The following is a 56096-nucleotide window of genomic DNA, read 5'->3' as shown; positions in this document are numbered from 1 at the left end:
TATCGAGAGAATCGGTCACGATGCGAAAGACGCTGACAAGGAAGGTTCTGCTGCCAGTTGGGCGCCGATGTCGCGCGCCGTGGCAAGCAGCGCACGCGCGATCGGCCCGTCGCTTGCGACGTCGATCGCGCCGGTCGAGCCGATCACGGTGAGCGCGAGCGACAGGCGGCCATCGGCATCCAGCACCGGCGCGCTCAGACTGCTGATGCCCGGACTCGGCGCATCCACGCTGCTTTCCAGGCCGCGCACGCGGATCGCGTCGAGGGCGGTCTCGAAGGCGGCGCTTTCGTCAGGCGGCGTCATGGTGCGATTCGCGGGGCCGGACTGATTTGCCCACATCGCATCGCGCACCTCGCGCGGCAGAAACGCGCAAAACACGCGTCCCGTCGATGTTGTCGGCAGCGACATCACCGTGCCCACATGCAAGTTGACGTGCAGCGGAAAGCCCGCGTGCTCATAGCGAACGATAGTCGGCCCTTGCGGCCCGGCAATACAGATCGCGACGCTAAAGCCGATCGCTTCGGCCAAGGCGGCCACGCGCGGCACGGCGGCGCGAAACGCCGGCTGGTTCTCCAGGTGTAGCAACCCGAGCCGCAGCGACAGCGGACCGGGTTCATAGCGGCCCGACAGTTCGTCACGCTTGATCAGACCCAGCCGGCTCAAGCTCACCAGATAAGCATGCGCCTGCCCCGGCGCGATCTGCGCGGCGGTGGCGAGGTCGGACAAGGCGAGCGGAGCGCGCGCCTGCGCGAGCGCCAGCAACACGCGGCCGCCCACTTCGACGCTCTGAATGCCACGCTGCGTCTTGCCGCCGTCCGCTGTCTCGCGGCCGTCCGCGCCTTTGCCCGTGGCCGGTTTCGCTGCTTTGCTCACACCTGCGCTCGTCCGTAAAAAAGGGTTCATGTTAACCGAAGGGCCGCGTCTCGCTGTGCTGATCTTAGGCCGTTTGAGATTTGCGTATAGCGATACATTTCGCTATTGACAAATAATTGCGTGCCGTCCTAAGATGCATTCACCCCGACACACCGGCGCAGTCACAGAGTCAAAACGGGGCGAGACAATCCTCCAATACCGTCAGCCCGCGCGGCATTCGCGCAGCCGGCCGTCTCGCCTCACGTCCAACTTTTGAGGGAGACACGCATCATGGCAAAGGCATTCGCATCCCAGGCCGACCTGGAAGTCAAAAAAGTCACGTGGACCAAGTTGTCCGAGAACGCCTACGCCTACACGGCTGAAGGCGATCCGAATTCGGGCGTGATCATCGGCGACGACGGCGTGCTGATCGTCGACACCACCGCCACGCCGGCCATGGCGCAAGACCTCATCGCGAAGATTCGCAGCGTGACGGATAAGCCGATCAAATACGTCGTGCTGTCGCATTACCACGCGGTGCGCGTGCTCGGCGCATCGGCGTATTTCGAGGAAGGCGCGCAGGAGGTGATCGCGAGCCGCGGCACGTACGAAATGATCGTCGAGCGCGGCGAAGCGGACATGAAGTCGGAAATCGAGCGCTTTCCTCGCCTGTTCGCCGGTGTCGAAACGGTGCCGGGTTTGACGTGGCCCACGCTCGTCTTCGAAAAGGAAATGACGCTGTTCCTCGGCAAGCTCGAAGTGCGCATCGCGCATCTCGGCGCAGGTCACACCAAGGGCGACACGGTGGTGTGGCTGCCGTCGCAGAAGGTGCTGTTCTCCGGCGACCTGGTCGAGTACGACGCGGCCTGCTATTGCGGCGATGCCCAACTCGAACAATGGCCGGCCACGCTGGAAGCATTGCGCGCGCTGAAGGCCGACAAGCTCGTGCCGGGCCGCGGCCCCGCGCTGACCACGCCGGAAGACGTCAACAAAGGTCTGGATTACACGAAGGACTTCGTCACCACGCTGCTGCAGCAGGGCCGAGAAGCCGTCGAGCAGCAACTCGACCTGAAGGCCGCGATGGCGCACACGCGCAAGGCGATGGACCCGAAGTTCGGCCATGTCTTTATCTACGAGCACTGCCTGCCGTTCGACGTGTCGCGTGCTTTCGACGAAGCAAGCGGTATCACGCATCCGCGCATCTGGACCGCGCAACGCGACAAGGAAATGTGGGACGCGCTGCAAGCCTGACCGAGACAGACGCACAGCAAGACAAAGCAGAGCAGAGAAGGACGGAGACACAAGATGAGCACCAACTACCAGACGCTGTCGTTCGAGTACCAGCCGTGCCGTGAACAGAGCGCGCGAGGCGGCGCGGAGCAGGCGGTCTATCCCGTGATCGTGGTCGGCGCGGGCCCGGTGGGTCTCGCTACCGCGATCGATATCGCGCAGCAGGGCGTGCCGGTCGTGCTGGTCGACGACGATTGTTCGCTGTCCACCGGTTCGCGCGCGATCTGCTTTTCGAAGCGCTCGCTCGATATTTTCGATCGCTTGGGGTGCGGCCAGCGAATGGTGGACAAGGGCATCAGCTGGAACGTCGGCAAGGTGTTCCTGAAAGACGAACTGGTGTACACGTTCAATCTGCAACCGGAAGCGGGCCACAACCGGCCCGCCTTCATCAACCTGCAGCAATACTACGTTGAAGGCTTCCTGCTCGAACGCGCGCAGGAGATGCCCAATCTCGAGATCCGCTGGAAAAGCAAAGTGGTCGGCGTGCAGCAAAGCGGTACGCCCGGCACTCACGACGCCGGCGTGACGCTGAGCGTTGATACGCCCAACGGTCAATATGCGTTGCGCGGCCGCTATGTGGTTGCCGCCGACGGCTCGCGCAGTCCGATCCGCAACCTGATGGGACTCGACAGTAAAGGCGTGACGTTCAAGGATCGCTTCCTGATCGCCGACGTCAAGATGGAAGCCGAGTTTCCAACCGAACGCTGGTTCTGGTTCGATCCGCCGTTTCATCCGAATCAGTCGGTGCTGCTGCATCGTCAGCCGGATAACGTGTGGCGGATCGATTTTCAGTTGGGTTGGGACGCCGATCCGGTGCTGGAAAAGACGCCGGAGCGCGTGATCCCGCGCGTGCGTGCGTTGCTCGGGCCGGACGCGAAGTTCGAGCTGGAATGGGTCAGCGTCTATACATTTTCGTGTTTGCGCATGGACCGCTTTCGCCACGGCAACGTGCTGTTCGCCGGCGACTCGGCGCATGGCGTGTCGCCGTTCGGCGCACGCGGTGCGAACAGCGGCGTGCAGGATGCGGAAAACCTCGCATGGAAACTGGCCATGGTGCTCGAAGGCAAGGCCTCCGACGCTTTGCTCGACACCTATGCGAGCGAACGCGAATTCGCCGCGGACGAAAACATTCGCAACTCCACCCGCTCCACCGATTTCATTACGCCGAAGAGCCCCGTGAGCCGTGTGTTCCGCGACGCGGTGCTGAAGCTAGCGCGCCATCATCCGTTCGCGCGGCAATTGACCAACAGCGGCCGCCTCTCGGTGCCGGCGGTGCTGCGCGATTCTCCGCTGAATACAGCGGACAGCGAGCCCTTCGAAGGCGCAATGGTGCCGGGCGCTTCGTGCGTGGATGCGCCGATGCAGGTGGCGGGACAGCCCGCGTGGTTCTTGCAGCACCTCGGCCAGCAATTCACCGGCGTGCTGTTCTGTGGCGAGCAAGGTGTCGATCAGGCCACTCAGGCCGCGTTGGACGCGTTGCGCAGCGGACCGATTCCGTTGAAGCTCGTGGTGGTGACGCGTGACTCCGAACAGCGCGGCGCGTTAGCAGGCGCTCAGGTCGCGCACGATATCGAAGGGCTGGCCCACTCGCGTTATGACGCAACGCCCGGCACGTTCTATCTGATTCGTCCGGACCAGCATGTTTGCGCGCGCTGGCGGCAGCTTGCTGCGGCTGATGTCGAGGCCGCATTGAAACGCGCGCTGTACGTGGAAGGCACGGCTTGAACGTCCGGCAAAAGCGGCTCGCGTAGCACGCGCCGCATCAGCAAAAAATAGCAGGAGACAGACATGACACTGAACACGCAACCGAATCTCGCCCGTCCCGACGATTTCTACGAGGCGTTGATCGATATGCATCGGGATCTGGACGATGCGCAGAGCCAATCGGCCAATGCGCAACTGATCCTGCTGCTCGCCAACCATATCGGCGATCACGCCACGCTGCTCGAAGCGATGCAGCATGCGCGCGAGGGGGTGATCGACGTTTCTTTGGGGCGCGGCGCGCAGTCGCATCCGTTGGCGGCCTGACCCGGCTCTCGTAGAACCCTGGACCCGTACCGGTAACGAAAACCCGCGCGTGGCCGTTCGAGCCACGCGCAATCCACGACGGCAACGCGGCGTGTCGACCACCTCGCCTGCCGTTTCAGTAGCAGACAACAACGCGGCGCAGCAAGACGCCGGACCCAACGGGTCCGTTGGACCCTCACGTTTGGAGATAACCGATGAGCCAACCCCTCGCCCCCGCGCTCGAGCCGGGCGCATCCGCTGCCGCGCACGACGACCTGCTGTATCGCAAGGTTTCGCTACGGATCATTCCGTTTCTGTTTCTCTGTTATGTGGTGTCGTTTCTCGATCGCATCAATATCGGCTTTGCGCAATTGCAGATGAAGCACGATCTCGGCTTCAGCGACGCAATGTACGGGCTTGGCGCTGCGGTCTTCTATGTGGGATACGTGTTGTGCGAAGTGCCGAGCAACATGCTGCTCGCACGCTTCGGCGCACGCCGCACGTTCACGCGGATCATGCTGCTGTGGGGGATTGCGTCGGTCGGCATGATGCTGGTGTCGAAACCCACGCATTTCTATGTGTTGCGCTTCATGCTTGGCGTGTTCGAGGCGGGGTTCTTTCCCGGCATCGTGCTGTATCTCACCTACTGGTATCCGGCGCGGCGGCGCGCGGCCGTGCTGTCGATCTTCTTCGCGGGCGTGGCGGTGGCAGGGGTGCTCGGTGGCCTCGTGTCCGGCTGGATCATGCGTGACATGGGCGGCGTGCTGGGCCTGTTCGGCTGGCAATGGATGTTCGTGATCGAAGGCGCGCCCGCCATCGTGCTCGGCCTGCTTGCCGCGTTCTATCTGGTGGACGGCCCGCAACATGCCGCGTGGCTCACCGCCGCGGAGAAAGCGCAATTGATCGCGCAACGCGACGAAGACCGCCGGCCTGCGGCTGACGCGCATTCGTCACGCTCGTTCACGCAGGCGTTGCGTAATCCGCGGGTGTATCTGTTCGCGTTCGTCTACTTTTCGCTGACCTGCGCCTCGCTCACGCTGAACTTCTGGATGCCGCTGATGATTCGCGACTTCGGGGTGCACGACGTCCTCGCCATCAGCCTGTACACGGTGATTCCCAACGCCATCGGCGCGGTGGGGCTGATTCTGATCGCGCGTCATTCGGATCGCCGTGGTGAACGTCGCCGGCATTTCGCGGTGTGCACGATTGGCGGCGGCGTGGCGCTCTCGTTGCTGACGCTTCATCTGAGCAGCTTTCCCGCGATGCTCGCGATTCTTTCTCTGGCTGCGGTGCTGATCTTCGCGGCCCTGCCGATCTTCTGGACGGTGCCGTCGGGGTATTTGTCCGGCACGGCGGCGGCGGCCGGGATCGCGCTGATCAGCAGCATCGGCATTACGAGCGGTATTGTCAGTCCGTGGGTGATCGGGTTGATCAAGACGCACACCGGCAGCATGGACAACGCGCTGTATGTGCTGACCGCGTTGCTGTTCGTCAGCGGCGTGGCAATGCTGCTCGGCGTGCCGAAGGACGGCAAACGCGCGTGAAGACGCTTACCGGTCCGGACCGGATTATCGGGTAGAGTCGCGAGTATTCTGTTGCGACAGCCCGTAGACCGTCCGAACCTTTGCGATGCATTTCATCGACCCTGTTCCGCTGCCGCACGACGGCCCGTCCGACATTGCAGTGTGGCGGATCGATATCGACTTCGCCGAGTCGCTGAACGCCCCGGTTTTCGCGTCCCTTAGCGACGAAGAACTCACGCGCGCCCGTCGCTTTCGCCGTCATGAAGACGCGTTGCGCTTCGCCACCGTGCGTGCCGCGCTGCGTGAGCAGCTCGCGCGGGGGCTCGGCGTCGCGGCACACGCCGTGCGCTTTGCAGCCGATGCCAACCACCGTCCTCATCTCGCGGAGTCGGATCGCTTCGATTTCAACGTGTCGCATGCGGGCGAGCATGGCCTGATCGCGATCTCGCCGATGCGGCGCGTTGGTGTCGATATCGAGCAGTACAGCGACACATTCGATTGGCATTCGATCGCGGCGCTGACGCTCGATCCGAAAGAAGTCGTATGGATCGAAGGTCTCGACGCGGCTCGGCAAACCGCTGCGTTTTACGATGCATGGGTTGCCAAGGAAGCGCTCGTCAAAACGACGGGCGCGGGCATCACGCGCGGGTTGCAACATCTGACGGTGCTGCCGCGTGAGAGTATGCGCGTGACGCTGCGCAATCAGATTCCCGACGACATGCGTGAAGTCGACGCGCGCTGGCTTGCCGCGCCGGACGGCTACGCCGCGTGCGTCGCCTGGTCGGCGACGGCGTTGCGGCGCTAGAGGCCATAGAGCGGCCCATGCAGCGCGTTACGCGTTTGCTTCCCCAAATACCAATGACTTCGGCCAGCCAAACGTATGTACCTGTGTGAGCGGCTGCGCTAGCGCGACCGCCGCACGAATCTTGCCGGCCATCGGCACATCGAGTACATGCCAGCGGCCATATTCCGCGAGATCGAACGCGCCGGTCGCGGTGGGACTGAACAGCAGTTCGAGATCGATATCGACAGGCGCGTAACGCAACGCACTGCAAAGGCTGCTATAGCGAGCGTTCCGGCGCGATGCTTCCGGCGTCTGATCCGGCGCCGCGCCGGGCGCGGGCACGACGACGCTCAATCCGAGCGTTGTCGCCGCAACACCGATCATGATCCAGATACCGCCGTACGCGATATCGATTGTGATGCCGCGGCCGTCGCGCGGATGGCGCGCGCGCAGTTTCTCGTTGCCGTCGTCGTGTAGATCGACGGCGTGCGGCTCGCTGTCGAACAGGTGAGCGACGATCCACCGCACCACCACGCGCGCGCTGATGAAGCGTTTGCGCAATGCGGCGTTGGGATGCAGTCGCGCGCGCTCGCGCTCGGTCTTGGAAAGCCAGCTATCGCCTTCCTGCACGGGCACCGGTAGCCATTCGCAGCGGAATCGCCACAGATGTAATTCGCCTGCGCGTGGTGCGACGACATTGTGTGGACGGCTACGTGTCAGTGGATGGCACTGGAATGCCGTTGCCGTGGCGATCTCGCGTGCGAGTCGGGCGGCGTGCGCTCTAGGTGTGCCAGCGGCGCCCTCAGCGGTGCGCTCAACTGCGCTTGCAACTGAGCCTTCAATTGCGCCTTCAACGCCGCCTTCAACTGCGCGTGACGCGCCGCTGTCGCGCCCACGCGAGGCCGACAGACAAACCTGGTCCGAGTCCAATGACATAGGCCGGCTTCCTCAATGCATGTACGTGACGCGCCGTGCTTGCACGTCGAGTTCCACACCGGCGTCGAGCAGATCGATGGCGAACCAGCGAATCAACTTCAGAACACCGCTCACCGCGGGCGCCGGCAGCCAGTCGTTCAGCATGCGCAACGCGGCGCCGCTGTGCGTTTTTTGCAGCAGCGCGATGGTTTGCAAAACCACCGCTTCGTCTTTGCCGAGATCGCGGGCGCAGCGGCAGCGCATGTCGAGCGGACGATACGACACGTGCATCAGCGAACGCATCAGCAGATCGAAGTGTTCGATGCCGTCCTGGCGCAAGCCGGCGCCGCTGAGTATGTCGCGCCAGTGCGCATCGCCGCTCGCCGTCTCGCAAGAGGGACGCAGCCAGGTGCGCACGGCGCTCAGGACGGTGCGATCGGGGGCGTCGGCGGAATCGGCCGGATGGTCGTCGATCAGTTCCGGGCGGCCGGTGTGTTGAGAGCGAAAGTTCATCGATGCTCCTGGGTGGACACGGTCCAACGAATCGCGCCGACCAGATGGGACAGACGCCGCGTCGCAGGCCAGCGCATGTCGTGCGACGGATGGGCGATGACGCAGAGACTGCGTCAGAGGTTATGTCGGGTGCCGGCATCAGCTGCTTGGTTCACCTTGAGCCGGCTGGGTTGGATGATGAGCCAAAACACGTCTAAATGCAAATCATTCGCATTTAGACGTGTTGTCAGAGTGACGCACGTCCGGCGCCTGCCGCAACACGTGCGCGGCCATGGCGCAAAAGGTCGATGCCACAACGCAACTAACGGTCAACCCCGCCAGGCGTCCACGGATATGATGGCGAAGTGCCGAATTCAGCCTTTCCGGCATAAACGGCTTGCAGTCTCCTTGCCCACTTCCGCCAGCCAAATGCCGATAAAAACACTCGACGCCGCCTCGACTTCCAAGCCTACCCAGACGGCGCAGCGCCTCCCCACGCTGATGCTTGCCGCCACGCTGTCCCTAGGAAGCGCGATTGCGCTCGGGCTTGCGCGTTTCGCCTACGCGCTGCTGTTGCCGTCGATGAAACTCGACCTCGGCTGGAGCTTCGCGCAAGCCGGCGCGATGAACACGGCTAATGCGTTGGGTTATCTGCTCGGTGCGCTGGCTTTTCCGCGCCTTGCGCGCCGCTGGTCAGCCGGCGCGCTGTTCGGCGGCGGTTGCGTGGCCACGGCGCTTCTAATGGCCGGCAGCGGCCTGGTTGCCGACACGCACTCACTGCTCGCGCTGCGCGTGGTCACCGGCGCGAGCAGTGCGGCGATCTTTATCAGCGGCGGCGTGTTGGCGGCACGGCTTGCGTCGGCGAGACCGCACGACGCGGGGCTTGTCCTCGGCTTGTATTACGGCGGCACGGGGTGGGGCATCGTGGCGTCGTCGGTGCTGGTGCCGCTGACCATTGTCAACGTCGCGCACGGTTGGCAGTTCGCGTGGTTCGCACTCGCGCTCGCGTGCGCGGTGCTCGCCGCGGTGGCCGTCGGTGCGGCGCGAAAAATCGAGAGCGTGCATCCGACGCTGTCTTCAGCTGCGCAGTCACACACGGCCGCCAACGCGCCCCGTTGGCCGCGATTCAGTCTGGCGCTGACGGGATACGGATTGTTCGGCGTCGGCTATATCGGCTACATGACGTTCATCGTCGCGTTGCTGCGCAATGCGGGCATGAGCGCGGCTGTCGTCACGGGCTTCTATCTGCTGCTCGGCGTGGCGACCGTGGTGTCGGCGCGCGTGTGGTCGAGTCTGCTCGACCGTATGCGCGGCGGCCAGGCGCTTGCGGTCCTCAACACATTGCTCGCAGTGGCGACCCTGCTGCCCGCGCTGTTCACGCAGCCTTGGGTGGCGTTCGTATCCGGCGCGCTGTTCGGCGCGACATTCCTTTCGGCCGTGGCGTCGACTACGGCCTTCGTGCGCCACAATCTGCCCGCCAGTCACTGGGCCAAGGGCATTAGCGCGTTCACAATCGTGTTCGCGTTCGGGCAGATCGTCGGGCCGATGGTGATCGGCTGGGTCTCGGACGGCGCGGGCCTCGCGCGCGGGCTGGTGTATTCCGCGCTGTTGCTCGCGGCAGGCGCGGTGCTGGCGGCGTGTCAGAAGCCGCTGCGTTGATTGTGGGTCCGCGCATGCAGGCAAGTGCGCCGCGCGCCCACGTTTCGCTCCTCACACGTCACACCTGCACGGACGGGATGCTCTTCATGCAACGCAAGGCGAACATCGAACGGCTATGACGGATGCCGGCGATCTTGTAGAGCTTCTCGCGCAGAAAACGCTCGTAGCCCGCCGTACCGTCGACCGCCACCTTCACCAGATAGTCGTAGTCGCCCGACACGAGATAAGCCTCGAGCACCTCGGTGAGCGTCGCCAGTTCGGCGCCGAAGCGGGCGAGGGCGTCGTCGTCGTGACGGTCTAAAGTGACTTCGAGCAGGACTACGTCCGCGAAGCCGAGCTTCTGCTGATCGAGCAGGGCGACGTAGCCGCGGATATACCCATCGGTTTCCAACTGACGCGTGCGGTTCCAGCACGCGGTGGTCGACATGCCAACCAGTTCCGCCAGTTCGGCGTTGCTCAGGCGCGCGTTTTTCTGCAACTCGCGCAGGATCTTGCGATCCTGGTTGTCGAGCGGGCGATTTCGGGTGCTCATGGACGATGGCGGAAGATTGTTCATTAAATTTGCATTCTAGCTGAATATCGTCCCGACTCTGACCATAAGCTTCATTGCTTTAAGAAGCCTATCCAGACTGTCTCCGGATATATTTTCAGGGTGCATTCATGCCCGGGACAACCGTCCGAGCCGCGGGCCTCGCGCCCACGGTCTTATGCGGCCAAAAGCTGCCATCCGGGTCTCGCTGTCTTTCACAGGAAGGCGGCACGCGGGCGATCTGCGGCGTTACCCACGTCGGAGGGCGCGCTCGCCGGGCATGAACGCATGTTCCCAACCGACATGCATTGGCTCTCGTGTTTGCACGGAGCGTGGCATCGGCGGCAATTTCTTCTCATCGTCTATGCACGGTTTTACATAGGACGATGCGGCAACGTGCGGCGAATCATTGGGTGGAGCGTGTGCTGGTTAGCATGGGCGCCGCTCTAAACTGAGCGCATCCGCTACAGCGCAGCGCAGTGGCCATCATGGATCGCTTGGAAAAATAGCCACACGTTCTCGCTTGGTTAGCCCGCTTTGACGGGCCCCTTTGCCGCGCTCTGTACCGCAACACTGCGATAGACGTCGCGACAAAATTGCATGCCGTGCTCATGCGTACCGTTCACGGCCGCCGCAATATGCACCGTTCCTTCCACACGCTGGGGCGCCGGCGGATTGACCAATGCGGCGTCGATCGCGAACGGATCGGCCGGCGACGCGCGCATGATGCCGATGCCCCTGATCGTCACCGCAAGGCATGGATCGGATGTTTGCGCGCCGTGGCCGGCCGCCACGTCGAAATTGACGTTGAGCGTCCAGAAGCCCTCATGAATACCCTGATGAATAATGACGGCCTTCACCACGTCCTGGCGTGACAGCGTGTACTCGTTGCTTGCCATCGGTCCCTCCGTGCTCGCACGCTTTCCGGGCATACGTATGCAGATATGGCATCGTGCGTGGACCAGCGAAGATTAGTTTTACGCGCCATTCGCTGCAGTGCAAGCGGAAAGATATGCACGCGCGTGCTCCCGCAAGCGAGCATCGAGCGGACGCACGAAAGGCGACAGCCGAACACCGGCGTCGCCTTTCGTGTCGCAGCCTCAGAGAGGCCGCGCCGCAGTGAAACGAAGCAATGAAACGAAGTTCAGTTCAACTGCGCAAGTGGTGAAATCTCACCAAGGAGTTAATGGAAAATGAGGTACAGGATGACCAGTACGATCAACGGAACGCCAAGCAGCCAGCCGAGAAGATAAGGCATGGTGTGATCTCCTTTCGTATCGAGGTTTGAATACGAAAGTGATTGAGCATCCGGCGTGCCTGACGTGCGACGTTCTCTTACGTGACGCTCTCGCGGTCATCTCAGGGCAAATTTTCCCGCAGAACAATGCTGAATTGCACAGGCTTCACGTCGCTCAATGCATCGCGCTTCTCGCGCACGTTGCGGAAAATGCGCAGACAATTCCCCACCATGGCCTGCGGCGTTTGCGTGATCAACGCGTCCATGGTGCCGTCGATCAACAAGGCTCGCGTGTCGGGCGTCAAGCCATGACCGACGAACAGAATCTTCTGTTCCGAACGCGCTTCGACAATCGCGCGCGCCACGCCATCCGATCCGCCGCCGCTGTTGTAAATGCCGGCCAGATCCGGATGCTGCTCCAGTAGCTTGCGCGTCTGCATATAGTTGCGCTCGCTATCATCGTGTCCTTCACGCAATCCAATTACGCGCACTTGTGGGAACGTCGATTCGATCAAATGGAGAAAGCCGATCTCGCGTTCCTCATGTCCACGATAGTTGAGGCTGCCCGCGAGCATCGCGATCTTTCCGCTCGGCCGCGGACCCATGAAGCGTCCGAGCAGTAGCGCAGCCGTCCGCCCGGCCGCACGATTGTCGATACCCACATAAGCCAGCCGCCGCGCATTCGATAAATCCGAAATCAACGTGATGGCCGGCACGCCCTGGTCGGCCAATGCATTCACGGCATCGCGCACAACGGGATGTTCGAGCGCCATGAACACCACGCCGTCCGCACGCTGTCCGTAATGCAACAGACGGTCGGCCAGTTCCTTCGGGTTGAAACTCTCGACGTAGTGCACGCGGCACTTCATATCCAACGCGTTCCACTGATCGTGAGCGAAGTCGATGTAGTCGCCGAGCATGCGCAAATAGCGATTGGTGCCGGCGGGCAGCAGGAACGCAATGCGCATCGGCTTCGAGGCGGACGCGGTAGGCGCCTGAGGCGTGAGCAGATAGCCGAGTTGGGCGGCCGCTTGCAGCACGCGTTGCGCCGTCACGGCACGCACGCCTTCGCGGCCATTGAGCACGCGATCCACTGTGGCGGTCGAAACGCCGGCGGCGCGCGCAATGTCGGGAATGCGCGCGCGCGCAGCGGCGCTGAGGTGAACCGTTTCGGACATAGCAGTCCTTCACAGAAAGGAAGTCCATCAAAAACCATCAAGTTCGCGGTTTGACAGCGCTTGCCGCGCACGCCTAGTCTTGCAGCTATCACGCGACGACTCAACACCGGCGACTGGAAATCAAGGCGTAAGAGCGGGCGATGATGGTTTTTGATGGATTCGACGTTCACATCAATTATAAGCAAGGAGACGCTCAAATGACCAACCTCGCGAGACGCACCCTGCTGCGTGCGGCGGCCGCCGTGCCGGTAGCCGGCGCCCTGGGCTTTCCGGCGATCGTGCGCGCGGCGTCCGGCCCGGAGTTCGTGTTCAAGTACGGCAACAACCTGCCGCTCACGCATCCGTTGAACGTGCGCTCGCAGGAAGCGGCCAACCAGATCAAAGAGGCGTCGAAAGGGCGCATGGAGATCCGGATATTCCCTAACAACCAGTTGGGCGGCGACACCGACATGCTCGCGCAGGTGCGCAGCGGCGGCATCGAAATGTTCACGCCGTCGGCGCTGGTGGTATCGACGCTTGCGCCATCGGTTGCAATCAACGCGGTCGGCTTCGCGTTCAGCGACTACAACCAGGTGTGGGGCGCCATGGACGGCAAGCTCGGCGCGTACGTGCGCGCGGCGATGCAGAAGGCCGGTCTCGAATCGTTCGAAAAGATGTGGGACAACGGTTTTCGTCAGACCACTACCAGCAATGGCCCGATCACGAGCGCGCAGACCATGCGCGGTCTGAAGATTCGCGTGCCGGTGAGTCCGCTCAGCATCGATATGTTCAAAGGACTCGGCGCCGCGCCGACGAGCCTGCAATTCAGCGAGGTCTATTCGTCGCTGCAAACGCATATTGTCGATGCCCAGGAGAATCCGCTGCCGATCGTGCAGGTCGCCAAGCTCTACGAGGTGCAGAAGTACTGTTCGCTGACCAATCACATGTGGGACGGCTACTGGTTCGTGCTGAACCCGCGCGCGTGGCAACGCTTGCCCAAGGATCTGCAGGGCATTGCCAGCGACGCGTTCAACCAGTCGGCGCTCAGGCAGCGTGAGGACGTGCGCAAGCTGAACGACGCGGCAGTCGCGGATCTGCAAAGCAAGGGGCTCTCGATCAACCGTCCTGCGCCGGATACGTTTCGCGCGGCGTTGCGCCAGGCGGGTTTCTACGCGGAATGGAAAAGCAAGTTCGGCAATCAGGCGTGGGACCTGCTCGAACAGTCAGTCGGCAAGCTGGCCTGACCGTGCTGCATACGGGTGAGGCTGAGACGAAGCGCGGCGAGCCGCCGCGAGGAGGCAGCAGGATGTCGAATCACGCATTGAATCCGGCGGAAGCGGGAGTGCCGTTGCACACCGCGAGCATGCCGCGCCGCTGGCTGAGGAGTTTCGATCGCGGTCTGATCGCGCTCGTCGAAGTGTGCGCGGCGGCGCTGCTCGCCATGGAGATCGTCGTGATGCTGGCGGGCGTGGTGTGTCGTTATGCGCTGCACCAGCCGCTCGTATGGTCCGATGAACTGGCGGGCATTCTGTTCCTGTGGCTCGCCATGCTCGGCGCGGTGCTCGCGTTGCGGCGCGGCGAGCATATGCGCATGACCGCGCTGGTCAGCCGGCTGTCGGCGCCGCGTCGCGCGTTGGTCGATACGCTGGCGATCGCCGCGTCGATCGCGTTGCTCGCGCTGTTGATCGCTCCTGCGTACGACTATGCCTCCGGCGAGGCGGCGATCGTGACGCCCGCCTTGCAGATCAGCAATGCGTGGCGGGCGCTCGCGTTGCCGATCGGCGCCGCGCTCATGCTGCTGGTCGGGCTGATCCGGCTGGCCCAGGTGAGCCGCGTGCGCGACGTCGTGATCGCGCTCGGGATCACCGCCGTACTTGGCGCAGTGGTCGTGTTCGCCGGGCCGTGGTTTCAAACGCTCGGCAAGACCAATCTCGTGATCTTTTTTGTCGGCGTCGTGGCGGTCGGGATTTTTTCGGGCGTGCCGATCGGGTTTTCGTTTGCGCTCGCCACGTTCGGTTATCTGGGCCTCTCGACCTTTACGCCGCTCGAAGTCGTGGTCGGGCGCATGGACGAAGGCATGTCGCATCTCGTGTTGCTGGCGGTGCCGCTCTTCGTCTTTCTCGGCCTGCTGATCGAGATGACCGGCATGGCGCGCGCGATGATCGAGTTTCTCGCGAGCCTCGTCGGCCATGTGCATGGCGGCCTGTCGTTCGTGCTGATCGGCGCCATGTACCTGGTGTCGGGCATCTCCGGTTCGAAAGTGGCGGACATGGCGGCGATTGCGCCGGTGCTGTTCCCGGAGATGAAAAAACGCGGCGCTTCCGAAGGCGATCTGGTTGCGCTGCTCGCCACGACCGGCGCACAAAGCGAAACCATTCCGCCGAGCATTGTGCTGATCACGATCGGTTCGGTGACGGGCCTGTCGATCTCCGCGCTCTTCACGGCGGGCATGCTGCCAGGCGCGGTGCTCGCGCTGATTCTGTGTGCGGTGGTGTGGTGGCGCTATCGCAAGGAAGACCTGAGCGGCGCGCAACGTTTCAGCAAGCGGCAGATCGGGCGTCTGTTCATCGTGTCGCTGCCTGCGCTCGCGCTGCCGTTTGTGATTCGCATGGCCGTGGTCGAAGGCGTGGCGACGGCGACCGAGGTGTCGACCATCGGCATTGCGTATTCGATGCTGATCGGCCTGCTGGTGTATCGCCGCTTCGACTGGCGGCGGCTTGGCCGCATGCTGGTGGATGCGGCGACGTTGTCGGGTGCGATTCTTTTCATCATCGGCTGTGCCACTGCCATGGCGTGGGCGCTTACGCAGTCCGGCTTTTCGCAGGATCTCGCGCAAGTCATGGGCTCGATGCCTGGCGGCGCATATGGTTTTCTCGCGGTGTCGATCGTCGTGTTCGTGATGCTCGGCAGCGTGCTCGAAGGAATTCCGGCGATCGTGCTGTTCGGACCGCTGCTGTTTCCGATCGCGCGGCTCGCGGGTGTGCATGAAGTGCATTACGCGATCGTCGTGATTCTCTCGATGGGTGTGGGCCTCTTTTCGCCACCGTTCGGCGTCGGCTACTACTCGGCGTGCGCGATCAGCAAGGTCAATCCCGACGCGGGAATTCGGCCGATTGTCGGCTATATGGGCGCGTTGCTCGTCGGCCTGATCGTGGTCGCGGCAATTCCCTGGATTTCGATCGGGTTTCTCTAAGCGGGTCTCTCAGGTTTCTTAACAGGTTCGACCTTCGGGCGCCGCGTTTTCGCCGCGCCGGGGCGTCGCTCGTCTTTCAACCCCGCAGCATCGGGAGAGTTTCATGAGTCGTTTCTTTGGCGAAATCCGGCAGGCAGGTTACGTGGTGCGGGATATCGAAACCGCGATGGACTATTGGAGCCGCGTGCTCGGCGTCGGTCCGTGGTTTTATAACGAACGCGTGCCGATCGAAAACTATACGTACCGTGGGCAAACGTACGAGGTGCATAACTCGGTTGCGCTGGCGAACTCGGGACCGTTGCAGGTCGAACTGATCCAGACGCGTAACGACGCACCGTCGATGTATCGCGACTTTCTCGCCGCGGGCCATACGGGCTTGCAGCACAACGCGTACTGGACCACCTCGTTCGACGCCGATCTCGCGCGCCTGCAGGCCCAAGGTTTCAAAGTCGCGATGAGCGGCGAAGTGGGGCGCAACGGGCGCTTTGTCTACTTCGACACGGAGAATCATCCCGGTACGGTGATCGAGTTGTCCGAGATCGCCGGGCCGAAAGGCAAGCTCTTCGACATGATCTACAAGGCGTCGCTCGACTGGGACGGCCGCGAGCCGGTGCGCCGCTTTCCTGATCTGGGCACGCTATGAACGCGGCGCCGCAACCACAGACCGTCGACGAAGACACGCTCGAAGCCGACTATCTGATCGAGACGCCGCTCGACCCTCGGCGCGTCGCGGACGTCATGGCCGGCGAACAGTCGAGCGGCACGTTCGTGCGTGTCGCCAACGAATCGGATGCGCTGCGCGCACGCAGCCGCGCGAGCGTGCTGCGCGTCGAAGAACTCGAGGCGGCGGCGCAGCCCAGCTTGCCGAATGCATGGCTCGCGCGTCAGGGCACGCCGGGGCCGTGGCGGCGCGCGCGCATCACGCTGTCGTTTCCGCTCGCCAATATCGACGCGAATCTGCCCACGTTGGCGGCGACCGTGGCCGGCAATCTATACGACCTCGGCGAGGTGACGGGCATGCGGCTGCTCTCGCTACGTTTGCCGGCTTCGTATCGTGCGCGTTTCGAGTGGCCACGACATGGCGTGGCCGGCACGCGCGCGCTGACGCAAGTGAAGGACCGGCCGATGATCGGCACCATCATCAAGCCAAATGTCGGCCTGAGCGCGGCGGAAACGGCGGCGCTGGTGCGCGATCTGTGCGAGGCGGGCGTCGATTTCATCAAGGACGACGAGGTGTGCGCAGATCCCGCGCATGCGCCGCTTGCGGAGCGCGTGCGGGCAGTGATGTCCGAAGTGCGCCGCTACCGTGAACGCAGCGGCCGGCCCGTGATGGTCGCGTTCAATATCACCGACGACCTCGACGCCATGCGTCGCCACGCGGAACTGGTCGAACGCGAGGGCGGCAGTTGCGTGATGGCGAGCATCAACTGGTGCGGCTTTTCCGCGATCCAGACGCTGCGCCGCGCGACCCCGCTGGTGCTTCACGCGCACCGCAACGGCTACGGCATGTTGTCGCGCGATCCGGCGCTCGGCATGTCGTTTCAGGCTTATCAGACGCTGTGGCGCTTGAGCGGCGTCGATCATATGCACGTGCACGGTCTGGCCGGAAAATTCGCCCAGAGCGACGCCGAAGTGATCGAGTCGGCGCGCGATTGCGCGACACCGCTCGCCGCCGGTCGCGACGATGCGGTGCTGCCGGCGTTTTCGTCTGGGCAGTGGGCCGGCACCGTGCAGGCGACCTTCGAGGCGGTGCGCTCGACCGACTTGTTGTTCATGTCGGGCGGCGGCATTCTCGCGCATCCGGACGGCCCCGCTGCGGGCGTCACGAGCGTGCGCCAGGCGTGGGCGGCGGTGCAGGCCGGCACGCCGCTGCCGGAGTACGCCGAGCACATGCCGGAACTACGGCGCGCGCTGGCGTTTTTCGGCAGCCGCACGTGACCACTGCACGCGACACGGAACGAACGATGAGCACTGTGCGCGACAGATCCAGCGACGCTCCCGCCTACGCCTTCTACGGCGACGACTTCACCGGCGCGACCGACACGCTGGCTCATCTCGCTCGCGCGGGTTTGCGCACCATGCTGTTCTTCGCGCCGCCGGATGCCGCGCGTCTTTCGACGCTCGGCCGGCTCGATGCAATTGGCGTGGCGGGCGCCGCTCGGAGCATGGCACCCGCTGCGCAGCGGCAGGAGCTCGAGCAAGTCGGCGCCGCTTTTGCGGAACTCGGCGTGCGGGTGATGCACTACAAAGTGTGTTCGACGTTCGATAGCGCGCCGGAGACCGGCAGTATCGGCGTGGCGCTGCGCACGTTGCGCGCGTATTGTGCGAACGAACTCGTCGCGGTGATCGGCGGTCAGCCGAATTTGCGCCGCTATTGCGTGTTCGGCGAACTATTCGCGGCAGCCGGTGCGACCGATAGCGCGCAGACGGTCTATCGCATCGACCGTCATCCGACTATGAGCCGGCACCCCGTCACGCCGATGAACGAAGCGGACTTGCGCGTGCATCTTCAGCGTCAGGGTGTGGACAATGTGCAATTGATCGACTGGCGCTGCTATGCCGGCGGCGACGCCGGGCTCGAAGCGCAAGTCCAGCGCCGGCTCGATTCGAAACCCGACGCGTTGCTGTTCGACGTGCTCGATGATTCGCATCTGCAAGCGCTAGGCCGGCTCATCGCGCGTCATGCCGCGAGATCGGCGCCTTTGCTCGCGATCGGCGCGAGCAGCGTCGCGCAGGCGTACGCGTTAGCGCGTGAGACCGGCGCCGAACTTGCCGCGGCGCAAACCCGAAGCGCGCCGCTGTTGACCCGTGCGCGCGGACCCGTTTTCGTGCTGGCGGGCAGTCTGTCGCCGTTGACCGAGGTGCAGATCCGAGCGGCGCAATCCTATCTGCGCGTGGAACTGGACCCCTTGCAAATGACGGGCGACGCGGCGAGCGACTATCTGGCCGGCCGGTTGGCGGCGATCACCGGCCCGTTGCGCGACGGACGCAACGTACTTGCGTTCACAAGGCGCCAACCGTCGGGCGAAGGCGGCGCGCTGCCGGCACTCGCGCACGCGTGCGCGTCACTGTTGCAACAGGTGCTCGGTGCCGTGCGCTTGCACCGCATCGGCATTGCGGGCGGCGACACGTCGAGTCTTGCCGTGCGCGCGCTCGGCGCATGGGGACTGTCGTATATCGCACCGTTATCGGCGGGCGTCACGGTGTGCCGTCTTCACGCCGATCGCGCGGAACTCGATGGCATGGAGATCATGCTCAAGGGCGGGCAGATGGGCGATACGGATCTCTTCGAACAACTGCTCACGGGCAACGGCTAACCGTTGTCCCCGAAGCCCGGATACAGCGTCATGCCGCCGTCGACGAGCAACGTCGTGCCGATCACGTAGTCGCTTTCATCCGAGGCGAGCCAGATTGCGGCCCTGCCGATATCCTCCGTTGCGCTCGGCCGCCTCGGCATGCGAGTGATAGTTCACGACGACGGCCGCGCCTGCGTCCGCAAGCGCTTTGGCGACACCGTAGCCAATGCCCGAACTGGCGCCTGTGACGAGAGCAACCTGATTCGCGAGTAATTTTTCCATCGTGTCCCCCCGGCGTGACAAGTTGGGATGTGAGTCGACCGGCGACAAGGAAAGGCCGCCGGATATCCATGCAGCGAACTGCAGAGATATCCGGCGGCCTTCGACCCAACTTCAAAGAATAAGACTGTTACCTCGCTACGGCATCAACGGCTAGATGACGCCGACGACCAGCAGCACGATCACCACGATCACCACGAGACCGATGCCGCCGGTAGGACCGTAGCCCCAAGAACGGCTGTGCGGCCACGACGGGAGCGCACCGATCAGGAGAAGAATCAGCACGACTAGAAGAATAGTTCCCAACATATGAATGACCTCCGCCTGGTTGATAAGATCTGCCTTCACGACAGCCACACAGGACCCGTATTGCGAGCGTTCCTGCGAACTACAGTATCGATGTCATGGTTGAGCAAACCGCATGCCCAGGGCGAACGTCGAGCTGGAAATTCTTTGCCGCGTCACCGAGCGGTGTTGCGGGCGGCGGCTCCGATACGCGATGCAACGAGATCCGCCACGAACGCGATAGCGAGTGCTATCGCTCCGCAAGTGAAGATCAACGCGTAATCGTTATGCGTGTGCGAGAAAAGGTACGAGTAGCCGTATCCGCCCAGTGCCTGGAAGAGCGCAAAGGCTGTCGTCGCGCGGCTCCACGCGGCGCGCTGTTCGGTGTGATCGTGCGGCACGAGTTCGTGAATGCGTCCGAGCACGAGCGGCACGACGCCCGGTGTGAAAATGCCCAGAATCACGGTCGATACAGCCAGCGTCACTGCGCTGCCTGAAAAGGCGAGCAGGGCCACCGCTGCTGCTTGCAGAAGCAGGCCGACGCGGTACGCCTTGCCGAAGCCGATACGATCGGCAGCGTTGCCGCAGATCACCGGACCGACGATCGCGGCGAGGCCATACAGCACCCAGTAGTCCGCGCCGATTGCAGCGCCACGCCCCAAGCCGCGAGCGACGTAGTCGACGAGCAGCACCATCGCCGGTACGAGGCCGAGGGCATTCGCCGCGTATTGCGCGTACAGCACGCGCAGCGTCAAGCCGTGCGGGCGCGCCGTGTGATGTGCGCCAGGTGGCACGACCGCGGCAGGCGGGTTCGTGGAGGGCCAGCCGAACCAGCTCACGGCGGTCAGCACCAATGCCACGATGCCGAGGCCGATCCACGCAGTCTGCAAGCCGAAGTGGAGCAATTTCGGAATCAACGTGCCGGATGCCGCGATGCCCAGGCCCAGCCCGAGAAAGATCATGCCGCTCACGAAGCCACGGCGCGGCGCCGGAATATGCGGAAGAATCGAGGTTGCCACCAGCACCATGATCGCGCCACCGGAAATGCCCGACAACAAACGCCACGCAAAGAACCAGCTCACCGAAAGCGGATACGCGCAGGCGAAGAAGGCGGCGGTCACCACGACCATCAGCAGGCGCAACGCGGTGCGGTTCGAGAGCGCCGATGCAAGCGGCCGGCCGATCAACGCGCCGACCAGATAACCGGCGAAGTTCGCCGCGCCGAGCGTAACCGCTTGCGACGAGGTGAACCAGTGCGCCTGGATCAGCGAGGGAATCAACGGCGTGTAAGCGAAGCGGGCGAGGCCGATGGCGACGAGACTGCCGCACAGTCCGGCGAGCGTTGCAAAGAGCGTGCGGGCGTCGAGTGAGACTGGACTGGCGGACGTTATCGGTGCAGCGGACATGACGGTTCCTTTACCGGTGCGCGCGCTGATGGCGGCGCTGCCGGATGGCGGTGATGAAATCGAAGTGGAGGGTTGCGCCTTGTCAGGCGCCCGGCTCAAACGTTGTTGTCTTGCGCCGGTAGAGCAGGCAAACCGAGCAGCAGCAGAGCCGGCGCTATCGCGCCGATCAGCAGCGCCGGTTGCGGATCGACCCGGGCGAGAACGCGAACGCCGATCAGCGTGGCCAGCAGGTGCGTTGCGGCGTCGTCGGCGGAAACGACGGCGGTGATCTCACCGCTTTCGGTGGCCGCGACCATGCGGCGGTAGAAAAACGCCCGGACTTCTGCGAATTCCGTGGCGACGATTTCACGGAATGCTTCGTCATCCGATGCGGTTTCGATCGCCGTATTGACCAGCATGCAGCCGCGTTTGCCAGGGTCGGCGAACGTTCGCTCCAGGATCTCATGGAAGAACAGGGTGATGCCCTGAGCCGGCGACACGCTGCGCTCCAGCCGATTAATGCGCTCGCGCAACGTGTGCTCGAGGTAATGCTCGAGCGCACGCAGATACAGCGCGCGCTTGTCGCCGAATGCGTTGTAGAGGCTCGGCTGCGTCAGGCCGGTCGATTTGACCAGGTCGCGCGTGGTGGTCGCCTCGTAGCCCTTTGTCCAGAAAGCCGCGCTCGCCGCTTCCAGCACGTCGTGCTCATCGAATTCGCGAGGTCTCGCCATGATGAATGTCCTTCCTGCGTCGCTGACGACTATTCTGTATCGGTCGATATAGAAACGGATTATATATCGACCGATACAGAATGCAAGAAGAAGATGGGGCGGCGTCTTTAGAGCACGCTGCGGTGCGGTGGAAGGGCGTCTGCGGCTGGTTGGCCGTCGGGCGTGAGGTCGCTTTCCGAATAGCTGATGCGCACGGGGGGCACGAACCACGCGAGGCACAGCCCGATCAGCGCGGCGCCGCCAGCCACCAGAATGCCGATGTGAATCGATTGCACCAGTGCTTCGCGGGCGGATCTCATCATGGCGTCGCCCGCGTGGCCGGCGCTTACCAGACGATTGATCAACGCGGCCTGTTCCGCGCGATCCACCAGCAGTTCAGGACTGGCGAAGGATTTGAACCACTGCGTCGCCTGATAGGAGTCGAGCGAGCGATGCACGCCGCGCGAATAGAGATGGCCGAGCAACGCGCCGGTCATCACGGTGCCGAGCATGCCGCCGAATGTCCTGAGCGATTGAAGCAGCGCGGTGGCCGCGCCGACATGATCCCGCGCGACGATCTGCTGCGAACAAATCGTCAGGCTGGTGGCGACCAGGCCGAGGCCGATTCCGCTGATACCCATACACGACATCCACACCAGATGCGGCTCCGTGCCGCGCAAGACGACCACGCTGAGACAGGCGAGCGCGGATAGCGCAAAACCGACATACATGATGCCGTTCGCGCGATGGATCCGTGTGACGATACGATTGTTGACCACGCTGCCCACCGTCGTGCCGAGCAGCAGCGGCGTAATCAGCATGCCCGAGTCATGCGCGGACATCGCGTAGCCGCCCTGAAACAGCAGCGGCACGTAAAACACCAGCGAAAACAGCGCGAAGCCGCCGAGCACCGACATGGCGAAGAGCGCGGAGAGCTTGCGGTCCATGAGCATGTCCACCGGCACGATCGGATAGCCCACGCGCCGCTCCCATAACCACAGAATCAGTCCGCAAGTCGCGCTCACGATGACCAGCACGACGGTCGTGGCGTCGAGACCGCGCCTCGGAAGCAGCTCGATCAGCAGTTGCACTGCGCCGAACGTGAGCGCGAGCACGAACGCACCGAGCCAGTCGAGCCGCACGGGACCCTTGCGCCGCAGATGGAGAAGCGGCGGCAGAAAGCGCTGCACGAACAGCAGAGACACGAGTCCGACCGGCACGTTGACGAAGAACACCAGTCGCCAGCCGCCATATTGCGTCAACATGCCGCCGAGGGTCGGCCCGATCATGTTGGCGATGCCGAACGCGGAAGTGACGAACACCAGCCAGCGCAACCGCAGTTTCGGATTGGGGAACAGATCGGCGACGGTGGCGAATACCGTGCCGATCAGAATGCCGCCGCCGATCCCTTGCAGACCGCGCGAAATCACCAATACCAACATGCTGTTGGCGAGTCCGCACAAGACGGAAGCACCGGTGAACAACAGGATCGCGGCGAGTAGAAAGCGCTTGCGGCCGAACAGATCGCCCAGTCGCCCGAAGATGGGAATCGTGATGACGGAAGCCAGCATGTACGACGTCGCGACCCACGCGTACAGGTCGAAGCCCTTCAGTTCGGCGACGATGCGCGGCAGGGCGGTGCCGACAATGGTCTGATCCAGCGCCACCAGCATCGCGACGAAGGCGATGCCGAGCATCGCCAGCAGCGATTCGCGGAACGGCAGCAGTTGCCCGCTCGGAAGCGGCGCGGCGAGCCCGGCGCTCATGATGTGCTTACTTGTTGCGGGCGGCCAGATGTCTGCCGAGGGCGGCGCCCAGGTCTTCGTCGGTCATGGCCGGGAAGATGCTCATGGTGAGCAGGTCGCCCCATTCGAGCGCCAGCGCCGAGATGCCGCGCGTGTCGTCCGCTTCGACGACCGCAAAGCCGTGCAATCCGCCGATAGCGTGCCAACGGCCCAGCAGTTTGATACCGTCCGGCGCCTGGCCGCCGGTCTTCATGAAGCGTTCGATGACGGAACCCTCGGCAGTAGGTTGACCGGTCCATTGGACGATGAATTTCATGGGCGTCTCCAATTCGAATTGGCGATGCCGGCTCGTGGCGCGCTGCCATCGTCGCTGAAGGTCTGCGGTGCGTCGTGGATGCGGCGCGACCGCTTTAGCGCCAACAAGCTGTCCGGATAGTGCGTGCTATTGGCGGACGGCGAAAAAAACCACGTGGCGTCCTAAGCATCATAGGTGAGCGCACGGCCGGCGGCGTCGCCGCGTGCGGACATTCACCAGGCTAAATGAACAAGCCCGTTTTTTCACGCCGAAGAAGCGATGCGGGGTCTTTGCGGGCGTGGGTAAGTCGGGCGTCGTCGGGGAGCAACTTGGCGGTGCGTCGCCCGAAAAGAAATCGGGCGGCTGGCCGGTGTGAATCGCCGGCTGCCGCCCGGTTGTGTCGTGACATGTGCTGAGGTCTCCTCGCACTATCAGTATAGGAAATCTATCCACGGCTCGCCGGACGGTGAGACTGTGCCGGCAGTAGTGAGGCCCCCCGGCCCTCGCTACTGCGAGCCGTCAGACGTTGGCGTAGTTGGCGCCCCAGAGCGAGGGGCTCACGTTCAGGTGCAGCGGCACGAAGCCCGCGCCGATCACGCCGACGTTGTTGAGTGCCGCAACGTTGACATATTGCATCTGGTTGAGGTTCTGGTTTATCGAGACGTTGACGTTGGCAATGCCGCCAAGGCCGGCAACCGAGGGCAGGCCGGGCACGCTGCTGCCGGTGCCGCCGGCCACCGCCGACATGGCGCGGCGGTCGAGCTCGCGGGTGCCGGACAGATCGCGAATCATGAGGGATGACATGGTGCTTCTCCAAAGGTACGCGCAGGACGCGGGTAGTCGGCGGGCGGTGAAGCGCGCCGGAGAGCCGGGCGCCTCGCCGCGTCACGTCTTACACGTGGATGTTGTTGCTCGTGGTGACGTACGGGTTGACCGTCGAGTGGATGCCGGAGGCGAACGCGACGTTGTTGCCGTTGGCGTTCTGCAGGTTCAGTTCGTTGTTGATCAGCTGCGTGGCATCGACCTTCTTGCTGTTGTTCGGGGCAAAGACGGGGCTGAAGTTGAAGTACGAGGTGGACGGGTAGTAGCCAGTGCCGCCGCGCACGGCGCTCATGGCCTTGCTGTCGAGTTGTTCGGTGATGGAGAGGTCTTTGATGGTCAGCGTGTTCATGGTGAATCTCCTGAAGGGAAAGGGCATTGGCCTGGGAAAGGTTGCGAGCAACTTGTCTGCTCGAGTGTCACTAACGCACGGGCTGTGCCAGTTTTATTCAAGGTTCCTAATAAAGTTGACGGAGGCTTGCTGCGTAAGGCTTTCGCGTGGTGGTGCGAGGTTGGTAGTGGCGCACGCGGCATGTGGGAGATGAGCCGCTGACGGCGTGCACCCGACAGACCCCGTCGTGCTGTTGGATCTCTCACGACACCGGGCGCCGAGAACCCCGCTGAATCGGCGCGCGCGTGTGCCGACTTCGGGAATGCGAAGTCGCTGGAAACTGTCGAGCGGGAGTTGGAGGCGGCGCGCGCGAAATTCGCGGCAGGGGGGCTCGGCTGTCGCGCTGTCGTCAGCGCTGATCGCCTGAACGCGATCGGCCGGTAGGCGGGGGCATTGACCTGATCAAACGGACAGGCCCCCTGCGCAACGTGGTCGCGCAGGGGGCCTGTTTCCAATTGCGGACATCTCGCGCGTCCTACAGGTAGGTGCCGCTAATGCGTCCTTCGAAGATGGCGGTGTTGATTCCAAAGTCGTCGACGTGAGCTTGCGAGCCGCCGTCGACAGTGACGACAACGGAACGACCGCCGCGAACAGCTTTCATCTGTTCGGCGGTCAGCGTCAATTCGTCATGGGCGAGATCCGCGGAACGCGGCAGGTCTTTAATGATGAGGGCGGATTTCATGGCATTGCTCCTGAAGTTGGATGGGAGAGCACAGTGCGGTGCTCGGTCCATCATCTGCAAGGGTTATGCCAAATTGCACGCGTTGAGCGAGGAAACCGTATGCGAGGCGTCAACGCAATGCCTGCAAGGGCGAGATGTCATGCGCCTATTCGACATGACGTCCGGGGACGGTGAAATGGCAAGGAAGTGTTCGGCAAGGCCCGACCAACCGCGTGCGGGCTGTCGGGCAGCAGCGCTCCATCTCCAGCACAAGAAAACGGCACGCGTGTGTGACGCGTGCCGCTTCCGTGAATATCGCGCTGAGAGTTCGCGCGGTTTAAGGTTTGCGCTGCATGGCCGCGCGTGCGATCGTCTGGTGCGCCGCGGGGAATCCAGGCGGATATTCGACGACGCGTGCGGAAGCCGGCACCAGCGGCGCGGCCACATTCAGCCGCGCGCCAATACGAGCGCCGCCAACAATGGCGGCCATTGCCTGACGATCGAGTTCGACGCTATCGGTGAGGTCCTTGATGATGAGTCTCGCCATGGTGGCTCCAGGAAAGAAGTCGAGCGGCTGGCCGGTGTGAATTGCCGGCTGCCGCCCGGGTGTCTTGTGAAGTGTGCTGAGGTCTCCTCGCACTATCAGTATAGGAAATCTATCCACGGCTCGCCGGACGGTGACGGCCTGCCGGCAGTAGTGAGGCCCCCCGGCCCTCGCTACTGCGAGCCGTCAGACGTTGGCGTAGTTAGCGCCCCAGAGCGAGGGGCTCACGTTCAGGTGCAGCGGCACGAATCCCGCGCCGATCACGCCGACGTTGTTGAGTGCCGCAACGTTGACGTATTGCATCTGGTTGAGGTTCTGGTTTATCGAGACGTTGACGTTGGCAATGCCGCCAAGGCCGGCGACCGAGGGCAGGCCGGGCACGCTGCTGCCGGTGCCGCCGGCCACCGCCGACATGGCGCGGCGGTCGAGCTCGCGGGTGCCGGACAGATCGCGAATCATGAGGGATGACATGGTGCTTCTCCAAAGGTGCGGGCAGGACGCGGGTAGTCGGCGGGCGGTGAAGCGCGCCGGAGAGCCGGGCGCCTCGCCGCGTCACGTCTTACACGTGGATGTTGTTGCTCGTGGTGACGTACGGGTTGACCGTCGAGTGGATGCCGGAGGCGAACGCGACGTTGTTGCCGTTGGCGTTCTGCAGGTCCAGCTGGTTGTTGATCAACTGCGTGGCATCGACCTTCTTGCTGTTGTTCGGGGCGAACACGGGGCTGAAGTTGAAGTACGAGGTGGACGGGTAGTAGCCAGTGCCACCGCGCACGGCGCTCATGGCCTTGCTGTCGAGTTGTTCGGTGATGGAGAGGTCTTTGATGGTCAGCGTGTTCATGGTGAATCTCCTGAAGGGAAAGGGCATTGGCCTGGGAAAGGTTGCGAGCAACTTGTCTGCTCGAGTGTCACTAATGCACGGGCTATGCCAGTTTTATTCAAGGTTCCTAATAAAGTTGACGGAGGCTTGCTGCGTAAGGCTTCCGCCTGGTGGTGCCGGGTTGATAGTGGCGCATCGCGGCATCTGGGAGATGAGCGGCTGACGGCGTGCGCCCGACAGACCACGTCGTGCTGTTGGATTTCCCACGACACCGGTTCAGCGCGCAGGCAGCGGGCCAATCCTGGTTTGCGAAAGCACGGACCTGGAGCTAGTATCGAAGCGGCACATGTAACTGGTTACGACAGGTTTTCTATCGGCCTGAGAGGCTGGGATCGCATGCGATCCGGCCCAACGGCAGCGGCGGTGCTTCGCACAAATGGCTAGCCTTGCGCGTGTGATTCACGACTTTCAGAACGGCGAGCTGTCCCGTGACGAGTTCGTGGCTCAACTCGACAGCACGTTGACGACCGAGGGACTCGGTCCCACGCAGCTGCTGGACATGCTTGGCGCCGCCCAGCGCAAAGCACCGTTGCCCGACGATCTCTATGTGGAAGTGCGGCGGCGTATCGAACAGTTGCGCGTTTCGAACGTGGCTGCGGGCGGCGACGAAACGGGCATCCAGACCACAGTCGAAATTCCATCGGTGCGCTCGGCGAGCGCGGGTAGTGCCGGTAGCGTCGGCAATGCATCCCACGCAGGCGGCAACGGCGGCGCGACGGGACAGGACCAGATCAAAGGAACCGGCGACACGCTGAATAACCGCTTCGTGCTCGAGGAATGCCTGGGCGTCGGCGGTATGGGCACGGTGTACAAGGCGCTCGACCTGCGCAAGCTCGAGGCCTCGGATCGCAAACCGTACCTCGCGATCAAGGTGCTCAACGTCCAGTTCCGCGGCAACCCCAATTCACTTGTCGCGTTACAACGCGAGGCGCGCAAGGCGCAGGTGCTCGCGCATCGCAACATCATCACGGTGTACGACTTCGACCGCGACGGGCCGATCGTCTATCTGACCATGGAGTACCTGTCCGGCAAGCCGCTCAGCCAGTTGCTGCGCACGCCGGGCTACCAGGGCATGCCGGTGCGCGCCGCGCTGCCGATCGTGCGCGGCATGAGCAGCGCGCTCGCTTACGCGCACGAACGCGGCTTCGTGCATTGCGACTTCAAGCCCGCCAACGTATTTCTCACGACGAATGCTGAAGTGAAAGTGATCGACTTCGGCATCGCTCGCGTGTTTCAGCGTCCGGAAGAAGAGAGCGACGCCACCGTTTTCGATCCGGGCAGCCTCGGCGCATTGACGCCCGCGTATGCCAGCCCGGAAATGATCGAGCACCGCGAGCCGGATCCGCGCGACGATATCTACGCGCTCGGCTGCATCACCTATGAGCTGCTGACCGGCCACCACCCGTTCGACCGGTTGTCGGCGACACAAGCCCGCAATGCCGATTTCAAACCGCAGCGGCCGGCCAATCTCGACTCGAGACAATGGCGCGCGCTGCGCTCGGCGCTGTCGTTCGATCGCAATACGCGCATGCCGAGCGTGGAGCGCTTCATCGCGGAGTTCGACAACGAGGCGCGCGCGGAGAAGTCGGGTACGTTGGCGAAGGTGGGACTCGCGAGTTTCGCGGTGGTGTGCGCGGCGGCGGTCGGGGTGTTCGCATTCCGCTCGGCGCCGAACCGGCAGAACGGGGCGCAGACGCAGGCGGGCGCGTCGCAGGCTTTGGCGGAGCAGACGGCTTCGTCGTCTGCGGGTGAGACGGTCTCTGGGCCGGTTGCCGCGGCAGCGCCGCCTCCGCCGGCCAGTATCGTCGCGGCGGCGCCTGCCACGGCACCCCCGGCAAGTCCGGTCGCGGCCGTGCCCGTCACGCCACCCACGCCCGCGCCGAAGCCGGCGCTCACGCTCGCCGCCATCACACCCGCGTTGGCGCAAGTGCCCTGTTCGGCGCTGTCGGCCTCAGTACAGGACCATTCGCTGACGGTGCGCGGCTATGTCTCGCAACGCTACGGCACCGCGCATCTGAAGGACACGCTGGCGGCGTTGCCGGGCGTCGATACGCTGACGCTGGCCGTCGAGCCGCTCGCCGACGACAAGTGCGACACCATCAAGGCGCTCGCGCCCTACTGGGTCGGCAACATGCAGGCCGGGCACGTTGCGGCCTTGCATGTGAGGCCTTCCGGCAGACAGTTGAGCGATGGCGACCCGCTCGTTGTCGACGTCACCACGCCCGGCTATGACTCGTATGTGAACCTCGACTACTACCAGCTCGACGGCAGCGTCGTGCACATGGTGCCGAGCCCGCGCGCAAAGGACAATCAGGCGCCGCCGCACTACGCCGCCACCATCGGCAGCGCGGGGGACTGGATCATTTCAAAGCCGTTCGGATCGGAGATGGTCGTGCTGCTGATTACGCCGGCGCCGCTATTCGACAAGCCGCGTCCGGAAAGCGAAGCGCGCGCCGATTATCTGCGCGCGCTCGACGCGAGGCTCGCACAGATCGGCGGCAAATACGGCCGTGATCACATCGTCGCCGATTTCGCGCCGATTACGACGAAGCCACGCTCGCCCTAAGTCCCGCACCTTGGATGCGGCTTGCTTGACGGTGGCGAGGCGGGCGCGGGCCCGACAACTCACACCAGTCACTTGAGATCCTTGACGACCCGAAAGCCATCCTGCGACTGGCGCACGCCCGAGCTGTACTTGAAGCGTGTCGCGCTGAGCATATAGCCGCCGCCCTCGCGCCACGAACCGCCGCGAATCACGCGCATGTCGCAGCCGGGGCTGTCCCATGCGTGGCCGTCGGCAGGCGCGCCCTGGTAGGAGTTGTGCCAGCAGTCGGCGGTCCATTCCCACACGCTGCCGTTCATGTCGTACAGGCCAAGCGGATTCGGCGCGAACGAGCCGGCGGACTCAGGTCCTTCCTTGTGCCACGGGTCGCCGCAGTCCTTGCAGTTGGCGTTGCCTTTGCGCATCTGGTCGCCCCACCAGTAGGCTGTCGTGGTGCCGCCGCGATCCGCATATTCCCATTCCGCTTCGGTGGGTAAACGGTACGGTTTGCCGGTGCTCTTGCTCAACCATTTCACGTACTGCTGTGCGTCGTCCCAACTGAGATCGCGCGCTGGGGCGGCTTTGTTGGTATTGCTTTCGGGTGTGAGTTTCTGACAGCCGTTGGCTGCCACGCACGCGTTCCACTGCTCCACCGTCACCTCGTACTTGCCGATCGCGAACGGCGCACCAATGCTCACGTGATGTACCGGCTTTTCCGATGGATCGTCGGTGCTGTTGCCCATCGAGAATGAACCGGCAGGCACGGTAATCATGATCGGACAGGTGGCGCAATCGCGGCTTTCGCCGGCGACCGCCGCATGCGTGACGGGCTTTTGCGCTACCGCCGCCGCAGGTGGCGCGGCCGGCGGGGCGGCGCTTGCGGTGGGCTTCGGTGCCGGCGCACTAGGCGGCGGCGTTGGCCGTGCTGTTTGCGGCGCCGGTGCCACGGAAGGCGCGGCAGGCGTGGCTGCGGAGGGCGCACTCGACGCCCCCGCTGCGCGCAAACGTTCGATGCGCGCGTGAGCGAGCGTGGCGAAGCGGCCGTTCGGATAGGCCTTCAGATACGCCTCGTAGTCGCCTGGGTAATTACTGTCCTTGATCGAATTCCAGAACGTGATTTCGTATTGTTCGCTGCTGTCTTTCGGCAAGATGCCTCTGCTGCGCAGCGTGATCACGGGATTGTCCAGAGCGGCGGACGCAGCATCGGACACGAGCAACGACCGAGGCAGCGAGGAAGCCAGCCACGGCGTTTGCTCGCCACCCGTTACGTCGCGGACCTGCGCCGCGACGCGCTGCAACAGATTCGCCAGGGTTTGCGACGGAGCGCTGTCGAGCGCGTGCAGCCATGCATTCGTGTAGACGCCATGACGCACGCCGTCCGCCGCGAAACCGCCAGGCGCGGTCGCGTAGGCCACTACCGTGTTGTCCGGAAGCGCAGACGTATTGCCCGCCAAGTCCGCCGAAAACGGGTTGTTCAGGCACGTATCGAGGATCACGAGATTGAGCTGGCGGTCACGCGGCGCGCGCATTGCCTGCAATACGGCGTTGAGATCGACACCCTCTCCGACGACCGCAGCCGGCAAGCGAGAATCGAGTCCCGCGGGGATGAGCAGTGTTTGCGGGCCGATTTGCATGCCGTGTCCCGCGAAATAAAAGAGGCCAACGCCGCCTGACCGCAGGCGCTCATGGAATTCACCGATGGCTTCGCGCATTTGCTGCGGCGTCGCGTTGGTACGCATGATCACGTCGAAGCCGAGTGTTTTCAGCGCGTCACGCATGGCTTCGGCATCGCGCGGGGCGTTCTCACGCAGTGCATCGAATTGCGTGTCGGTGCGGTCCACAAGTTCGGCGTGATCGGCACCGTACGCGCCGTTACCAATCACTAGCGCAATACGTGGAGAAGACTGCTTGCCTGATTGTGGCGTGAACGGAGTGAGCGGCAATGTCGCCATGTTCGCCGCACTCGCGCCCCGCTCGACGCCATCAGGTTGCGGCGCCGCATAAGCATCGCCCCAATGCACCTGCATTGCCCCGGCCATGCACACCAGCATGAATATTCGCCACATCTTCACATCCTGTTTGTTCCGGACAGAACATAGGCAATCGAGGACCGCGCCACTCGCAGCAGTTGCTGGAGTCAAAGGCGCGAAGCATCGACGCCGCTATCGACCATCCATCTGCAACCTCTTAATAACGATAGCACGCGCTTTGCGCGCCACAACAGTCGGCGTGCCCCGAATGCGTTATACGGTTAACGAGTGTGGCGTATCTTTTTGGCAAGTTACGTCCTAAGCTAATTCACAAAGTAAGGCGGCACGGTCGTTTTATCCAGGGGCGGCCGTCCAACCGCGCGTGCGCCCGTGGCGTGCAGCCGAAACGTCCGGCCTGCGTCGTGCAGTCGGGTCGCCATGACCATTCGTCGGGAGAGTGCGCTATGCGAAGAACCGTTACCCCCGTTGTTACCGACGTGCGTCATGGAGCGAATGCGCATCGCGAGGCGCGGCGCAAGGCGCTGCGCGCGACGCTTGTCCTCGTGTTCGGCAACATGGTGCCCGGCGCGTTGGCGCTGGCCGAGTCAACCACTTCGCCGCCGGGCGCGGAGGAATACATCATCTGGCCACCGGATGGCGCGGTGATTCACGGCGGCAAGTTGTGGGTGCGCATGGGCTTGCGGAACATGGGCGTGTGCCCGAAGGGCGTCGTGTTCCCCAACACCGGCCACCACCATCTGCTGATCGACACCGACCTGCCGCCGCTCGATCAGGAAATCCCATCGGATCGCAATCACCTGCACTTCGGCGCGGGTGAGACGGACGCGCGGATCGAGTTGCCGCCGGGCAAACACACACTGCAACTCATTCTCGGCGATCACAACCACGTGCCGCATGTGCCGCCCGTGTATTCGAAGAAGATCACCATCACCGTGCTAAAAGACTAGCGCGATCCGTTCGTTCAAAGCGGATCCGTCAGGACGGAGAGACCTCCATGTACAAGATCATCGCGGCCGCGGCGCTCGTCATGTCGGCGGCATTGGCTTCGCCAAATGTCGTCATTGCGGGTACGACGCCCGCACCGGCGGGTGCCCATGCATATATCGGCTATCCCAACGACGGCCAGGTCGTCCCGGCCAACAAGCCATTCAAGGTGTGGTTCGGCCTGCGGTATATGGGCGTGGCGCCCAAAGGCGTCAAGTATCCGAATACCGGCCACCATCATCTGCTGATCGACACCGACCTGCCGCCGATGGATCAGGAAATTCCGTCGGATCGCAACCATCTGCATTTCGGTGCGGGCGAAACAGAGACCACGATTCAGCTCCCGCCAGGCAAGCACACGTTGCAGTTGCTGATGGGCGACGACATGCATATCCCGCACAATCCGCCTGTGTATTCGAAAAAGATCACCGTCATTGCGCGGTGACGCAATCCGCGGCGTGACGCTCCGGCAATCGGGTGTTACGCCGCAACCAACAGCTTCGCGCGGTTTGTTGGCCGCGATCCACCATCCTCCGCGCACCGCTTCTCCGCTTCTCTCGCGATCCGTCTCCCGGTCCACCCCGCAACCCTTTATCTACGGCGCTCCGGAAAATTTCTTAGGAGAAGCAAGGAAGACTGGCACAGCCCATGCATTAGTGACACTCGAGCAGACAAGTTGCTCGAACCCAACCGCAAACTGTGCAGTATTCCCTTCCAGGAGATTGACCATGAACACGCTGACCATCAAAGACCTGTCCATCACCGAACAACTCGACAGCAAGGCCATGAGCGCCGTGCGCGGTGGCATGGGCTACTATCCTTCGTCGTCGTACTTCAACTTCATGCCGATGTACGCGCCGAACAACAGCAAGACGGTCAATGCCACCCAACTGATCAACACGCAACTGGACATTCAGAACGCCAACGGCAACAACGCAGCGTTCGTCTCCGGCATCACGACCACGATCGATCCGCACGTGAGCGCAAGCAACAACATCAACGTGCACTAAACGGCGCAGGCCGCCGCGGAGGCCAGACGGCCTCCGCGGGCTCTTACCGCCCGCTCCTCAAAAAGATTTCGCAGCCAATCGTTCTTTCCACGCGCCCCCCCGCTTCACCGCACGAACCCCGCACCGATCTTCTTGCATCGCTTCGATGGTGAAGCCGCGCAGGAGATGCTTTACTTAAAGGGTGCGTTCTCCTCGTGCATTGAAACGGGCGTTATCGGAGACCATCGTGTCAGCGTCGCTTTCATCAACTCGTCAGCGCCTCGCCCGCAGGATATCGGTGCTGCGCTGCGTTTGCGCGGCAACGGCTTGCGCGCTCTCGCTGGTGGCCTGCGTCGATGTGAGCATGCCCGACTACAAGCGTCCCGACACGCCCGCCAAAACGTCCTGGTCGGATCAGAAGGGCTCGCCGGTGTCGGCGGCCGCGACCATCGAACCCGACTGGTGGAAGGGTTTCCACGATCCCTATCTCGACACGCTGATTGCGAAGGCGATTGCCGGCAACTTCGATATCAAGGTGCTGGCCGCGCGTATCAACGTGGCCGGCACGCAGATCGGCGAAGCCAAAGCGGGCGCCTTGCCGACCATGGATTTGGGCGCCGGCGCCGATTTCGAAAAAACCACGCACCAGACCTTCTCCAAGCAGTACAACCTCGCGACGCAGGTGAACTGGGACATCGATATCTGGGGCAAAGTCGAAAAAGGCGTGCAGGCGCAAAAGGCGGAATTCCACGCCAGCGAGGCTGATTGGCGCGCCGGGTATCTCGAACTGGTGTCGAACGTGTCCAGCACGTACTTCCAGATTCTGCAATTCGACGACCAGATCGAGCAGCAGCAGAAAACGCTCGTAACGAACCGGCAGATCCTCACGATTTACGACGGCCAGCGCCGCAACGGCCTCGTGCCGCAAACCCAGGTGTTGCGGCAGCAGGCGGAGATCAACCGCCTGACCAATCAGTTGCTCGAGCTGCGCCGCTCGCGCGCGCTTGCCAACAACGCCCTCTGCACGTTGCTCGGCGTGCCGGCTGGCGAGTTTCAGATGCCCAAGGGGCATTTGCAGCAGCGCGTGCAACTGCCGCCCGTACCAGACGGCCTGCCCGCACAACTGCTCGCGCGGCGTCCCGACGTGGTCGCCGCTGAGTTCAGAGTGCTGGAAGCTTACGACCTCGTCGGCCAGGCCAAGCTCGCGCAATTGCCGACCATCAGCCTGACTGCGCACGGCGGCACTGCCAGTTTTGCGTTGACCGACCTGCTTAAATCCTTCACGTACGGATTCATGCCCAGCATCAACATTCCGCTGCTCGATCCGGGCGTGCGGGCACATGTGAAAGTCACGCAGGCCCAATCGACGGTTGCCGAACAGCAGTATCGCGTGGCGGTGATGGCCGCGTTCGAGGAAGTGGAAAACGCGCTGGTCAATGTGAATTCGCACAAGGAACAGCGCGTGGAGTTGCAGCAGGAAGTGTCGCGGTTGCAAATCGTGGCGGACCAGATCCAGTCGCAGTTACGACTCGGCGTGGTGTCCCAGCTGGAGGTTTTCGAAACCGAGCGGACTTTGCTGGAAGCACAACAGGAACTGCTCGCCAACCATCAGCAAATTCTGTCCGACACTGTATTGCTTTATAAAGCGCTGGGCGGCGGTTGGCCGAGCGTCGACGTGCAGACGGAAGTAAAGGAGCACTGAGCTAATCCGCAATGTGGCGCGCCGCAGGGGGTATTTCGGCTGTAACTGACGCACTCATTGCCTTCATAACCGACGATCGGAAAATTGACACTCGCCATGTGTGACTTACAATCTTTAAGGGGCCGCCTAATGCACGGCTCACTCAAACAATATCTTTCCGCCGTAGTCCTTTGTCCCGTTTCCGTTGCGTACTCCTCGCAACGGGTAAACGCTTAGTGATCCAGATAAAATGGCTGCCGGCGAAGCTCCGATTGCTGAGATGCGCGCGACTGAAGACGCTGCGTTCGACGTGGTGTTGTCGCCGGCTGCGTCCGGGCAGCGTCCCGCGCTTGACGCGATCCGGATCGTCGACAATCTGTTTGCAATCGGGCGCAGCGAGGCACCTTTTACCGACTATCCCGCGGAACGGATTGCGCGCCTGTCCCGCCGTCATGCGCGGATTTTCACGGAACACGGCGCGGTCTACGTGGCCGACCTCGGCAGCAAGAACGGTACGACGGTGAATGGTGTCGCCGTGCGGCAAACGCCGGCCCGCGTGCGTGCCGGCGACGAACTGTGCTTCGGCGGCGAGCTTTGCTACCGGGTGAGCATCGAGCCGCGCGCGCGTATCGTGGCGGCCGCCGCTTCTCCCGCCGCGCCGGGATTGCTGCTGGTGCCGCAGCGCGACGACCTCGGCCTGCAACCCATCGAGGTACAGGCGTTTCCGTTTCTCGTCAGCAAAACAGACGATGTCTTTTCGCGCTACAAGGACCGCTATCCGCATCAGGTCAACTACATTTCGCGCCGTCACGCCCACATCTTTCTGAAGGGCGGTGAGCTGTATGTCGAAGATCTCGGCAGCACCAACGGCACATTCGTCGGCGGAAAGCGGCTGGACGAATCCGCGCTGCCGCTCGTAGAGGGAGACCTCGTTGCATTTGGCGGAGATCACTTCGTCTACAGGGTGACGCTGCAGAAGCCCCCTGAAGTCGAGCCCACCGTGACCCAACTCTTTCTCAACCCGGCCGCCGACGAAGCCGGCGATCCAGACAAGACCACGTTCGTTGGCGCCGCGCATTCCTTCCTCGATATCTTTTGCGTCGACCCCGGTCTGCAACGCGAGGACGAAGTCAACGAGGCGGCGCAGTCCACGTCCGCGCACGCGAAACGCGATACCCCGACGGGCACGGAAAAAGTGGCGAGCGGCACGGGCGGAGCGAATGGCGCCGCGCATGCAGGGGCGGGCAAGCGCAAACCGCAACGTTGGCGCCTGCTCGTGGGTGAGCTCGGCAAGGCTTTTGCGATCGGCGACCGCACGAGCGTGCGGCGCATTGCGGTATGGGGCGGCGTGGCCGGGGTGGTGCTAGTGGCGGTTGCCTCTGCGCTCTACATGCGTGGTTCGTCGGAGCGCGAGTTAAAGAATCTGCTGGCAAGCGGCGATTACAGCAGCGCGGTAACCACGGCAAAGGGCTATCTGGCGAGCCACCCCACGGACACGAAAGTCAGCGCGCTCGCGAGTGAAGCGCTGTTGAAGGCGAAAGTCCCCAACTGGCTGAATGCGCTGGAAAAGGCGCAGTTCGATCAGGCGGACGCGTTGCTCAACGAGATGAGATCGTTGAGTACCAACAATGTGGACGCTACTTCGCTGATCGGCGAATTGCAGTGGGTTGGCGATCTGGAACGCTTCGTGGCGGGCCGCGGTGGCATGGAAGCACCGATTCGCATGTACACGGACGAGGGCAAGATCGGCAATCTGCTGCAACGCTGGGAGGACGACGCGAAGAGCCATCAACGCGCGCTCGACCGGATCGCTTCCTATGTGCCCGTGTTCGCCGACCCCTATGCGCAGGCACTGAGCCATCTGCGCAAACTGGAAAGCGACGATTCGGTTTATCTGGCCGCCATCGACCGCCTGAATGGCACGATTCGCACCGAACTGGCGCGCGACAAGCCCGCTGCGCTACCTCCCGTGCTCGACGATTACGCGCAGCGCTATCCGCGCCTCGCGGGTATAGACCGGGTGCGCGGCGATTTGCGCCAATACACCGATTTGCTGAATGCCGCGTTGAGCCGGCAACTGACGCCATTGCTCGCCATGCTGAAAGCGGCGCATTTCAGCACGCCGCCGTTTCAGGCGCAGTTTCAGCAACTGGCGGCCAGCCGTTTGCCGTCACCCGATGTCATTGCTCGCCATGACGCCGTGACGGCGGCATGGCAGCACGGTGACGCACAACAGGCACTAGCCGGGTTGCAAGCCATGCCCGCCGGGCCGTGGTCCGATGTGCTCGCTGCGGAAATGGCGCACAAGAAGGCTCTGCTCGACCAGTATGCGCAATTGCAGAAAACGCGCGGCGACAAGGATTACGACCAGCGCCTGCTGTCGTTCTACGCAAGCCTCGATCCGGCAATAGACGTGTGGTTCCTGCAGTCGATTCAGAAAGACGTGGCCGCCTTGCACGACAAAGCGTTGGCGCGTGCGCAAGACCTGATGTTGCGCGCTCAAAGCTTGTGGAAGCAGTACCGCGCGAGTGGATCGATCGGCGGAACGCAGCGCCTCGAAGCGGGTATTTCGCCGGGATTTCGCAGCGAGGCGCGTCTACTTTCCGATGCGCAAACGTCGGCGCAACAGGGTATGCGCATCTACACGCAACTGAAGGCCGATCATCCCGCCGACTTCGACCGTCTGCTTGCCGATATCGACGCCGAAGCCAATTTGCAGCGCCGCTCGCTGACGGAGTTGCGCATGGTGCTGGATCCGGGACTTCTGAAAGCGAAGCTGGCATTGATCGGAGGCGAGCAGAGTGAAACGCGACAGTCACCCTAGACCGTTGTCGGAGGCGCTGGAGGATCACAGTGTCGAAGGCATTGCGATTCTGATGGCGGAGCCGGTGCGGCTCGCGCGCGCGCTGATCTGGGCGATGGTCGCGCTCGTCGTGGTCGGCCTGCTGTGGTCGTTCGTGGGGCGCGCAGACGTGATCGTCAGCGCTCAAGGCACGTTGTCGCCCGAATCGGAGGTGCGCCGCATTTATGCGCCGATCGACGGCGAACTCGCCGATCTGTATATCGCCGAAGGACAACCCGTATCGAAAGGTGACGTGCTCGCGCGGCTCAATGCGCGCGGCGCGATCGAGGCTGCCAGCAATGCGCTGCAAGCACAACTCAAACTGGAAGACGCCGAGCGCGACTGGAAGCAGTTTCCCGAGAAGAAGGCGCTGATGGAGCGCAAAGCCGCCGCGCTGAAGGCGCAGATGGAAGTGGAAGCGCGCCAGCACGAAAATCGCGTCTCCGAAGGCACGACCAAACTCGCGGAGGGGCAGAAGGCCGAACTCGACGAAGCGCGCAGCGTGCTCGACAACGCCCGCCGCACGCGTGAAGCGGCGCGTCAGGAACTGGACCGCTACTCGCGGCTCTTTGCGCAGCCGGGCGGCGGCGGCATCGCCGAATTGCAGGTGGAGCAGAAACGCACCGCGGCGATGGAAGCGGATAACGCATACCGTGTCGCGCAATCGAAACTCGCGGAACTGGATTTCCGCCTGAGCCACGAATATGCGCAGGCGAATGCGCAACTGGAAACCAGCGGCCAGCAGACCACCGACCTGCAGCTTCAATACGATTCGGCGGTGCGCGACATTACCGACGCGGAAGACAAGTTGCGCCTGCAACTGCAAAGCGCGCGGCTGGTGTCCGAAGCCGCCGCGCGGATTCGTTTCGAGAATATCGACAAGGACAATTTTCTGCTGATCCTCGCGCCGGTCTCGGGCGTCATCACCGACGTCACGTCGACGCAGCGCGGCGACAAGATTCAGGCCAACGCACCGCTCGGCGGCATTGCGCCCAAAGACGCGCGGCCCGTGCTGAAGATCGAAATTGCCGAACACGACCGTGCTTTTCTGCACGAAGGTCTGCCCGTCAAGCTGAAATTCAATGCCTTTCCGTATCAGCGCTATGGGCTGATTAGCGGCACGCTGGCCTATATTTCGCCGGCCACCAAACCGTCGTCGACGGACAAGCAGCCGGTCTACGAAGGCCGGGTCACGCTGGACAAGGATTACTACCAGATTGCCGACACGCGCTATCCACTGCGTTACGGCATGACGGCAAGCGCCGAGATCGTGGTGCGTGAGCGCCGCCTGATCGATCTGGGTCTCGATCCGTTCAGGCAGGTGGCGGGTTGACCGCGCGGATCACACGTCAATAAAAGGAGTGAATGAGATGACCGCGATAGTGCGAATCGATGACGAAGTCGTGGACGTGGCCGAGTTCATTCGTCTTCTGAAACTGACCGGCCAGTTCGAGAGCCTGATCGAGCAGATCGTGCGCGACAAGCTCACGGTTCACGCCGCGAAGAAACAGGGCATCACCGTGAGCGCCGATGAAATCCAGCAGCGCGCCGATCAATTCCGCCGCGTGCGCGGCTTGCATCGCGCGACGGATATGAATCAGTACCTCGATGCGCTCAATGTCAGTCTCGACGAATTCGAGGCCTTCATTACCGACGGGCTGTACCAGGAGAAGATGCTCGACGAGATCGGCAACGACGCCGCGATCAAGGACTACTTCGCGCTGAATTCGCCGAAGTTCGACGCGATCGAAGTGAGCCATATCGTGCTCGACAGCGAGGGCAAGGCGAAGGAAATGATTTCGTATCTGCACGACGATCCCGACAGTTTCGCCGACATGGCGCGCGAGCACTCTATTGCTGATACGCGTGAGGCTGGCGGCGTGATCGGCAAGGTGCTGCGCGGCTCATTGAAGCCCGATATCGAAGCGAAGATTTTCAATGCGGCAGTGGGCGACCTGCTGGGGCCTTTTCCATCGGCGGATCGATCGTGCTTCGAGATTTTCGCCGTGACGGCCAAATATCCCGCAACGCTCGATGCCGATGTGGCTTCGGAAGTCCGGCGCCTGCTGCGCGAAAGCTGGCTGATTGCACGCGCTCAGGAGCACGTGATCGAAGCGCGCTAGCGCGTTCGTGCCCTGCACGCCGCATTGAAACAACGCAACGACACGCCGATTCGAGGTCCGCAAGCACATGGATGCACCCCAGACCGCGCCTTCCACAGCCGAGTTTCTAACCTCGGTGGAAATTCTCTCGCCGTTTTCGCGCGACGAGATCGACCGTCTTGCCGAATATGCGCAAGCGCGCTTCTATTCATTCGGCGAAACGGTCTGCTCCGCGGGTGAGACGGCCGACGGACTTTACGTGGTTCGTTCAGGTTCCGTGCGGATCTTCACGGAGGAGCACGGCAAGGAAACCAGCATGGGCGTGCGCAAATCGGGCGAGATCTTCGCCGATATTGCGATGTTGCGCGCCTATGTGCATGAAGCGTCGGTGCGGGCGTCGGCGAAAACCGAGTTGCTGTTCATTCCGCGCGCCGCAATCGAGCCGGTGATCGCCGGCAATCAGGCCGCGCTGGCGTTCGTCGCCAGTTATGTGGCGATCAACTCAGCGGGCGGCTTCGTCGCGCAGTTGTTCGATCTGCGCGGCAAACTGAACAAGGCGGAACTCGAAGAATATGTACGCAGCGTGGGTGTGAAGCGGGTCGCGGCCGGTAAGGAGATTCTCAAGCAGGACGGACGCGAGGACCGGCGGCTGTATGTGGTGCGCCAGGGTGAAGTGCGCATCGTCCGGCATGAGGAAGGCCACGACTACACGCTTGCCACGCTCGGCGAAGGCGAAATATTCGGCGAGAAAGCGTGTCTGATGCGTCAGGAGCAGATGGCTTCGGTTGTCGCGACAACCGACACGCGCCTGCTGGTGATTCCGGAGCGCACGGTCCACTTCATTCTCGAACGCAATCCGAAGCTGCGTGAAGTGCTCGACGAGCGGATTCGCTACGGGGACCGCGAGTTACAGCGGCAAAAGCGGGTCGAACAGCGGCGCAAGCTGCCGCTCATGCTCGATCTGCAGACCAAGCCCGAGTTCGGCGAGAAAGTCATCAAACGCTTCGCGCTGGTCGAGCAGGCTGAAGAAATGGATTGCGGCGCGGCGTGCCTCGCGATGATATGCCGCCACTACAGCATTCCAATGACGCTCGGCAAATTGCGCGAGCTAGCCAATGTCACGACTCAGGGCGCCACACTCGACAGTCTCGCCCGCGCGGGCGAATCGCTGGGTTTCACGGCGCGCGGTGTGCAATGCACATTCGATTCGTTGCGCGGCTTCGATCTACCGTTCATCGTGCATTGGGAGGGCTACCACTACGTCGTGGTGTATGGACTCTCCAAAGAGTATGTGTGGGTCGCAGACCCGGCCGTCGGCTTCAAGAAGATGACCGTGGAAGATTTCGAGCGCGGGTGGAGCGGTACCTGTCTGCTGTTCACCGGCGGCCCGAATCTGCTGCAAATGTCCGCCGCGCGTTCGCCGTGGATACGCTTTGTCGGCTATCTCACGCCGTACAAAAAGATTCTCGGCCACCTGTTTCTCGCCACCTTCGTGATTCAGGTGCTGGGTGTGATTCCGCCGCTGATTATCCAGAACATTCTCGACGGTGTGATCGTGCATCAGAATGTCAGCCTGCTGCATCTGCTGATTGGCGGCTTGATCATCGCCAATGTCTTTTCGCAATTGATGTCGTCGATTCGCGCCTATCTCGCCAATTTCATGGTGCGCAACATGGACTTCGCGATGATGTCGCAGTTCTTCAAGCACACGCTGTCGCTGCCGTTTTCGTTTTTCGCCAAGCGCAAGACCGGCGACATTTTCGCGCGCTTCCAGGAGAACCAGACGATCCGCGCCTTCCTGACCGAATCCACCGTCACCACCGCGCTGAACCTGCTGATGGTGTTCATCTACTTCACGATCATGTTCGTCTACAACGTGAAGATGACGCTGGTGCTGATCGCGTTCGTCATTCCGATCATGGCGCTGACGGCGATTGCCACGCCGAAGATCAAGGGTTATGCGCGCGAAGTGTTCACCGCCTCGACTGAATCGAAGTCGTTTTTGATGGAAGCGCTCGCGGGCGTGGAGACGATCAAGGGCATGGGCATCGAGCGGCCAGTGCGCTTGCGCTGGGAGAAGAAGTACGCGAAGGCGCTTGAAGTGCAATATCGCGCGCATGCATTCAACATTCTCGTGGGACTCGGCAGTCAGTTGCTGAACGCCGCCACGACGATTGCCATTCTCTGGGTCGGCGCGAATCTCGTGCTGGCGCGTGAAATGACGATTGGTCAGTTGATCGCGTTCAACGCATTCATGGGTAGCGTGCTCGGTCCGTTGATGGGTCTGGTCGGCTTGTGGAGCATGCTCAACGACGCGGGCGTGGCGATGGAGCGCCTCGGCGACGTGCTCGATATCGAGCCCGAACAGAAACCGCAGGATTTACCCTCGCGTGTGATGCTGCCCGAACTTCAGGGCGAAATCAGCCTCAGCGGCGTCTATTTCCGCTACGGCGAAAACGACTCGGCCTACGTGCTCGAGAACATCAGCTTCGATATCAAGCCGGGCGAACTGGTGGCGATCGTAGGCCGCAGCGGTTCGGGCAAGACCACGCTCGCCAAGCTGCTGGTGGGCTTCTACACGCCCACCGAGGGCAAGATGACGATAGACGGCTACGATCTCGGCGTGGTCGATAAAGCCTATTACCGTGCGCAGATTGGCTACGTGATGCAGAGCAACCTGCTGTTCTCCGGCACGATCGCGGAAAATATCGCGAGCGGCGACGACGCGCCCGACCGGCGTCGCATCGAGGAAGTGGCGAAGATGGCCGACGCGCACGCATTCATCAGCAAGATGCCGCTCGGCTACGAGCAGATTGTCGGCGAGCGCGGAATCGGCTTGTCCGGCGGGCAGATCCAGCGGCTTTGCATTGCACGGGCGCTGTATCACGATCCGCGCCTGCTGGTGTTCGACGAAGCGACCTCGGCGCTGGATTCGCAGTCGGAGAGCAATATCCTCGGCAATATGCACGACATTCTGAAAGGCCGCACGGCGGTGATCATCGCGCATCGGCTCAGCACGATCATGCGCGCGGACAAGATTCTCGTGCTGTACGAAGGAGCGATTGTCGAACAGGGCCGTCACGATGAGCTGATCCAGCGCGGCGGCATGTATTACCAACTGGTCCAGAAACAGTTGAGCGCATGATGATGAAAATACTCGACCAGATTGAAGAGGCTAGCCCCGCGATTTCGTACGCGGGCCTGATCGAGCGGATCGAGATCTTGCGCTCGACGTTGCGGTGGTCGTCGCGGCTGGAGCGCGCGGACATCGACAAACTGCTTCGGCAAGCCACCTCGCTGCGCGACGAGGTGATGCAACTCTCGCACAAGGAGCGCTTCGTGCAAGCGGCGGTGGCCGCCGAACCGCAGGAGCGCGTCGATCAATCACGAGGCGCGCGGCGCAAGGCGCTGCTCGAACGCAGCTTCATTTTCGAAGGGACGTTCGGCGACAATCCGCGTTTGCTCGAATCGCTCGAAATCGCCGAGAAAGCGGCGCCGACCGATTTGCCCGTGCTGATCGACGGCGAAAGCGGCACCGGCAAGGAATTGATGGCGAAGGTGATTCACGCCAACGGTTCGCGTGCCGACAAGCCGTTCATTTCCGTGAATTGCGGCGCGATTCCCGACAATTTGCTGGAGTCGGAATTGTTCGGGCATCGCAAGGGGGCATTCACGGGGGCTTCGAATGACCGCAAGGGTAAATTCGAAAGCGCCCATACCGGTACGATTTTTCTCGACGAGATCGGCGAATTGCCGCTCGCCGGGCAGGTGAAGCTGCTGCGCGTGCTGGAAGCGCACGAGATTCAGCGCGTCGGGTCCGATGAAACGATCGCGGTGGATACGCGCATTGTCGCGGCGACCAATCGCAATCTGCGGCAACTTAGTGAAGAGGGCAAGTTCCGCGAAGACCTCTTTTACCGGCTGAGCGTGATTCACGTCACGCTGCCGCCGCTGCGTGAGCGCCGCGATGAAATTCCTTTGCTGATCGCGTGGTTCGGCGATGAAGCCGCGGGTACGCTCAAGCGCAGGCCCGTGCGAATGACGCCGCGTCTGCGCGACTTTCTGCTGAACTATGCGTATCCGGGCAATATCCGCGAACTGCGCAACGTGATGTATCGCGTATCGTGTCTAGCCGGCGATATGGCCGATGTCGATCACTTGCCGCAGGACATGCGGCCCGCGGCGCCCGGATCCGCGGCGTCGTTCAACGCGGCGACCACGACAGGGCAGGAGCCGATCAGCGTGACGAACCTGATGTCGCTGAGCGACGCAAAGCGTGCGGCCAGCGACGACGCCGAAAAAGCCTTTCTCGAGCGCGGCCTTCGCGAAGTGAGCGGCACGGTCGCGGAACTGGCCCGTCGTATCGACATGAACCGTTCGCATCTGCAGATGCTGCTGAAGAAGCACGGCCTGCATTCAAAGGACTTCCGCAATCGCAATGTGCCGGCCGCTACCCGGAACGGCGCGGACGAGCGCGACGACGAAAGCGAAGAGACTTGAGTCCGCCGCATTAAACGCCGTCAGTGCAACGGGCTCAAGGGGATGGGTTCAGCAAGGTTTTGTCGGATGCGTTCGGGTCTTCGGCGCGCACGACCACGGCGGTGATGTTGTCGCGGCCGCCGCGCGCGAGGGCCAGCTCGACGAGTTCTTCAGAGGCGTTTGCGTTCGCCGCCTTGCTGAGCACCGCGAGCATGTCTTCTTCGCCGACCTCGTTGCTCAGGCCGTCGCTGCAGAGCAGGAAGACGTCGCCGTCCATCACTTCGATGGCGTCGTCGTCGAGTTCGAGTACGTCTGTCGCGCCAACGGCTCGTGTGATCATATGCTGCGCCGGATGGTGCCGCGCCTCTTCCTCGGTGATCACGCCGAGCGACTTGAGCGCTTCAACCTGACTGTGATCGCGGGTGAGTTGCCGCAAGCTGCCTTCGCGCAGCAGATACAGGCGACTGTCGCCGGCCCACACATAGCCGCAGAAGCGGTCACAGGCAAGCAGTGCGACGACTGTACTGCCGATACGCTGGACCTGTCGGCGCGCGGCTTCTTCCCTCAATTGACGATTGGCGCTTTGCAGGCGCGAGCGCGCGTCGGCGACGAAGGCCTTCATGCTGACCGGCGAGGTCAGCCGGGCGAGCGCGTCGATCACCAGACGGCTTGCCAGATCGCCGACCGCGTGCCCGCCCATGCCGTCGGCAACGGCCCAGCGCCCGAGGTCGGACTGGTCCAGGCAGGCATCTTCGTTGATTTCGCGGACGCGTCCGGGATCGGAATGCGCGGACGACGTCCAGCGAAATTGGCTCGCACAGGTCACAACGTTTACACCGTATCGTTTCTGCTGCGTGCGTCGGGAGAGACACTGATGTTCGAGTTCGCGCCGGTGTTGCGGACGTCGACCGACTGGAACGTGTTGATCATCTGGTTAGCATAGAAGTTGTTGGTCACGTCGTACAGGTTCACGACGGGACCGATGCTGGGCGTACTGCGTACGTAAGGTTGAATCCAGCCATACACCCACGGTGCGCCGCCGCCACCGCGAATCGCTGTCATCGCTTTACGGTCTAGCGCGAGGTTCAGCGAGAGGTCGTTCACAGTAATAGAAGACATGTCGTTCTCCGGTTGGCCGCGTGTAACGCGCGCGGTGACGCGCGGTTTTTAAAGAATCTGGGCGTTAGGTTGCAAGTGCCATGCCAAATCGCCGGCCTTTTTCGTGGTTTGTCGTCATGCCTTGATGGCCGGGCGATTGCGTGCCCTGGCGCACATACCGGATGAGCGCATGCGGATTCATCGGTCGGCTGCAAGCCAACAAGCGCGAACGCTAACCGGTGTCGGACCCAACAGATTCTTGCGTCCCAATGCCCCCGCTATCGGACCGGCTTGCACCTCGTGCGGCAATCGTAAATGAGCGTCGTACGCCAACAGTTCGCCGAAAATTCTGTCGGTTCACATCGCACACTCGTCGCATCCGAAACGCTGCAATTTCTCGCGAAGCCCTTTAAATAAAGGCTTTCGCGCGCATGGCCCGGATGATGCGAATAACCTCGCAACAGTGTTGGAAATCGAAGCGAGGCCAGCCATGAACACGAACCCTCTTCAGACGAGCAGCGACAGCAGCGAAGACCGCCGCGACGCCGCGTCCACCATCGACCTGCCGATCGGCGCGCATCTCGTCACGCAACGTCGCGGTTACGAACACCACGGCATTTATGTGGGCAATGGCCGCGTGGTTCATTACGCGGGCTTTGCGAGTTCAGCGCATCGCGGCCCGGTTGAGGAAGTGGAACTGGAACGCTTCGCTGGCGGCCACCCGCTGTCGATCCGTTCGACCCCATCGGCCCGCTACGTCGGCGACGAAGCCGTGCGCCGCGCACGCTCCCGTCTCGGTGAAAACCACTATCGCCTGCTGACGAACAACTGCGAGCACTTCTGCTCATGGTGCCTGCTCGGCGAAAGCCGTAGCGAACAGGTGCATTGCTGCCTGCGCCATCCGCGTACCGGCATGCATGCGCTGGTGTGCCTCGTGAAGGCTTTCGTGGAAGCCAGCGCGAAGGGCGCACAAGGTTCCGTGCAGTTGGCGTGAGCCGGCCACATCCCGTTTCAGTGATTCAAACATTCAAGCATTCAAGGAGAACATCATGGCTGCCGCGGAAAAGACCTTGCATTGGGCTGTGGACAAATGGCTCGCCCCGACCCCGTCGATGCCCGCACGCGTCGTGCAGTTTTGCCACCGTGCGTCGCAACATCAGCGCTATGTCTGCGTGGAAGCCTTGCGGCCAGGCGGCCTGCTGTCGATCTTCTTCTTCCGTCATGACGACGGCTCGTGGAATGTGTTCCCGCCGCAAGCCGAACGGCCCGCAATGAACGGCCATCGCCGCACGGCGCTCTGCTAACCGGCTAGTTGCGCGCCTGCGCGGCCGCTTCCTTGATGATCCACTGATTGAACAGCAGCATCGCCGGTGTCATGGGTTTGCCCTTCAACCATGTCAGCCAGTAACTGCCGGCGTGAACCTCCACCTCGAACGGGCGTACCAGCCGGCCTGTGTTGATCTCGTGATCGAACATCAACGCGGGTGCGAGCGCGATACCCGCGCCCTGCATTGCCGCTTCCACCATCAGCCGCGACGAATCGAACACCGGCCCGCGAATCGGTCGCGGCGGAATACCGGCGGCCGCGAACCAGCTCATCCAGTCGTCGGCGCGATAGGAGCGCAGCAAGGTCTCGTTGGCGAGGTCGTCCGGCTTCGACAGCCGCGCGGCGATCTCCGGCGTGCACAGCAGCGCGAGCGGCGCGTCGAGCAGCCGCGTCGCGAGCGAACCGGGCCACGTGCCGTCACCGAAGCGGATCGCGAAGTCGAGACCTTCGGTGGCGAGGTCGACCAGGTTGTTGTTGGTCAGCAGCCGCAGTTCGACGAACGGATGTGCGTCGCGAAACGACTTGAGGCGCGGCATCAGCCAGCCCACCGCGAATGTGCCCACCACGCCGAGCGTCAGCACCTCGTGAAAGTGGCCGCCTTCGAATTGCTTGAGTACGGCTTCGATTCGATCGAATGCGTCGGTCAGCACCGGACGCAGCGCGAGGCCCTCGTCGGTCATGGCAAGGCCGCGCGGCAGGCGCTTGAAGAGCGCAGTTCCCAGCCGCTCTTCCAGGGTTCGAACCTGCTGGCTGACGGCGGCCTGGGTGACGTTCAGTTCGAGCGCCGCGCGGGTGAAGCTCAAGTGCCGCGCGGACGATTCGAAAGCCCGCAGCGCGTTCAATGGCAGGTACGGTCTCATGGCGAAGGCATAAGATTTTCTTGTGAGTTGGCTAACTTATCATCGTTTGTCAGCGGCGGGCGGAAAACCGATAGTTGCGGCTTCACACAAAGGAGCGGCGATGATCACGAGACGGAAGTTCGCGGGTGCGATGCTGGGTGTTTCGATAGCTGGGGTTGCGGTTGGGAGTGCCGGCGCGTTCAGCAAGGCGGTTAACACGGGGGCCACCGCGCAGGGGCGCGAGTTGGCCCGGGCGGATGCGATCCGTCGGCGGCTTGCCGAAATCGAGGCGGCGAGCGGTGGACGCCTGGGGGTGTCGATCGTCGATACGACGTCGGGCTTGCACGCGGGTCTGCGGACCGACGAGCGCTTCCCGATGTGCAGCACCTTCAAGGTCCTGGCGGCGGGCGCCGTGCTGGCGCGCACGGACCGTGGCGCGGAATATCTGCAGCGGCGCGTGGTGTTCTCACATAGCGACGTGGTACCGAATTCGCCCGCCACGAGCAAACACACGCGCGAGCTGACCGGCAACGCGGGCATGAGCATCGCCGAGTTGTGCAAGGCGGCGATCACGCTGAGCGACAACACGGCGGCCAATCTGTTGCTGGCGACTTTCGGCGGACCGGCAGGGTTGACCGCATTCGCGCGCGGGCTGGGCGACGGCATCACGCGTCTGGATCGTAACGAGCCGACGCTGAACGAAGCCATTCCCGGCGATCCGCGCGACACCACCACGCCTAACGCCATGCTCGGCAATCTGCGCGAGCTTCTGCTTGGAGAGCATTTGTCGTCGTCGTCGCGGGCACAACTGTTGGCGTGGCTCGCCGCCAACGAAACCGGCGGAGCGCGGCTTCGCGCCAGGTTGCCGAAGGACTGGGGCGTGGGCGACAAGACCGGCACTGGCGATCACGGCACCGCCAATGACATCGCGATTCTGTGGCCGCCCGGCCGCGGTCCGATATTGGTGACGGTGTACCTGACTGAAACGGATGGCAGCGCGGCGCGCAGCAATGCGGCGATTGCGGATGTGGGCGCGCTGGTGGCGGCGTCCATCTGAGCGCGGCGCGCAGCGGGTCGCGCTGGCAACCTGGGCCGCGCGAGAGTGCGGCGCGCCTCGCCGAAATCCGTTGCGGCAGTCTAGCCGGCTTGTGCGATTCGTGAAGCGGCCGGTGCGTCCGATGCGGACCGGGAGCTAGCCGCTGGGGCCGCGGCCGCGGGAATCAGCTTGCCATTCACCAGCAGACTCAGCGTCTTCACCACCAGGATCCCGATGATCAGATTCGCCGCGATGAACAGAAGCGGCGCGGCCCATTCGAGCGGACCCGTCGCGCCGCGTTCGACCATCCGAAGGGCCATGGTCGGCAGGGCGGCCACGCCGAAGCTGAAGGCCCAGTAACCCGCCGTGAAGGCCTGTTGGCGAATCCATGGCAGCAGGCGCAACAGCAGCACCGCCTGGTACAGGCCATAGCCGAGCAGCACCAGGGCAAACAGGTCAGGCGTGCCGCTGCTCAGGCTCAAATAGGTCACGCCACCCACCACCGGCGGCGCGAGTTGCACGCCGAGCAGCGGGCGCAATGCTTCGGGCAGTGGTTCGTGCACGGCGGCGCGGTGCAGGATCAGCGATTCGATCGCAAGCCACGACAGCACACCCGCGCCGAAGAGAAGCCCGCCCAACTGATGGAACCCGAACGCGGCCGCAGTCGTGCCGGCAACGAAGCTCGGCGCAACCGTCGGCAGGTAAATGGCGGGCGTTACCAGTTCAGGCTTGCGCCCGCCCTGCCAGAGCCGTCCATGCAAATACACGCCGAGCGCCAGTTGTGCAACTGCGGCCACGCCGAACAGCGCGAACGCCAGTGTATGCGCGTACGGCTCTATCAGTTGCGCGGCGAGCAGGCTCGAAACCGGACCGAGCGCCGCAAACGACGATTGCACGGGATGCTGCATTTCCGCGCGCGCTTCGGCGCCATGCGTCAACCATTTTTGGCCGTAGGCGGCCAGAATGACGATCCACACGACGAGCGCGGCCACCGTCATCAAGCCGCCTATCGCGGCCGGCAGGTGCCAGAGCCTGATCGCCACGCGCCACAAATTGGCGAACGCCAGTGCGCCCACCGCGATCCCGAAGAAAGCAACTGGAATCCTCCCGCGATTGCTGCTCATCACCGATCCTCCGAAAGTTGCGTCGCGCGCCAGTGTTCCGGTATCGCGCGATCGATGACGTACTGTAAAAGGCGGCGGCAAAACGCAGAACGCTGGGCGCGCTCAACAAATGGCGCGATCGTCTCAAGATGCCTGGAGCGGCATGGGCTGGGAGCTGTTGGCCGCGTTGCGCGTGGTTTCGCTGGCGTTCCGGATGTCAGCGCGCAGCGCTGAAGGCGGGTTGCGGCCGGGCGTTTTCGCGTTTAGCGCGTCGGCCCGCCGAATCAGCGGCCTGACGTTGCTTTATGCGGCCATGCGCTGAAGCATCGCGAGCAGTGCGTCGAATGATAGCGGCTTGCGGGCGTATGCAATGGTGGGATTCGGCTGCGTGGGGATATCCGCGGCCGCGCTGCACAAAATGATCGGAATGGCGCGCAGATCGGGATCGGCGTTGAGCGCCGCGCACAACTGCAGTCCCGACATGACCGGCATCATGCAGTCCGAGACGATGATGTCCGGACGGGTCTTGCGTATCTGTTCGAGCGCGGCGGCCCCGTTCGACGCGACCAGCACCGTGTAGCCGTGCCGCTCCAGAAGCAGCCGCCACACTGTGAGGATGTCGAACTCGTCGTCCACGACCAGAATGGTTTTCATGGGCGGCTACGTATTTCGCCGTGGCGGCAGCATGGCCGACAGGCCCGTCGCCGGATACACGTTGGCGGGGTTCGCCAGTTTTTCGATCACGTCGAGGCCCTGAGCCGAAATCACGAGTTCTCGCAAGGAGGTGTCGTGAGCACTCTCACGTTGCTTGACCACGGAAATCATGCGCCGTAGGCCCGTTTCCGTTTCGGCGTAACGCAGCAGCAAGAGGTTTTCGGTCAGCGCCGACATCCGCACGCTCTTCGCATGGCCGGGGTCGGCATAAAGCGGCAGTTCTTCAGTCAGCAGCGTGGTGACACAGGCTTCGCGAAGCTGGTGCAGCAGCGCATTCAGGAACAGGCCAAAACGCTCGGTGCGCAACGCGGAATCGCGGAACCCCTCCACCCCGTCAATCACGATGCGCGACGCGCCGATCTTCTTGACCGTGGCGAGCGCGGTGGCCGCGAGCTCGTCGACAGCCAGCTCAACGGCCGGTTGCCACTGGATGACGAGCCGGCCGTCTTCGTGAGCCTCGGTGAGCCCGATCGATACGGCCTCGGCTTTACCGATCAGCCGCTGCGGACCTTCGTAAAAGCCAAGATAGACGCAGCGTTCGCCGCGCGCGACGCCGGCCGCAAGAAACTGCAGGCACAGCAGCGTCTTGCCGACGCCCGATGGCCCGATCAGCGTGGTCGTGGAGCCTTGCGCAAAGCCGCCGCCCAGCAAGCTGTCGAGATGCGGCAGGCCAAAGCCGAGGCGCGCTTTCAGATCCACCGGACCCGGCGGTACGGCACATTGCGCTTCGAGACGCGGGAACATCAGGAGCCCGCTTTCGGCAATGCGGAAGAAATGCTTGCCCATTAAATGATTGCGAGCGCGCATCTTGTGGACTTCGATTTCGCGCGCGCGGCGCATGCCGTCGTTGTACCGGTTCAGTTCGATCAGACCGTCGACCAGCGTATGTTCCGGATGCGGTTCGTTACCCGAGAGCGGCGCGAGCAGCAAGGTCGTGCAATCCATGGCCGCGACCAGCGCGTTCAACTCATGGATGAATTTCGACAGCGACAACTCGGTTTCGCTGAATTCGCGCGCGCTGCGAAAGCCGTCGATGATCATGAGGCTCGGGCGGTAATCGTAAATGCTCGAGGCGATCAGTTTGAGGAAGCCGTCGAGACCGTCCTGCATCAGTTCGTGATAGCCGGAGACGAACAGCATCTGCTGTGCGACCGCTTTTTCGTCGAAGAAGCTCAGACCCTTGAGATGCCCCAAAAGCTTGTCGTGGGATTCGGCGATCAAGGTCATGTACAGCACCTTCTCGCCCTGGCTTACACGATGAAAACCAATCTGGCTCGACAGAATCGTCTTGCCGGCGCCGGCCATGCCTTCCAGCAGGTAGACGCCGCCGCGGACCAGACCTCCGCCCAGGATCTCGTCGAGACCGGGGACGCCAGTTTCCACGTTGGGTCGGGAAGACGTCGGAGATTCGTGGATAGTCATTGTCGAAGTGTCATTCAAGGTGCGCAGAAGCGACGGCCCGCACTCGAACCGTCTGTTACTCAAACTACGTTCGCCAGCAATTTGCGTTCCCGCTGTCGCACGGCAACGCTCTCGCGTGGGCGCGGATGCGGGGGATTCTATCTGGTGGCGGCCCGGTTGGCGAACCGCCACTCGGGGCGGCGCGTAAGGGACGCGCGGCCAATGGGCGCGAATGGGCCGATCCGATGGCCACCATATAGGCAAGCTTTTCAATCGATGCAATGGCAACAGGAAGAAGAGTGGCAGCGCCGCGCCGTATACAATTCGGCAGCGCCAGATTTCTGCCCGCTTTTCGCTAATCCTGACCTGATCCCGTCCATGCCGAATCCGACCCGGGCCTTCCTTCTCGGCCCGCTCCTGAAAGGCGTTTCACGCTCCTTTTATCTCACGCTGCGCGTGCTGCCCGCCGGGATGCGCGATCCGATCGGACTTGCCTACCTGCTGGCGCGCGCGGCCGACACGATCGCGGACACTTCGCTGATCTCTCCGGAACAACGCCTCGCCTTGCTGCTGTCGCTGCGCGATCAGGTGAACGGCGCGGCGGACGACGGTGCGCTGTTCCAGCGCATGGCGGCCGAAGTGGCGGGGCAGCAGGTCCAGTCGGATGAGAAGGTGCTGCTCGAATCGCTCGGTCCGGCGCTCGACGTGTTGTTGCAACTGAGCGAATTCGATCGCAAGGCCGTTCGCGAGATCGTTTCGACGCTGACCGAGGGCATGGAGTTCGACCTTCGCACCTTCCCGGACGAACGTTCCGGCCAGATCGCGGCGCTGCGAGAATACGAAGAACTCGACCGCTACACGTACCTGGTGGCGGGTTGCGTTGGCGAATTCTGGACCACGATGACTTACGCGCACATGCCCGGCACGCTGAAAGAGCAGCCCGAAACCATGGCGCGGCGCGGCGTGCGTTTCGGCAAGGCGCTGCAGATGACCAACGTGCTGCGTGACTGTGGCAAGGATTTGCGAATTGGCCGCTGCTACCTTCCGCAGACTATGCTCGACCGATATGGTCTAAGCGCGCAAGACCTGCTGCTGCCGGCCAATTCCGTGCGGGCCCGCCCGCTGATGATCGAACTGCTGCGCAAGACACTCGATCATTTCCGCGAAGCGCTCGACTATACGCTGGCAATTCCGGCGTTTGCGGTACGCCTGCGTCTCGCGAGCCTCTGGCCGATTCTGATCGGTCTGGAGACGCTCATCCTTCTCGTGGACAACAATGCCTGGCTCGATCCGCAGAAAGTCTCCAAAGTCAGGCGCAACAAGGTGTATCAGATCATCGCTTCGTCCCTGTTGCTGGTGCCTTCGAATGGGCTGGTGCGCCACGCTGTCGAACGGCGGATCAGCCAGATCGAAGCGCGTTTCTGAATGTTGTGAGCCGTTTGCTGTTTCGGTAGGGCGCCGCCCCATCTCCCATGCAATGTGGGGGAGCGTACCGAATAAAAGCAGGGTGGGCCGTAGTTTGACGGACAACTCCTCTGTCCGATTCAGATTTACATGGCGCTTACCGGCAAACAACATTGCGACACGCTGGACCTGATCCGCGCATTAGCGGCGGGCGCGGTGTGCGTTAGCCATCTGCGCAATCTCATGTTTGTCGATTACCGAGCGAGCGCCGGAATCGGGCTGGCGGGCAAGCTGTTTTATTTCATCAGCAACTACGGCCACACCGCGGTGATCGTGTTCTTCCTGCTGAGCGGATACTTCGTGGGCGGTTCAGTGTTGCGCCAGGTCGAGGCTGGAACATGGAACTGGCAGCGTTATCTGACCGAACGCATGTCGCGGCTGTGGATCGTGCTGATTCCCGCATTGCTGCTGACCATGTTCTGGGACCGCATGGGTATCGCGCTGGCAGGCGGGCCTTTCTATCTTGGCACCGAAGGTACGTTCGATCAGCAGATCAACGTCGCGTCGCATCTTGGAGGCGCGACGCTGGCATGCAACCTCGTGTTCCTGCAGACCCTCGCGTGCGGCACTTATGGTTCAAACGGACCGCTGTGGAGCCTCGCCAACGAGTTCTGGTATTACCTCTGGTTTCCCGCGTGCGTCGTGCTATTGCGTCGGCGGCGAGGCTTTGTGGCCTTCGGCGCGGCTGCATTCGCACTCGCCACGATGATTGCGTTTCCGTCGCTTCTGAACGGGTTCGGACTATGGCTGCTCGGCGTCGTCCTGGTGGTGCTGGAGAAACGCTTTCCGTCGCGCGGCGCGCGTACGGGCTTGCCCTGGTTCACGCTCGCCAGCGGAGCGGCGTTCATCACCGCGCTGGTGTGTTCGCGTTTGTTCCTGTGGAGCAACGACTGGATCGTCGGCGTACCGTGTTTCCTGTTTCTGCGCTGCATTCTCTGGGAAAACGTTCGACTGCGTCCGGCGCTTGTGTCGCGTGTCGCGGTACGCTTTTCCGCGTTCTCCTATTCGCTGTATCTGACGCATTTCTCTTTCATTCTATTCGTCGCCGCAGTCGGATTCGGGCAGCGTATCCAGTTCGATGCCCGCGGCGCGCTGGTGCTCCTGATCATGCTTGTTGCGTGTTACCTGTATGCGTACGCGGTCTATATGCTGTTCGAGCAGAATACAAAACGTGTGCAGAAGAGCATTCAGAAGTTTCGCTTTCTGCGCGTCACGCCGGATCCAGTCACCTCGCATAACGGTTCGCGCGGAAGCATTACCTGATTTAATCTGCATCATGAAATAGCGTTCGATCGGGAAACCCCTAGGACCACGCATCCAAGGTTCGCGTTAGTCTGCTCAAAAGAGGAGGCGAACCATGAGACAGGCGTTCAATATTGCCGTGGTGCTGCTGCTTGGCTATCTGATGGCGGATAGGGCGCTGATGCGCGCGCAAGCGGGAGAGATGGGGACGATAACGTGCCACCAGGGCGCCGAGCTGGTCAAATCGAACGCGCTGAAAAAAGGCTTTGGAGACATGGGCGCCAGCAGCCAGGGCGAGAATTTTCTATCCAGCTGTCTCGTCACCGGGCGCGGTCAGGTGGGCGATCTGGTGGCGCGCGACTGACGCGATTCGCTCGCCCAATATATGAAACCGCGCCATAACCGCATTTTGCCAGGGTTGTGGCGCCGCCAAACCGGTTGCCAGTAAAAAGCGCCCGGACCGCGAAGGTCCAGGCGGAAGCCATCGGGAGCCCGATGACGGAGGTAAGGAATACACAACTGGCCCGCGATCGGGAAGACTCGGTCGCGGGCCAGTTCATTTGAATCAGTGCGCGCATTGCGTCCGCGCGCTGAGCGCCCCGGCTACGCGCAAGCCGTGGTGCCTGCGTGCGTCGGACCGCTGAACAGCGGGTTAAGGCTGGGTTCCTGCCTGATTACCGCTTGGGCCCCGGCTTAGTTGCCGAAGTAGACTGACCTCGGGCCGTTCGCGAGCGCCGGGCGGCCGGATTGCGACGCGCCACTCACCACACCGCCAAAACCACTTTGTGCTGCCTGCGCCGTGCCATTCTGAGCGTCGACGCGAGCTTGCGCGGCCTGAATGTCAGCCGGGTAGTGCGGGTCGTCGCGGCCCGGGTGATAGCCTGCTTTCTCGAGTTGAATCAATTCCGCACGCACTTGAGCGCGGGTCGCGGGCTGGTTGGACTGCGCAAACGAAGCGACAGGAGCGGCCAGTACAGTGGCGATAACAACAGCTTGAATGAGCGATTTCATGATCAACTACCTCCAGTTCGGTTTTTTGTCTTGCTACGAGCGTTCTCGTTCGTAGTCAGTGATTGCATTCTAGATTTGCGATCTGGAGAGAGTAATCCCCGTTTCAGGTAATGTTTGTTGCTGAAACTGAGACAAACTGCCGTCAACGGACGATGCGCATGGAGAGTTGTTCCCTCGTCGCTGCATCGTCCGGACGTCGAAGCGCGAGTCAACTGCCCGAATAGATCGGACCTTGTCCACCCGGCGCGAACGGCTGAAATATCTCGCCATGCGAAGGAGCGGGCGCTGCTTGTGAGCGCGCCGCGGAAGTGGCGGGCTCGCGTAGC

55 protein-coding genes and 1 pseudogene (2 of these 56 running past the window's edge) are annotated in these 56096 nt (G+C 62.7%); 27 read left to right on the top strand and 29 right to left on the bottom strand.

Translation table 11 applies throughout. The features are described from left to right. Together P0D68_RS13385 and P0D68_RS13380 are read right to left on the bottom strand one after the other, a co-directional pair. Nucleotides 1–19: the beginning of an IclR family transcriptional regulator gene (locus tag P0D68_RS13385; RefSeq protein ID WP_408294306.1), read on the bottom strand. It extends 878 nt beyond the left edge of the window; the window shows 19 of its 897 coding nt (coding positions 1–19); the start codon lies at nt 17–19; the stop codon falls past the left edge of the window. Beyond that, entirely contained in the window at nt 16–903 is an 888-nt protein-coding gene (locus P0D68_RS13380; protein ID WP_408294303.1) for an IclR family transcriptional regulator, read from the bottom strand. Before P0D68_RS13380 ends, P0D68_RS13385 begins: the two co-directional genes overlap by 4 nt. Before the next feature lie 240 nt (nt 904–1143). Between P0D68_RS13380 and P0D68_RS13375 the strand changes: the two genes are divergently transcribed. From P0D68_RS13375 to P0D68_RS13355, 5 genes are all read left to right on the top strand, one after another. Beyond that, nucleotides 1144–2103, top strand: a complete 960-nt coding sequence (locus P0D68_RS13375) for an MBL fold metallo-hydrolase (RefSeq protein ID WP_091806102.1) — start codon at nt 1144–1146, stop codon at nt 2101–2103. Nucleotides 2104–2157: 54 nt separating this feature from the next. Further along, nucleotides 2158–3867, top strand: a complete 1710-nt coding sequence (locus tag P0D68_RS13370) for an FAD-dependent oxidoreductase (RefSeq protein WP_408294299.1) — start codon at nt 2158–2160, stop codon at nt 3865–3867. A 63-nt stretch (nt 3868–3930) separates the two neighbouring features. Then, the gene (locus P0D68_RS13365; RefSeq protein ID WP_408186336.1) at nt 3931–4170 is read left to right on the top strand and encodes a DUF2783 domain-containing protein; all 240 of its coding nucleotides are present in this window, start codon (nt 3931–3933) and stop codon (nt 4168–4170) included. Nucleotides 4171–4364: 194 nt separating this feature from the next. Next, nucleotides 4365–5693: an MFS transporter gene (locus tag P0D68_RS13360; RefSeq protein ID WP_408294296.1), complete on the top strand. Its 1329-nt coding sequence runs from the start codon at nt 4365–4367 to the stop codon at nt 5691–5693. Nucleotides 5694–5778: 85 nt separating this feature from the next. After that, complete coding sequence (locus tag P0D68_RS13355) at nt 5779–6477, top strand: 4'-phosphopantetheinyl transferase family protein (protein WP_408294293.1); 699 nt, start codon at nt 5779–5781, stop codon at nt 6475–6477. 27 nt (nt 6478–6504) lie between these two features. On the opposite strand, the gene P0D68_RS13350 is transcribed toward P0D68_RS13355, so the two are convergent. Then, entirely contained in the window at nt 6505–7092 is a 588-nt protein-coding gene (locus P0D68_RS13350) for a 4'-phosphopantetheinyl transferase family protein (protein WP_408468508.1), read from the bottom strand. Nucleotides 7093–7404: 312 nt separating this feature from the next. Then, complete coding sequence (locus P0D68_RS13345; RefSeq protein WP_408294287.1) at nt 7405–7884, bottom strand: hypothetical protein; 480 nt, start codon at nt 7882–7884, stop codon at nt 7405–7407. A gap of 408 nt (nt 7885–8292) precedes the next feature. On the opposite strand from P0D68_RS13345, the gene P0D68_RS13340 reads away from it, so the two are divergent. Then, a complete protein-coding gene (locus tag P0D68_RS13340) occupies nt 8293–9522 on the top strand; it encodes a YbfB/YjiJ family MFS transporter (protein ID WP_408294284.1) in 1230 nt (409 codons plus the stop codon). 58 nt (nt 9523–9580) lie between these two features. On the opposite strand, the gene P0D68_RS13335 is transcribed toward P0D68_RS13340, so the two are convergent. The 3 genes from P0D68_RS13335 to P0D68_RS13325 form a co-directional block, all read right to left on the bottom strand. After that, complete coding sequence (locus tag P0D68_RS13335; protein ID WP_091806127.1) at nt 9581–10054, bottom strand: Lrp/AsnC family transcriptional regulator; 474 nt, start codon at nt 10052–10054, stop codon at nt 9581–9583. 524 nt (nt 10055–10578) lie between these two features. Beyond that, nucleotides 10579–10950, bottom strand: coding sequence for a hypothetical protein (locus P0D68_RS13330; RefSeq protein WP_408294281.1), 372 nt, complete (start codon nt 10948–10950; stop codon nt 10579–10581). Between the two features lie 460 nt (nt 10951–11410). Continuing rightward, entirely contained in the window at nt 11411–12466 is a 1056-nt protein-coding gene (locus tag P0D68_RS13325; RefSeq protein WP_408294278.1) for a LacI family DNA-binding transcriptional regulator, read from the bottom strand. A 197-nt stretch (nt 12467–12663) separates the two neighbouring features. Between P0D68_RS13325 and P0D68_RS13320 the strand changes: the two genes are divergently transcribed. The 5 genes from P0D68_RS13320 to P0D68_RS13300 all read left to right on the top strand — a co-directional run bounded on the left by P0D68_RS13320 (nt 12664) and on the right by P0D68_RS13300 (nt 18955). Continuing rightward, entirely contained in the window at nt 12664–13689 is a 1026-nt protein-coding gene (locus tag P0D68_RS13320) for a TRAP transporter substrate-binding protein (protein WP_091806136.1), read from the top strand. 62 nt (nt 13690–13751) lie between these two features. Then, nucleotides 13752–15638, top strand: a complete 1887-nt coding sequence (locus P0D68_RS13315; RefSeq protein WP_091806139.1) for a TRAP transporter large permease — start codon at nt 13752–13754, stop codon at nt 15636–15638. 103 nt (nt 15639–15741) lie between these two features. Beyond that, complete coding sequence (locus tag P0D68_RS13310; RefSeq protein ID WP_408294274.1) at nt 15742–16281, top strand: VOC family protein; 540 nt, start codon at nt 15742–15744, stop codon at nt 16279–16281. After that, a complete protein-coding gene (locus tag P0D68_RS13305; RefSeq protein WP_408294271.1) occupies nt 16278–17576 on the top strand; it encodes a ribulose-bisphosphate carboxylase large subunit family protein in 1299 nt (432 codons plus the stop codon). The genes P0D68_RS13310 and P0D68_RS13305 overlap by 4 nt, the downstream gene beginning before the upstream one ends. 26 nt (nt 17577–17602) lie before the next feature. Further along, nucleotides 17603–18955, top strand: a complete 1353-nt coding sequence (locus P0D68_RS13300; protein ID WP_408294268.1) for a four-carbon acid sugar kinase family protein — start codon at nt 17603–17605, stop codon at nt 18953–18955. Here the strand turns inward: P0D68_RS13300 and P0D68_RS13295 are convergent. The 13 genes and pseudogenes from P0D68_RS13295 to P0D68_RS13235 all read right to left on the bottom strand — a co-directional run bounded on the left by P0D68_RS13295 (nt 18952) and on the right by P0D68_RS13235 (nt 26886). Then, nucleotides 18952–19095: an SDR family oxidoreductase gene (locus tag P0D68_RS13295; RefSeq protein ID WP_408294265.1), complete on the bottom strand. Its 144-nt coding sequence runs from the start codon at nt 19093–19095 to the stop codon at nt 18952–18954. The genes P0D68_RS13300 and P0D68_RS13295 overlap by 4 nt on opposite strands. Continuing rightward, a pseudogene (locus tag P0D68_RS13290) lies at nt 19076–19216 on the bottom strand (SDR family NAD(P)-dependent oxidoreductase); the annotation flags it as partial. The gene P0D68_RS13295 and the pseudogene P0D68_RS13290, both read right to left, overlap by 20 nt. 150 nt (nt 19217–19366) lie before the next feature. After that, entirely contained in the window at nt 19367–19522 is a 156-nt protein-coding gene (locus tag P0D68_RS13285; RefSeq protein ID WP_091809080.1) for a DUF3309 family protein, read from the bottom strand. Nucleotides 19523–19674: 152 nt separating this feature from the next. Further along, entirely contained in the window at nt 19675–20904 is a 1230-nt protein-coding gene (locus P0D68_RS13280) for a YbfB/YjiJ family MFS transporter (protein ID WP_408294261.1), read from the bottom strand. A gap of 95 nt (nt 20905–20999) precedes the next feature. Continuing rightward, nucleotides 21000–21614 carry a TetR/AcrR family transcriptional regulator gene (locus tag P0D68_RS13275; protein ID WP_408294258.1) on the bottom strand — a complete coding sequence of 205 codons (615 nt, stop codon included), beginning with the start codon at nt 21612–21614 and terminating at the stop codon, nt 21000–21002. A 107-nt stretch (nt 21615–21721) separates the two neighbouring features. After that, the gene (locus tag P0D68_RS13270) at nt 21722–23359 is read right to left on the bottom strand and encodes an MFS transporter (protein WP_408294255.1); all 1638 of its coding nucleotides are present in this window, start codon (nt 23357–23359) and stop codon (nt 21722–21724) included. Nucleotides 23360–23366: 7 nt separating this feature from the next. After that, entirely contained in the window at nt 23367–23654 is a 288-nt protein-coding gene (locus P0D68_RS13265; protein WP_091806161.1) for a DUF3303 domain-containing protein, read from the bottom strand. 498 nt (nt 23655–24152) lie between these two features. Next, a complete protein-coding gene (locus P0D68_RS13260; protein WP_091806164.1) occupies nt 24153–24437 on the bottom strand; it encodes a hypothetical protein in 285 nt (94 codons plus the stop codon). Between the two features lie 88 nt (nt 24438–24525). After that, nucleotides 24526–24804: a hypothetical protein gene (locus P0D68_RS13255; RefSeq protein WP_408188113.1), complete on the bottom strand. Its 279-nt coding sequence runs from the start codon at nt 24802–24804 to the stop codon at nt 24526–24528. Nucleotides 24805–25318: 514 nt separating this feature from the next. Further along, the gene (locus P0D68_RS13250) at nt 25319–25525 is read right to left on the bottom strand and encodes a hypothetical protein (RefSeq protein ID WP_091806173.1); all 207 of its coding nucleotides are present in this window, start codon (nt 25523–25525) and stop codon (nt 25319–25321) included. Between the two features lie 316 nt (nt 25526–25841). Then, entirely contained in the window at nt 25842–26051 is a 210-nt protein-coding gene (locus tag P0D68_RS13245; RefSeq protein ID WP_091806176.1) for a hypothetical protein, read from the bottom strand. A 183-nt stretch (nt 26052–26234) separates the two neighbouring features. Further along, a complete protein-coding gene (locus P0D68_RS13240) occupies nt 26235–26519 on the bottom strand; it encodes a hypothetical protein (RefSeq protein WP_091806164.1) in 285 nt (94 codons plus the stop codon). A gap of 88 nt (nt 26520–26607) precedes the next feature. Continuing rightward, nucleotides 26608–26886 carry a hypothetical protein gene (locus tag P0D68_RS13235; RefSeq protein ID WP_408294249.1) on the bottom strand — a complete coding sequence of 93 codons (279 nt, stop codon included), beginning with the start codon at nt 26884–26886 and terminating at the stop codon, nt 26608–26610. Nucleotides 26887–27301: 415 nt separating this feature from the next. Here P0D68_RS13235 and P0D68_RS13230 point away from each other — a divergent pair, with 415 nt between their 5' ends. Next, on the top strand, nt 27302–29491 hold the full coding sequence (locus P0D68_RS13230; RefSeq protein ID WP_408294246.1) for a serine/threonine protein kinase: 2190 nt from the start codon (nt 27302–27304) through the stop codon (nt 29489–29491). 68 nt (nt 29492–29559) lie between these two features. Here the strand turns inward: P0D68_RS13230 and P0D68_RS13225 are convergent, their stop codons facing one another. Continuing rightward, on the bottom strand, nt 29560–31533 hold the full coding sequence (locus P0D68_RS13225; protein ID WP_408294243.1) for an SUMF1/EgtB/PvdO family nonheme iron enzyme: 1974 nt from the start codon (nt 31531–31533) through the stop codon (nt 29560–29562). A gap of 368 nt (nt 31534–31901) precedes the next feature. Here P0D68_RS13225 and P0D68_RS13220 point away from each other — a divergent pair, with 368 nt between their 5' ends. The 9 genes from P0D68_RS13220 to P0D68_RS13180 all read left to right on the top strand — a co-directional run bounded on the left by P0D68_RS13220 (nt 31902) and on the right by P0D68_RS13180 (nt 44556). Further along, nucleotides 31902–32405, top strand: a complete 504-nt coding sequence (locus P0D68_RS13220) for a DUF4399 domain-containing protein (protein WP_091806190.1) — start codon at nt 31902–31904, stop codon at nt 32403–32405. A gap of 47 nt (nt 32406–32452) precedes the next feature. Next, complete coding sequence (locus P0D68_RS13215; RefSeq protein WP_091806192.1) at nt 32453–32887, top strand: DUF4399 domain-containing protein; 435 nt, start codon at nt 32453–32455, stop codon at nt 32885–32887. A gap of 283 nt (nt 32888–33170) precedes the next feature. After that, nucleotides 33171–33452: a hypothetical protein gene (locus P0D68_RS13210; protein ID WP_091806195.1), complete on the top strand. Its 282-nt coding sequence runs from the start codon at nt 33171–33173 to the stop codon at nt 33450–33452. A 226-nt stretch (nt 33453–33678) separates the two neighbouring features. Further along, nucleotides 33679–35133 (top strand): efflux transporter outer membrane subunit, encoded by a 1455-nt coding sequence (locus P0D68_RS13205; protein ID WP_408294238.1) that lies wholly within the window; start codon nt 33679–33681, stop codon nt 35131–35133. A gap of 229 nt (nt 35134–35362) precedes the next feature. Beyond that, nucleotides 35363–37936, top strand: coding sequence for an FHA domain-containing protein (locus P0D68_RS13200; protein ID WP_408294235.1), 2574 nt, complete (start codon nt 35363–35365; stop codon nt 37934–37936). Further along, the gene (locus P0D68_RS13195; protein ID WP_091806201.1) at nt 37914–39287 is read left to right on the top strand and encodes a beta-barrel domain-containing protein; all 1374 of its coding nucleotides are present in this window, start codon (nt 37914–37916) and stop codon (nt 39285–39287) included. Before P0D68_RS13200 ends, P0D68_RS13195 begins: the two co-directional genes overlap by 23 nt. A 37-nt stretch (nt 39288–39324) precedes the next feature. Next, nucleotides 39325–40077 carry a peptidylprolyl isomerase gene (locus P0D68_RS13190; RefSeq protein WP_091806203.1) on the top strand — a complete coding sequence of 251 codons (753 nt, stop codon included), beginning with the start codon at nt 39325–39327 and terminating at the stop codon, nt 40075–40077. Between the two features lie 67 nt (nt 40078–40144). Beyond that, on the top strand, nt 40145–43201 hold the full coding sequence (locus tag P0D68_RS13185; protein WP_091806206.1) for a peptidase domain-containing ABC transporter: 3057 nt from the start codon (nt 40145–40147) through the stop codon (nt 43199–43201). Further along, nucleotides 43201–44556, top strand: a complete 1356-nt coding sequence (locus tag P0D68_RS13180; RefSeq protein WP_408294439.1) for a sigma-54 interaction domain-containing protein — start codon at nt 43201–43203, stop codon at nt 44554–44556. Before P0D68_RS13185 ends, P0D68_RS13180 begins: the two co-directional genes overlap by 1 nt. A gap of 34 nt (nt 44557–44590) precedes the next feature. On the opposite strand, the gene P0D68_RS13175 is transcribed toward P0D68_RS13180, so the two are convergent. Together P0D68_RS13175 and P0D68_RS13170 are read right to left on the bottom strand one after the other, a co-directional pair. Then, complete coding sequence (locus P0D68_RS13175; protein ID WP_408187408.1) at nt 44591–45361, bottom strand: PP2C family protein-serine/threonine phosphatase; 771 nt, start codon at nt 45359–45361, stop codon at nt 44591–44593. A gap of 5 nt (nt 45362–45366) precedes the next feature. Continuing rightward, nucleotides 45367–45654 (bottom strand): hypothetical protein, encoded by a 288-nt coding sequence (locus tag P0D68_RS13170; RefSeq protein ID WP_091806216.1) that lies wholly within the window; start codon nt 45652–45654, stop codon nt 45367–45369. Between the two features lie 469 nt (nt 45655–46123). On the opposite strand from P0D68_RS13170, the gene P0D68_RS13165 reads away from it, so the two are divergent. Together P0D68_RS13165 and P0D68_RS13160 are read left to right on the top strand one after the other, a co-directional pair. Next, nucleotides 46124–46627: a lecithin retinol acyltransferase family protein gene (locus tag P0D68_RS13165; RefSeq protein ID WP_408294229.1), complete on the top strand. Its 504-nt coding sequence runs from the start codon at nt 46124–46126 to the stop codon at nt 46625–46627. Between the two features lie 55 nt (nt 46628–46682). Then, nucleotides 46683–46937 carry a hypothetical protein gene (locus P0D68_RS13160; protein WP_091806222.1) on the top strand — a complete coding sequence of 85 codons (255 nt, stop codon included), beginning with the start codon at nt 46683–46685 and terminating at the stop codon, nt 46935–46937. A gap of 4 nt (nt 46938–46941) precedes the next feature. Here P0D68_RS13160 and P0D68_RS13155 read toward each other — a convergent pair whose 3' ends face one another. Next, nucleotides 46942–47820 (bottom strand): LysR family transcriptional regulator, encoded by an 879-nt coding sequence (locus tag P0D68_RS13155; RefSeq protein WP_091806225.1) that lies wholly within the window; start codon nt 47818–47820, stop codon nt 46942–46944. Nucleotides 47821–47920: 100 nt separating this feature from the next. Between P0D68_RS13155 and bla the strand changes: the two genes are divergently transcribed. After that, nucleotides 47921–48856, top strand: a complete 936-nt coding sequence (bla, locus tag P0D68_RS13150) for a class A beta-lactamase (RefSeq protein ID WP_408294226.1) — start codon at nt 47921–47923, stop codon at nt 48854–48856. An 80-nt stretch (nt 48857–48936) separates the two neighbouring features. Here bla and tehA read toward each other — a convergent pair whose 3' ends face one another. From tehA to P0D68_RS13135, 3 genes are all read right to left on the bottom strand, one after another. Continuing rightward, complete coding sequence (tehA, locus tag P0D68_RS13145) at nt 48937–49959, bottom strand: dicarboxylate transporter/tellurite-resistance protein TehA (RefSeq protein WP_408294223.1); 1023 nt, start codon at nt 49957–49959, stop codon at nt 48937–48939. A gap of 282 nt (nt 49960–50241) precedes the next feature. Beyond that, a complete protein-coding gene (locus P0D68_RS13140; RefSeq protein WP_091806234.1) occupies nt 50242–50592 on the bottom strand; it encodes a response regulator in 351 nt (116 codons plus the stop codon). A gap of 6 nt (nt 50593–50598) precedes the next feature. Continuing rightward, nucleotides 50599–52074 carry an ATPase domain-containing protein gene (locus P0D68_RS13135; RefSeq protein WP_091806237.1) on the bottom strand — a complete coding sequence of 492 codons (1476 nt, stop codon included), beginning with the start codon at nt 52072–52074 and terminating at the stop codon, nt 50599–50601. A 357-nt stretch (nt 52075–52431) separates the two neighbouring features. On the opposite strand from P0D68_RS13135, the gene P0D68_RS13130 reads away from it, so the two are divergent. The 3 genes from P0D68_RS13130 (at nt 52432) to P0D68_RS13120 (ending at nt 55123) form a co-directional block, all read left to right on the top strand. Then, nucleotides 52432–53478, top strand: coding sequence for a phytoene/squalene synthase family protein (locus P0D68_RS13130; protein WP_408294218.1), 1047 nt, complete (start codon nt 52432–52434; stop codon nt 53476–53478). Nucleotides 53479–53607: 129 nt separating this feature from the next. Next, nucleotides 53608–54780, top strand: a complete 1173-nt coding sequence (locus tag P0D68_RS13125) for an acyltransferase family protein (protein ID WP_091806240.1) — start codon at nt 53608–53610, stop codon at nt 54778–54780. A gap of 94 nt (nt 54781–54874) precedes the next feature. Beyond that, nucleotides 54875–55123: a hypothetical protein gene (locus P0D68_RS13120; RefSeq protein WP_091806243.1), complete on the top strand. Its 249-nt coding sequence runs from the start codon at nt 54875–54877 to the stop codon at nt 55121–55123. 329 nt (nt 55124–55452) lie between these two features. On the opposite strand, the gene P0D68_RS13115 is transcribed toward P0D68_RS13120, so the two are convergent. Both P0D68_RS13115 and P0D68_RS13110 read right to left on the bottom strand, forming a co-directional pair. After that, complete coding sequence (locus P0D68_RS13115; RefSeq protein ID WP_091806246.1) at nt 55453–55770, bottom strand: DUF4148 domain-containing protein; 318 nt, start codon at nt 55768–55770, stop codon at nt 55453–55455. 208 nt (nt 55771–55978) lie between these two features. Continuing rightward, nucleotides 55979–56096: the final stretch of a hypothetical protein gene (locus tag P0D68_RS13110; RefSeq protein WP_091806249.1), read on the bottom strand. The gene runs 572 nt beyond the window's last position; the window shows 118 of its 690 coding nt (coding positions 573–690); its start codon lies off the right edge, out of view; it ends in the stop codon at nt 55979–55981.

This window comes from Paraburkholderia sp. RL17-380-BIE-A (assembly GCF_046028085.1).
GTDB lineage: Bacteria > Pseudomonadota > Gammaproteobacteria > Burkholderiales > Burkholderiaceae > Paraburkholderia.
Note: the sequence above shows the minus strand (reverse complement) of the source record. Positions and strands in the feature narration are given on the sequence as shown.

Excerpts from the sequence above, each read along its gene's own strand:
- bla (WP_408294226.1), top strand. The coding sequence starts at position 47,921 with ATGATCACGAGACGGAAGTTCGCGGGTGCGATGCTGGGTGTTTCGATA.
- tehA (WP_408294223.1), bottom strand. The coding sequence starts at position 49,959 with ATGAGCAGCAATCGCGGGAGGATTCCAGTTGCTTTCTTCGGGATCGCG.
- P0D68_RS13140 (WP_091806234.1), bottom strand. The coding sequence starts at position 50,592 with ATGAAAACCATTCTGGTCGTGGACGACGAGTTCGACATCCTCACAGTG.
- P0D68_RS13125 (WP_091806240.1), top strand. The coding sequence starts at position 53,608 with ATGGCGCTTACCGGCAAACAACATTGCGACACGCTGGACCTGATCCGC.
- P0D68_RS13115 (WP_091806246.1), bottom strand. The coding sequence starts at position 55,770 with ATGAAATCGCTCATTCAAGCTGTTGTTATCGCCACTGTACTGGCCGCT.
- P0D68_RS13265 (WP_091806161.1), bottom strand. The coding sequence starts at position 23,654 with ATGAAATTCATCGTCCAATGGACCGGTCAACCTACTGCCGAGGGTTCC.
- P0D68_RS13380 (WP_408294303.1), bottom strand. The coding sequence starts at position 903 with ATGAACCCTTTTTTACGGACGAGCGCAGGTGTGAGCAAAGCAGCGAAA.
- P0D68_RS13155 (WP_091806225.1), bottom strand. The coding sequence starts at position 47,820 with ATGAGACCGTACCTGCCATTGAACGCGCTGCGGGCTTTCGAATCGTCC.
- P0D68_RS13310 (WP_408294274.1), top strand. The coding sequence starts at position 15,742 with ATGAGTCGTTTCTTTGGCGAAATCCGGCAGGCAGGTTACGTGGTGCGG.
- P0D68_RS13225 (WP_408294243.1), bottom strand. The coding sequence starts at position 31,533 with ATGTGGCGAATATTCATGCTGGTGTGCATGGCCGGGGCAATGCAGGTG.
- P0D68_RS13370 (WP_408294299.1), top strand. The coding sequence starts at position 2,158 with ATGAGCACCAACTACCAGACGCTGTCGTTCGAGTACCAGCCGTGCCGT.
- P0D68_RS13135 (WP_091806237.1), bottom strand. The coding sequence starts at position 52,074 with ATGACTATCCACGAATCTCCGACGTCTTCCCGACCCAACGTGGAAACT.
- P0D68_RS13315 (WP_091806139.1), top strand. The coding sequence starts at position 13,752 with ATGTCGAATCACGCATTGAATCCGGCGGAAGCGGGAGTGCCGTTGCAC.
- P0D68_RS13325 (WP_408294278.1), bottom strand. The coding sequence starts at position 12,466 with ATGTCCGAAACGGTTCACCTCAGCGCCGCTGCGCGCGCGCGCATTCCC.
- P0D68_RS13185 (WP_091806206.1), top strand. The coding sequence starts at position 40,145 with ATGGATGCACCCCAGACCGCGCCTTCCACAGCCGAGTTTCTAACCTCG.
- P0D68_RS13230 (WP_408294246.1), top strand. The coding sequence starts at position 27,302 with ATGGCTAGCCTTGCGCGTGTGATTCACGACTTTCAGAACGGCGAGCTG.
- P0D68_RS13355 (WP_408294293.1), top strand. The coding sequence starts at position 5,779 with ATGCATTTCATCGACCCTGTTCCGCTGCCGCACGACGGCCCGTCCGAC.
- P0D68_RS13345 (WP_408294287.1), bottom strand. The coding sequence starts at position 7,884 with ATGAACTTTCGCTCTCAACACACCGGCCGCCCGGAACTGATCGACGAC.
- P0D68_RS13330 (WP_408294281.1), bottom strand. The coding sequence starts at position 10,950 with ATGGCAAGCAACGAGTACACGCTGTCACGCCAGGACGTGGTGAAGGCC.
- P0D68_RS13215 (WP_091806192.1), top strand. The coding sequence starts at position 32,453 with ATGTACAAGATCATCGCGGCCGCGGCGCTCGTCATGTCGGCGGCATTG.
- P0D68_RS13270 (WP_408294255.1), bottom strand. The coding sequence starts at position 23,359 with ATGAGCGCCGGGCTCGCCGCGCCGCTTCCGAGCGGGCAACTGCTGCCG.
- P0D68_RS13250 (WP_091806173.1), bottom strand. The coding sequence starts at position 25,525 with ATGAAATCCGCCCTCATCATTAAAGACCTGCCGCGTTCCGCGGATCTC.
- P0D68_RS13285 (WP_091809080.1), bottom strand. The coding sequence starts at position 19,522 with ATGTTGGGAACTATTCTTCTAGTCGTGCTGATTCTTCTCCTGATCGGT.
- P0D68_RS13240 (WP_091806164.1), bottom strand. The coding sequence starts at position 26,519 with ATGTCATCCCTCATGATTCGCGATCTGTCCGGCACCCGCGAGCTCGAC.
- P0D68_RS13200 (WP_408294235.1), top strand. The coding sequence starts at position 35,363 with ATGGCTGCCGGCGAAGCTCCGATTGCTGAGATGCGCGCGACTGAAGAC.
- P0D68_RS13160 (WP_091806222.1), top strand. The coding sequence starts at position 46,683 with ATGGCTGCCGCGGAAAAGACCTTGCATTGGGCTGTGGACAAATGGCTC.
- P0D68_RS13260 (WP_091806164.1), bottom strand. The coding sequence starts at position 24,437 with ATGTCATCCCTCATGATTCGCGATCTGTCCGGCACCCGCGAGCTCGAC.
- P0D68_RS13375 (WP_091806102.1), top strand. The coding sequence starts at position 1,144 with ATGGCAAAGGCATTCGCATCCCAGGCCGACCTGGAAGTCAAAAAAGTC.
- P0D68_RS13275 (WP_408294258.1), bottom strand. The coding sequence starts at position 21,614 with ATGGCGAGACCTCGCGAATTCGATGAGCACGACGTGCTGGAAGCGGCG.
- P0D68_RS13305 (WP_408294271.1), top strand. The coding sequence starts at position 16,278 with ATGAACGCGGCGCCGCAACCACAGACCGTCGACGAAGACACGCTCGAA.
- P0D68_RS13170 (WP_091806216.1), bottom strand. The coding sequence starts at position 45,654 with ATGTCTTCTATTACTGTGAACGACCTCTCGCTGAACCTCGCGCTAGAC.
- P0D68_RS13165 (WP_408294229.1), top strand. The coding sequence starts at position 46,124 with ATGAACACGAACCCTCTTCAGACGAGCAGCGACAGCAGCGAAGACCGC.
- P0D68_RS13220 (WP_091806190.1), top strand. The coding sequence starts at position 31,902 with ATGCGAAGAACCGTTACCCCCGTTGTTACCGACGTGCGTCATGGAGCG.
- P0D68_RS13335 (WP_091806127.1), bottom strand. The coding sequence starts at position 10,054 with ATGAGCACCCGAAATCGCCCGCTCGACAACCAGGATCGCAAGATCCTG.
- P0D68_RS13365 (WP_408186336.1), top strand. The coding sequence starts at position 3,931 with ATGACACTGAACACGCAACCGAATCTCGCCCGTCCCGACGATTTCTAC.
- P0D68_RS13360 (WP_408294296.1), top strand. The coding sequence starts at position 4,365 with ATGAGCCAACCCCTCGCCCCCGCGCTCGAGCCGGGCGCATCCGCTGCC.
- P0D68_RS13280 (WP_408294261.1), bottom strand. The coding sequence starts at position 20,904 with ATGTCCGCTGCACCGATAACGTCCGCCAGTCCAGTCTCACTCGACGCC.
- P0D68_RS13300 (WP_408294268.1), top strand. The coding sequence starts at position 17,603 with ATGAGCACTGTGCGCGACAGATCCAGCGACGCTCCCGCCTACGCCTTC.
- P0D68_RS13245 (WP_091806176.1), bottom strand. The coding sequence starts at position 26,051 with ATGGCGAGACTCATCATCAAGGACCTCACCGATAGCGTCGAACTCGAT.
- P0D68_RS13210 (WP_091806195.1), top strand. The coding sequence starts at position 33,171 with ATGAACACGCTGACCATCAAAGACCTGTCCATCACCGAACAACTCGAC.
- P0D68_RS13120 (WP_091806243.1), top strand. The coding sequence starts at position 54,875 with ATGAGACAGGCGTTCAATATTGCCGTGGTGCTGCTGCTTGGCTATCTG.
- P0D68_RS13235 (WP_408294249.1), bottom strand. The coding sequence starts at position 26,886 with ATGAACACGCTGACCATCAAAGACCTCTCCATCACCGAACAACTCGAC.
- P0D68_RS13130 (WP_408294218.1), top strand. The coding sequence starts at position 52,432 with ATGCCGAATCCGACCCGGGCCTTCCTTCTCGGCCCGCTCCTGAAAGGC.
- P0D68_RS13180 (WP_408294439.1), top strand. The coding sequence starts at position 43,201 with ATGATGAAAATACTCGACCAGATTGAAGAGGCTAGCCCCGCGATTTCG.
- P0D68_RS13340 (WP_408294284.1), top strand. The coding sequence starts at position 8,293 with ATGCCGATAAAAACACTCGACGCCGCCTCGACTTCCAAGCCTACCCAG.
- P0D68_RS13255 (WP_408188113.1), bottom strand. The coding sequence starts at position 24,804 with ATGAACACGCTGACCATCAAAGACCTCTCCATCACCGAACAACTCGAC.
- P0D68_RS13320 (WP_091806136.1), top strand. The coding sequence starts at position 12,664 with ATGACCAACCTCGCGAGACGCACCCTGCTGCGTGCGGCGGCCGCCGTG.
- P0D68_RS13190 (WP_091806203.1), top strand. The coding sequence starts at position 39,325 with ATGACCGCGATAGTGCGAATCGATGACGAAGTCGTGGACGTGGCCGAG.
- P0D68_RS13295 (WP_408294265.1), bottom strand. The coding sequence starts at position 19,095 with ATGCCGAGGCGGCCGAGCGCAACGGAGGATATCGGCAGGGCCGCAATC.